The sequence below is a fragment of the Pseudomonas sp. 14P5.3.2 genome, from assembly GCF_057799175.1.
The window spans coordinates 1-40701 of record NZ_JBYOKU010000048.1; the positions used below are offsets into that span (position 1 = coordinate 1).

The following is a 40701-nucleotide window of genomic DNA, read 5'->3' on the forward strand; positions in this document are numbered from 1 at the left end:
CACTCCTACACTGGACCGCTGGTATTTCTCCGGGCATAAAAAAAGCACCCCGAAGGGTGCTTTTTGCGTTTCGCAGGAAGCTTAGCGCTTCAGCGAAGCCGGCAGGTGCGGCTGGATCGCCGTCAGGACTGCCTTGAAGCATTTGGTGTTGCCGGCAACGATGTGGCCTTTCTCAAGGAAATCGTGACCGCCGGTGAAGTCGCTCACCAGGCCGCCAGCTTCTTGGATCAGCAGGGCGCCTGCAGCCATGTCCCACTCGGACAGGCCCGACTCCCAGAACGCGTCGAAACGACCGGCAGCCACGTAGGCCAGGTCCAGGCTGGCGGAGCCGGCGCGGCGGATGCCGGCAGTCTGGCCAACCAGGGCGCGGAACATGCCCAGGTAGTTGTCGAGGTTGTCCATCTGGTCGTCACGGAACGGGAAGCCAGTGCCCAGCAGAGCGCCGTCGAGGCTGGTGCGACCGCTGACGCGCAGACGACGACCGTTCAGTTGAGCGCCGCGACCACGGCTGGCGGTGAATTCTTCCTGGCGAACCGGGTCCAGAACCACTGCGTGCTCCAGGCGACCACGGTATTTGCAGGCAATGCTGACAGCGAAGTGAGGAATGCCACGCAGGAAGTTGGTGGTGCCGTCCAGCGGATCGATGATCCACAGGTACTCTTCGCCTTCGATGCCGTTACCGACGTGCATGCCGGTTTCTTCACCCTGGATCGAGTGATTCGGGTAAGCCTTGCGCAGAGCATCGATGATTTTCTGTTCGGCGGCGCGATCGACCTCGGATACATAATCCTTGGCGTCTTTTTCGTCGACCTTGATGGTATCCAGGCGCTCGATGGAGCGGAAGATCAGTTCACTGGCGCTGCGGGCGGCGCGCAGCGCGATATTCAGCATGGGCTGCATGGATGTGTCACCTAAGGTTGTTAAAGAAAGCCGCGCATTCTATCAGAACTTTTCTTCAGGTGAAGGTCGCTGTTCGCTTTCATAGCTTAACGGTAGGCTGTTCTGTAAGATTTGCACCCCTTTCCTGTGTCCGAGAGCGCCTCCCTTGCTGCAGAACATTCGTGTCGTCCTGGTCAATACCAGCCACCCCGGCAACATCGGCGGGGCCGCGCGCGCCATGAAAAACATGGGTCTGTCGCGGCTGGTGCTGGTCGAACCGCGGTTGTTTCCGCACCACGAAGCCGATGCTCGAGCTTCCGGTGCCGGGGATATCCTTGAAAATGCTCAAGTCGTCGCCACTCTGGAAGACGCCCTGGTCGGCTGCAATCTGGTGCTCGGCACCAGCGCCCGTGACCGGCGCATTCCCTGGCCGCTGCTCGATCCCCGCGAATGCGGGAGCAAAGTGGTCGAGGAGGCGGGGCAGGGCGCGGAAATCGCGTTGGTATTCGGTCGTGAAGACTCCGGCCTGACCAACGAGGAGCTGCAGCGATGTCACTTTCATGTGCACATCCCCTCCGATCCTGGGTTCAGCTCGCTGAACCTTGGGGCGGCGGTGCAGGTGTTGAGCTATGAAGTGCGCATGGCCTGGCTGGCTGCTCAAGGGCAGCCGACCAAGATCGAGAAAGAAGAAGTGGCCTCCGTGAAAAGTGCCGAGCTCGCGACCATGGATGAGCTGGAGCGCTTTTATGAGCATCTGGAGCAGACGCTGGTCGCCATCGAATTTCTCGATCCGGAAAAACCACGGCACTTGATGGCGCGCCTGCGCCGGTTGTACGGACGCAGCTCGGTCAGCCGGGCGGAAATGAATATTTTGCGTGGCATCCTCACGGAAACCCAAAAAGCGGCCCGTGGTGAGCTTCTTAAGCGGAAGGACTGAATGATGTTTGAGCGTTTGCGTGAAGATATCCAGAGCGTATTCCATCGAGACCCGGCGGCGCGTAACGCTTTTGAAGTCCTGACCTGCTATCCCGGCATGCATGCGATCTGGATTCACCGGTTGGCCGGCATGCTGTGGCGCAACGAGCTGAAATGGCTGGCGCGACTGGTGTCTAACTTCGGTCGCTGGCTGACCGGGATCGAGATTCATCCGGGGGCCAAGGTCGGTCGGCGTTTCTTTATCGATCACGGCATGGGCATCGTCATTGGTGAAACCGCCGAGATCGGCGATGACGTGACCATTTATCAGGGCGTAACCCTCGGTGGTACCAGTTGGAACAAGGGCAAGCGCCACCCGACGCTGGGTGATGGCGTGGTGGTGGGTGCTGGCGCCAAAGTGCTCGGGCCGTTCACGGTAGGGGCTGGCGCCAAAGTCGGCTCCAACGCAGTGGTCACCAAGGAAGTGCCGCCGGGCGCCACAGTGGTGGGGATTCCGGGGCGGATCATCGTCAAATCCGATGAAGAGCAGGACGCCAAGCGCAAGGCGATGGCTGAGAAGATCGGCTTCGATGCTTATGGTGTCAGCGAAGACATGCCCGATCCGGTGGCCCGTGCCATCGGTCAGTTGCTCGATCACCTGCAAGCGGTGGATGGGCGGCTGGAAGGGATGTGCGGCGCGCTGAAGGATCTGGGCAGTAATTACTGTGCGAAAGATCTGCCTGAACTGCGCGAAGAAGACTTTGCCTGTGTGAAGGGCAAAGACGAATCCAAAGCCGGCTGAACCGCAGCGCTGCGTTTCGCGAGCAGGCTCGCTCCCACATTGGAATGCATCCCCTGTGGGAGCGGGCTTGCTCGCGAAGAACGATAACGCGTTACCGCTGGCTGTACGCCGCCAGCCTTTGCTATGATGCGCGCGCTCTTTTGCGGGTAAACCCGACTAAAGCACTAGGTCTTATAGTTGACTTAAATGCTCGGGAATTGCATACTCCCGCCCATTCCGAACTCCGTGGTAATTGTCCATGCGACTGACTACAAAAGGCCGATACGCCGTGACCGCCATGCTTGACCTGGCGTTGCACGCGCAGCACGGGCCGGTGTCCCTGGCCGATATCTCCGAGCGCCAAGGCATCTCCCTGTCCTATCTCGAACAGCTTTTCGCCAAGCTGCGCCGCAGTAACCTGGTTTCCAGTGTTCGCGGTCCAGGCGGTGGTTATCAGCTTTCGCGCGACATGCAGGGCATCCAGGTGGCTCAGGTGATCGATGCGGTCAACGAATCGGTCGACGCTACAAAGTGCCAGGGCCAGGGCGATTGCCATTCCGGCGACACCTGCCTGACTCATCACCTGTGGTGCGACCTGAGCCTGCAGATTCACGAATTTCTAAGTGGTATCAGCTTGGCTGATCTTGTGACTCGCCGTGAGGTGCAAGAAGTAGCCCAGCGTCAGGACCAGCGTCGTTGCAACAGCAAGGCGCCACGCCTGGACAAGATTGAAGCGTCCGCCGTCGAATGACAGCCGAAGAGCTAGCGGAACGCCAGCCCTGATTTAGGAGATAGTCCATGAAATTGCCGATTTACCTTGATTACTCTGCGACCACCCCGGTCGATCCGCGCGTTGCGCAAAAGATGAGTGAATGCCTGCTGGTCGACGGAAACTTCGGTAACCCGGCGTCCCGTTCCCACGTGTTCGGCTGGAAAGCTGAAGAGTCCGTCGAAAATGCCCGTCGTCAGGTGGCCGATCTGGTCAACGCCGACCCGCGCGAAATCGTCTGGACGTCCGGCGCCACCGAATCCGACAACCTGGCAATCAAGGGTGCGGCGCATTTCTATGGCTCCAAAGGCAAGCACCTGATCACCAGCAAGATCGAACACAAGGCTGTTCTCGACACCATGCGCCAACTGGAGCGTGAAGGTTTCGAAGTGACCTACCTCGAGCCGACCGAAGACGGTCTGATCACCCCGGCGATGATCGAAGCGGCACTGCGCGAAGACACCATTCTGGTGTCGGTAATGCACGTGAACAACGAAATCGGCACCATCAACGACATCGCTGCCATCGGCGAACTGACCCGCTCCAAGGGCGTTCTGCTGCATGTTGACGCGGCTCAGTCCACCGGCAAGGTCGAGATCGATCTGCAGAAGCTGAAAGTCGACATGATGTCGTTCTCCGCCCACAAAACCTACGGCCCTAAAGGCATCGGCGCCCTGTACGTCAGCCGCAAGCCGCGTGTGCGCATCGAAGCGACCATGCACGGCGGCGGTCACGAACGTGGCATGCGTTCCGGCACTCTGGCGACCCACCAGATCGTCGGTATGGGCGAAGCCTTCCGCGTAGCCAAGGAAGACATGGCTGCCGAAAACGTACGCATCAAGGCCCTGAGCGATCGTTTCTTCAAGCAGGTCGAGCACCTGGAAGAGCTGTACGTCAACGGCAGCCTGACCGCCCGCGTTCCGCACAACCTGAACCTGAGCTTCAACTACGTTGAAGGCGAGTCGCTGATCATGGCGCTCAAGGATCTGGCGGTATCGTCCGGTTCGGCCTGCACTTCGGCGTCCCTGGAGCCTTCGTACGTACTGCGCGCCCTGGGCCGCAACGACGAACTGGCACACAGCTCGATCCGTTTCACCTTCGGCCGTTTCACCACCGAAGAAGAAATCGACTACGCCGCGCAGAAAGTCTGCGAGGCCGTTACCAAGCTGCGCGCTCTGTCGCCGCTGTGGGACATGTACAAAGACGGTGTCGACATTTCGAAAATCGAGTGGGCGGCACACTGATTTCAAGTCGCCGCGAACCGGCCCTGCGACCCAAGGTTGCGGGGCTTAAAGAGCGACTCTCTGATGAGTGAGGATTAAGCATCATGGCTTACAGCGAAAAGGTCATCGACCACTACGAAAACCCGCGCAACGTCGGCAAGATGAACGCGGAAGACCCGGATGTCGGCACCGGCATGGTCGGCGCTCCGGCGTGCGGCGACGTGATGCGTCTGCAGATCAAGGTCAACGATCAGGGCGTTATCGAAGACGCCAAGTTCAAGACCTACGGCTGCGGTTCGGCAATCGCTTCCAGCTCCCTGGCCACCGAGTGGATGAAGGGTAAGACGCTGGACGAGGCCGAGACCATCAAGAACACTCAGCTGGCCGAAGAACTGGCCCTGCCGCCAGTGAAAATCCACTGCTCGGTACTCGCTGAAGACGCTATCAAAGCGGCTGTTCGCGACTACAAGCAGAAGAAAGGCTTGATCTAAGCATTGCGCGACGAGTAAGGAGTCAACGATGGCTATCAGCATGACAGAAGCGGCTGCTCGACACGTGCGACGCTCCCTCGACGGGCGCGGCAAAGGTGAAGGGATTCGTCTGGGTGTTCGCACCACAGGCTGTTCCGGCCTTGCCTACGTGCTGGAGTTTGTCGACGAGGTGGTTGCCGAGGATCAGGTGTTCGAAAGTCACGGCGAGAAAGTGATCATCGACCCGAAAAGCCTGGCCTACCTGGACGGCACCGAGCTCGATTTCGTCAAGGAAGGGTTGAACGAAGGCTTCAAGTTCAACAATCCCAACGTTCGCGGTGAATGTGGCTGCGGCGAAAGCTTCAACATCTGAGGCTTGTCGTGGGTATTCCTTGTCATTTCGCTTTATTCGAGCTGCAACCGAGCTTTCGCCTGGATCTCGAACAGTTGGCCACGCGCTACCGTGAGTTGGCGCGCGGTGTTCATCCTGACCGCTTTGCCGACGCCTCCGAGCGCGAACAGCGGTCGGCGCTCGAGCAGTCTGCGCGGCTCAACGACGCGTACCAGACGCTCAAGAGTCCTGCCCAGCGTGCACGCTACCTGCTGACCATCAGCGGGCATGAAGTGCCGATGGAAGTCACGGTCCATGACCCCGAGTTTCTTTTGCAGCAGATGCAGTGGCGCGAAGAGCTCGAAGACCTCCAGGACAGCGCCGATCTCGACGGTGTCGCGGTATTCAAGCGTCGCCTGAAAGTGGCTCAGGAACAGTTGAACGAAAGCTTCGCAGCCTGTTGGGATGATGCAGCGCAACGCGAACAGGCCGAACGCCTGATGCGGCGCATGCAGTTCCTCGACAAGCTCACCTACGAAGTGCGCCAGTTAGAAGAGCGCCTCGACGATTAACCCAGTGCCGCTCCGGTCGCACGCCTGATATACAGATAAGTCCTGATCACGATGGCCCTACTGCAGATCGCCGAACCCGGCCAAAGTCCTCAACCGCACCAGCGTCGTCTGGCTGTGGGGATCGACTTGGGCACTACCAATTCGCTGGTCGCTGCGTTGCGCAGTGGTCTTTCCGAACCACTGGCCGACGCTGACGGGCAGGTTATCCTGCCGTCCGCCGTGCGTTATCACGCCGACCGCGTCGAGGTTGGCGAGTCGGCCAAACTGGCCGCGTCTTCCGATCCCTTGAACACTGTGCTGTCGGTCAAACGCCTGATGGGTCGTGGCCTGTCCGACGTCAAGCAATTGGGCGAGCAACTGCCATACCGCTTCGTCGGTGGCGAATCGCACATGCCGTTCATCGACACCGTGCAAGGCCCGAAAAGCCCAGTCGAAGTCTCCGCCGATATCCTCAAGGTCCTGCGTCAGCGTGCTGAAGCGACCCTAGGTGGCGAGTTGGTCGGTGCGGTGATCACCGTTCCGGCGTATTTCGACGATGCGCAGCGCCAGGCCACCAAGGATGCGGCGAAACTCGCCGGTCTGAACGTGCTGCGCCTGCTCAACGAGCCGACGGCGGCTGCCGTGGCTTATGGTCTGGATCAGCATGCCGAAGGTCTGGTGGCGATTTATGACCTGGGCGGCGGTACGTTCGATATTTCGATTCTGCGTCTGACTGGCGGTGTGTTCGAAGTGCTGGCCACCGGCGGCGACAGCGCCCTGGGCGGCGATGACTTCGATCACGCGATTGCCGGCTGGATCATCGAGAGCGCCGGTCTGTCCGCCGATCTCGATCCGGGTGCGCAACGCAATCTGCTGCAAACTGCCTGCGCGGCCAAAGAAGCCCTGACCGATGCGGCCAGCGTTGAAGTCGCCTACGGTGACTGGAAGGCGCAGCTGACCCGCGAAGCCTTCGATGCGCTGATCGAGCCAATGGTTGCGCGCAGCCTGAAAGCCTGCCGCCGCGCCGTGCGTGATTCCGGTATCGAGCTGGAAGACGTGCATGCCGTGGTCATGGTCGGTGGTTCGACCCGCGTTCCACGTGTACGCGAGGCCGTTGCCGAAGCCTTCGGTCGTCAGCCATTGACGGAAATCGACCCGGATCAAGTGGTGGCCATCGGGGCTGCGATCCAGGCGGATACGCTGGCTGGCAACAAGCGCGATGGCGGCGAACTGCTGCTGCTCGACGTGATTCCACTGTCCCTTGGGCTGGAAACCATGGGCGGGCTGATGGAGAAGGTGATTCCGCGCAACACCACCATCCCGGTCGCCCGCGCTCAGGATTTCACCACTTATAAAGACGGCCAGTCGGCCATGGCGATCCATGTGCTCCAGGGTGAGCGCGAGCTGATCAGCGACTGCCGCTCCCTGGCGCGCTTCGAACTGCGCGGCATTCCGGCGATGGTGGCCGGTGCGGCGAAGATTCGCGTGACCTTCCAGGTCGATGCCGACGGTCTGCTCAGTGTTTCGGCGCGTGAACTGGGTTCAGGCGTTGAAGCGAGCATTCAGGTCAAGCCGTCCTACGGCCTGACCGACGGCGAAATCGCCAAGATGCTCAAGGATTCGTTCCAGCACGCCAATGACGACAAGGTCGCCCGCGTCCTGCGCGAGCAGCAAGTCGATGCCCAGCGCCTGATCGAAGCGGTACAGGGCGCTCTGGAGGCTGATGGTGAGCGTTTGCTCGACGCCGAAGAGCGCATGGTCATCGAGCTGCAGATGCAGGAACTGGCCGAACTGATGAAAGGCACCGATGGTTACGCCATCGAGCAGCAGACCAAGCGTCTGTCGCAAGTGACCGATGCTTTTGCTGCCCGCCGCATGGATCTGACGGTGAAAGCCGCTCTGTCGGGGCGCAATCTGAATGAAATCGAGGATATCTGATGCCGCAGGTCATTTTTCTGCCCCACGAGAAGTTCTGCCCTGAAGGCATGGTGGTCGAGGCTGAGCCCGGCACTTCGATTCTCGATCTGGCTCACGAACACCATATCGAGATGGAAAGTGCCTGCGGCGGCGTCTGCGCCTGCACCACTTGCCATTGCATCATCCGCGAGGGTTTCGACTCGCTGGAAGAGGCGGACGAGCTGGAAGAAGACTTCCTCGATCGCGCCTGGGGCCTGGAAGCGCAATCGCGCCTGGCCTGTCAGGCTATCGTCGGCGAAGAAGACATCACCGTCGAGATTCCGAAATATTCGCTTAACCATGCGGCCGAAGCGCCGCACTGACTGGTAAGACTGTCATGAGCTACGGTTGGAATGATGTTCAACGCATTGCAGAAGAGCTGGCCGAGACCCATGAGGGGCTCGATCCGTACTCTGTAGGTTTTGTCCGTCTGCAGCATATGATCGAGGAACTGCCTGACTTCGATAAGACTTCTGGCCGCGTTGGCGAGAAGGTCTTGGAAAGGGTTCAGGAGCTTTGGGCTGCAGAATTGGACTGATCGTCTCGCAGGTTAGGCAATACCCAAGAACCCGCGTATAATTCGCGGGTTTAATTTTTCGCAAATTACTGTTTCTGGAGTTACACCATGGCTGTTCAACGTACTTTCTCCATCATCAAGCCTGACGCTGTTGCAAAAGGCGCTGCCGGCGAAATCGTTACCCGTTTCGAAAAGGCTGGTCTGAAAGTTGTTGCTTCGAAAATGAAGCAGCTGTCCAAAGCCGAAGCTGAAGGCTTCTACGCTGAGCACAAAGAGCGCGGTTTCTTCGGTGACCTGGTTGCTTTCATGATCTCCGGTCCAGTGGTTGTTCAGGTTCTGGAAGGCGAAAACGCTATCGCTCGCAACCGTGAGCTGATGGGCGCTACCAACCCTAAAGAAGCTGCTCCTGGCACCATCCGTGCTGACTTCGCTGAGTCGATCGACGCCAACGCCGTTCACGGTTCGGACTCCGAAGCCGCTGCTGCTCGTGAAATCTCGTACTTCTTCGCAGCTACTGAAGTAACCACTCGCTAAGCATTGCTTAAAGAGTGAAGGTGAATCCATGACTACATCGACTGTTAAAACAAACCTGCTGGGTCTGACCCAGCCGGAAATGGAAAAATTCTTCGACTCAATCGGGGAGAAGCGTTTCCGTGCCGGTCAGGTAATGAAATGGATTCACCACTTTGGCGTCGATGATTTCGACGCCATGACGAACGTCAGCAAGGCCTTGCGCGACAAGCTCAAGGCTATTGCTGAAGTCCGTGGTCCCGAAGTGGTCAGCGAGGACATTTCCAGCGACGGCACCCGCAAGTGGGTGGTGCGCGTGGCGTCCGGCAGCTGTGTCGAGACCGTCTACATTCCCCAGGGCAAACGCGGCACTCTGTGCGTTTCGTCCCAGGCAGGCTGTGCCCTGGACTGCAGTTTCTGCTCCACCGGCAAGCAAGGCTTCAACAGCAACCTCACCGCCGCCGAAGTCATCGGTCAGGTGTGGATTGCCAACAAATCCTTCGGCAGTGTTCCCGCCACCATCGACCGCGCCATCACCAACGTGGTGATGATGGGCATGGGTGAACCGCTGCTGAACTTCGACAACGTCGTGGCCGCCATGCATCTGATGATGGATGACCTGGGCTACGGGATCTCCAAGCGCCGCGTGACCCTGTCCACTTCGGGCGTGGTGCCGATGATCGATGAGCTGGCCAAGCACATCGACGTCTCCCTGGCGTTGTCCCTGCACGCACCGAATGACGCATTGCGTAACCAATTGGTGCCGATCAACAAGAAATATCCGCTTAAGATGCTGCTCGAGTCGTGCCAGCGCTACATGTCCGCCCTTGGCGAGAAGCGTGTGCTGACCATCGAGTACACCTTGCTCAAGGACGTCAACGACAAGCTTGAGCACGCCGTGGAAATGATCGAGCTGCTGAAAGACATTCCGTGCAAGATCAACCTGATTCCGTTCAACCCGTTCCCGCATTCCGGTTACGAGCGGCCGAGCAACAACGCCATTCGTCGGTTCCAGGATCAGTTGCATCAGGCCGGCTTTAACGTCACTGTCCGCACCACCCGTGGTGAAGACATCGACGCCGCATGTGGTCAATTGGTAGGGCAGGTGCTGGATCGCACCCGTCGCAGCGAACGTTACATCGCCGTGCGCGAGTTGAGCGCCGACAGCGATCTGGCACAGAACGCCGCGAACACTAACTAAGAGAGGATCTCTATGTCCCTGCGCTTTGCGCTGCTGTTGCTGATGGCCAGCCTGTGTGCTGGTTGTGTCCTGTCGGGTGACTACAACCCGATGAAGACCAGCAAGGGCCGCGACGAAGCGCGGGCTGCCTACGTGCAGCTGGGGCTGGGATACTTGCAGCAGGGGATGACCGAACGGGCCAAGGTGCCGCTGAAGAAGGCGCTGGAGCTGGACGATTCCGATCCTGATGCCAACGCCGCCCTCGGGCTGGTGTTCCAGGCCGAAATGGAGCCGAAACTGGCCGACGAACATTTCCGCAAAGCCCTGTCCTCGCGTCCCACCGATGCACGAATCCTCAATAACTACGGCAGTTTTCTCTACGAAGAACAGCGTTACAAGGAAGCCTACGAGCGTTTTGAGCAGGCAGCCGCCGATACCCTGTATCCTGAGCGTTCGCGGGTCTTCGAGAACCTCGGCATGACCGCTTCGAAGCTCGGGCAGCGGGATCTGGCGCAGCAGCAACTGGAAAAAGCCCTGCGGCTGAACCGTCAACAACCGCGTGCTTTGCTGGAAATGGCTGAGTTGTCCTTCGAAGACAGGCATTATGTGCCCGCGCGTGACTATTACGACCGTTTCAGCCTGCTAACCGAGCAAAATGCACGTAGTCTATTGCTCGGCGTTCGGCTGGCAAAAGTGTTTGAAGATCGCGACAAGGCCGCCAGTTATGGCCTGCAATTAAAACGACTCTATCCCGGTACGCCGGAATATCAGCAATACCTGTCGGAGCAATGATGAAAGCGGCGCATCCCGAAGTTGTAGCAGCGACTCGCGTTAATCCCGGTGAGACTTTGCGCCAGGCCCGCGAAAGCAATGGCTGGTCGCTGGCCGAAGTGGCCCTCAAGCTCAACCTCACCGTGACTTCCCTGAGCAATCTTGAAGCTGGCGCTTTCGACAAGCTGCCGGGGCATACCTTCGCTCGCGGTTACATTCGCGCTTACGCCAAGTTGCTCGGCATGGATCAGACCGTTCTGGTCCAGCAATTCGACCAGTCCACCGGTACCGATTCCCAGGGCAGCAATGTGCATGCGCTGGGTCGTATCGAAGAGCCGGTGCGGGTTTCCCACACTATTTTGCGTATCGTCAGCCTGTTGCTGCTGATCGCGGTCATCGGCGGCGGTTTCGTCTGGTGGCAGGATCAGACCTCGCTGCGCACCAAAGATTTGACCAGCCTGGTTCCGGAGCACGTCGAAGTCGAAGGCGCCGACGGCACCACGCAGATTCACCCGATCGATGAGCCGGAAGACCAGGCCGTTGCCGAAGGTCAGGCCGAGGGCGCAACCGCTCTCGCACTGCCGCAATCGGAAACCACCGCTGAAGCGACGGGTGCCGAGCCTGCCGCTCCGGCGACTGCTCCAGCCGCCCCGGCTGCGACCACGCCAGCCGCACCGGTTCATACACCGGCTCCGGTGGTGGCCACCCCGGCGACTCCAGCAACTAACGTTCCGGCCACACCAGCACCGACCGTCACCGCTCCAGTGACCGCGGCCACAGCTGCGCCAAGCGTAGAAACGGCTGCCCCAGCTGCCGGCGACGGCCAGGTGCAACTGCAGTTCACCGCCGATTGCTGGGCACAGGTCACCGACGGTCGCGGCAAAGTGCTGTTCAGCGGTCTGAAACATAAAGGCGACAGCGTTTCGGTTTCCGGCAAGCCGCCACTGGCGGTGCGTCTGGGTGTGGCTCGCGCCGCACAGGTCAGCTACAACGGCCAACCGGTCGATATCGCTCCGTTCACCAGTGGCGAGACTGCTCGCCTGAAGTTGGGTCAATAAGTCATGCACGGCGAATCTCCAATCAAACGTCGCGTTTCGCGCAAGATCTGGGTCGGTAACGTGCCTGTTGGCGGCGATGCGCCTATCGCTGTGCAGAGCATGACCAACAGCGACACCAATGATGTGGCTGCCACCGTCGCGCAAATCAATCGTCTGGAAGCGGCCGGCGTCGACATCGTCCGCGTTTCGGTACCGGACATGGACGCCGCCGAGGCGTTCGGCAAGATCAAACAACTGGTCAAGGTGCCGCTGGTTGCCGACATCCACTTCGACTACAAGATCGCTCTGCGCGTCGCCGAACTGGGTGTGGACTGCCTGCGCATCAACCCGGGCAACATCGGTCGCGAAGACCGGGTGCGCGCCGTGGTCGATGCCGCCCGTGACCGCGGGATTCCGATCCGTATCGGCGTCAACGCCGGTTCCCTGGAAAAAGACCTGCAGAAGAAATACGGCGAGCCGACCCCGGCTGCGCTGGTCGAGTCCGCGCTGCGGCACGTCGAGCACCTCGAACGCCTGAATTTCCAGGACTTCAAGGTCAGCGTGAAAGCTTCCGACGTGTTCATGGCCGTTGAAGCCTACCGTCTGCTGGCGAAGGAAATCGTCCAGCCGCTGCATCTGGGCATCACCGAAGCCGGTGGTTTGCGTTCGGGCACAGTGAAATCCGCCGTGGGCCTAGGTATGCTGCTCGCCGAGGGGATTGGCGATACTATCCGCATCTCGCTGGCGGCCGATCCGGTCGAGGAAGTGAAGGTCGGGTACGACATTCTCAAGTCTTTGCATCTGCGTTCCCGTGGCATCAACTTCATCGCCTGCCCGAGCTGCTCGCGGCAGAACTTCGATGTAGTCAAGACCATGAACGAGCTGGAAGGGCGCCTTGAAGACCTGCTGGTGCCGCTGGATGTCGCGGTGATCGGTTGCGTGGTCAACGGCCCCGGCGAAGCCAAGGAAGCCCATATCGGCTTGACCGGCGGCACGCCAAACCTGATTTACATCGACGGCAAACCGTCGCAGAAACTGACGAATGACAATCTGGTGGACGAGCTGGAAAAGCTGATCCGCCAGAAAGCGGCCGAAAAGGTCGAAGCTGACGCAGCGGTCATCGCGCGCGGCTGAGCCTGACTGAAAGCCGAACGAATTTAAGGATTTATAGTGAGCAAGTCTCTGCAAGCCATTCGTGGCATGAACGACATCCTGCCCGAACAGACCCCGCTGTGGCGTTATTTCGAGGGCACTGTCGCGCGTCTGCTGGATAACTACGGTTACAAGCAGATCCGCATGCCGATCGTCGAATTCACCGAGCTGTTCAAGCGCTCGATCGGTGAAGTGACCGACATCGTCGAAAAAGAGATGTACACCTTCGAAGACCGCAACGGCGACTCCCTGACCCTGCGTCCGGAAGGCACCGCGGCGTGCGTGCGTGCAGTGCTCGAGCACGGCATCACCGGCGGTGGCCAGGTGCAGAAACTCTGGTACATCGGCCCGATGTTTCGCCACGAGCGTCCGCAGAAAGGTCGTTATCGCCAGTTCCACCAGATCGGTCTGGAGGTGTTCAACCTCGACGGTCCGGACATCGACGCCGAACTGATCATCATGACCTGGCGCCTGTGGGGCGAGCTGGGTATCCGTGATGCGGTCAAGCTCGAACTCAACAGCCTGGGCACCAGCGAGTCCCGTGGTCGCTATCGTGAAGCGCTGGTCGAGTACCTCTCGGCGCACCACGACAAGCTCGACGAAGACAGCCAGCGTCGCCTGAAAACCAACCCGCTGCGCGTGCTCGACACCAAAAATGCCGACACTCAAGCCGTACTGGTCGATGCGCCGAAGATGGCCGACTACCTGGACGACGAATCCCGTGCGCACTTTGAAGGTCTGAAGGCGCGTCTGGACGCGGTTGGCATCCCGTACGTGCTCAACCCGAAACTGGTGCGCGGCCTCGATTACTACAGCAAAACCGTATTCGAATGGGTCACCGACAAGCTCGGCGCCCAGGGCACTGTCTGCGCGGGCGGTCGTTACGACGGCCTGGTCGAGCAGATGGGCGGCAAGCCGACCGCAGGCGTCGGTTTCGCCATGGGCATCGAGCGTCTGGTGTTGATGCTCGAAACCCTGGAGCAGATCCCGGAAGAAATCTCCCGTCAGGTCGACGTCTACCTCTGCGCCTTTGGTGAGCAGGCCGAACTGGCCGGTCTGGCCCTGGCCGAGCGTGTACGTGACCAGCTTCCAAACCTGCGTCTGCAAGTCAATGCCGGCGCCGGCAGCTTCAAAAGCCAGTTCAAGAAAGCCGACAAGAGCGGTGCACTGTATGCATTGATCCTCGGTGACGACGAAATGGCCCAGCAAGTGGTAGGTTTCAAACCCCTGCGTGGCCAGGGCGAACAACAAAGCATTGCCTGGGATGCGCTCGCCGCTCACCTGGCCACCTGCGTCGTGCAGGGTTGAAGCTGTCTAAACAGCCGATTTAGCGATTAAGGAGTATTGGGGTGTCGAGTACCGAAGACGAACAGTTGGCGGATTTGAAGGACTGGTGGACACGCAACGGCAAACCTCTGGTAACCGGAGGCCTGTTGGCGCTGGTCATCGTGTTCGGCTGGCAGGCTTATCACAAGTATCAGAGCAACCAGTCGCAAGGCGCCTCGGTGCTCTATCAACAATTGCTGGAAACCACGCTGACCCCGGATGGCAAGCCTGACGCTGCCCGCGTTGCGGATCTGGCCGGCAAGCTCAACAGCGAATTCGGCGGCACCGCGTACGCGCAGTACGGCAGCCTGTTCGTGGCGAAAGTAGCGGTCGACAGCGGCAAGCTGGACGACGCCGCGACCGAACTCAAAGCCATCGTTGCCAAACCGGCCAACCCGGCGCTGGGCGAAATCGCCCGTCAGCGTCTGGCGCAGGTGCTGGGTGCGCAGAACAAGGCCGATGAAGCCCTGAAGCTGCTCGACGGTGATGCTGACAAGGCGTTCCTGGCCACTCGCGAAGAACTCAAGGGCGACTTGCTGGTTCAGCTGGGTCGTACTGACGAAGCGAACACCGCGTATCAAAAAGCCAAGGCGGCACTGTCGGATGAAGCGGCAGTCGGTGGCCTTCAAATCAAGCTCGACGACCTGGCCAAAGGGGATGCGTGACGTGATCCGTTGGAAGCATGCAGCATTGCTGGCTCTGGCCATTCTGGCCGCGGGTTGCAGCAGCAACAGCAAAAAAGAACTGCCACCGGCCGAACTGACCTCCTTCAAAGAAGAAGTCGTTCTGCAGAAGCAGTGGAGTCGTTCGATCGGTGACGGTCAGGGCGAAACCTACAACATGTTGGTACCGGCGATCGACGGTGACACCATCTACGCGGCCGACGTGAACGGCATCGTGATGGCCATGGATCGCAACAACGGCGACGTGAAGTGGAAAAAAGAGCTTGAACTGCCTGTTTCCGGCGCCGTTGGCGTGGGTTACGGTCTGGTCACGATCGGTACCCTCAAGGGTGAAATCGTTGCGCTCGACGCCATCAACGGCGAAGAGAAGTGGCGCGCTCGGGTTTCCAGCGAAGTCCTCGCGCCGCCGGCCAACAACGGTGACGTCGTGGTGGTACAGACTCAGGACGATCGTCTGATCGGCCTGGATGCCGCCACCGGCAACCGTCGCTGGATTTACGACAGCACCCCAGCGGTGCTGACCCTGCGCGGCACCAGCGCACCGGTCGTGACCAACCGCCTCGCGGTGGCTGGCCTGTCGACCGGTAAAGTGGTCGCCCTGGACATTTCCAACGGTGTGCCGGTCTGGGAACAACGGGTCGCGATTCCAACCGGTCGTTCGGAACTGGAGCGCGTGGTCGACATCGACGGCGGCCTGCTGCTGTCCGGCGAAACGCTGTACGTCGCCAGCTACCAGGGTCGTGTGGCAGCACTTGATCTGCAGAGCGGTCGCCAACTCTGGCAGCGCGATGCATCGAGCTATGCCGGTGTCGCTCAAGGTTTCGGCAACGTCTACGTGAGTCTGTCTTCGGGCACCGTTGAAGGCGTTGACGAGCGTTCGACCACTGCACTGTGGAGCAACGACTCGCTGGCCCGCCGTCAGTTGTCGGCGCCGGAAGTATTCTCCAGCTACGTAGCCGTCGGTGACCTGGAAGGTTACCTGCACCTGTTGAGCCAGGTGGACGGTCGTTTTGTGGGTCGTGAGCGTATCGACAGTGACGGCCTGCGTGCCCGTCCGCTGGTGGTGGGCAACACGATCTATGTGTATGGCAACAGCGGCAAACTGGAAGCCCTGACCATCAAGTAACAACTATGCTTGGGGTTAACGCCCCAGGCAGCTTCATTTGTGGTAGCGGGCTTGCTCGCGAAGGGCGTCAACGAAGACGCGTACAGCCTGATTAAACGCGGTGCTGCTACGGTCTTTCGCGAGCAAGCCCGCTCCCACAGTGTTGCCCCGAGCACCAGCCGCTGCCTCGCAGCGGCTTTTGTATTTTCTGAAATAACGAAGTGGAGAGCCGCATGGTTCCCGTAATCGCCCTGGTGGGCCGACCGAACGTCGGCAAATCCACCTTGTTCAACCGCCTGACCAGGACTCGTGACGCCATCGTCGGCGACTTGTCCGGTCTGACCCGTGATCGCCAGTACGGTGAGGCCAAGTGGCAAGGGCGTTCCTACATTCTGATCGACACCGGCGGTATCTCCGGTGACGAACACGGTATGGACGAAAAAATGGCCGAGCAGTCGCTGCTGGCCATTGAAGAAGCGGATGTTGTGCTGTTCCTGGTAGATGCCAAGGCCGGTTTCACCGCCGCCGACCAGATGATCGCCGAACACTTGCGCAAGCGTAACAAGCGTTCCCACGTGGTCGCCAACAAGGTCGACAACATCGACCCGGAAATGGCCCGCGCCGAATTCGCCCCGTTGGGCATGGGCCACGCGATCCCGATCGCCGGTGCTCACGGCCGTGGTATCACTCAGCTGCTGGAAGCGGCACTGAGCGATTTCCCGCGTGACGAAGACGAGCCACAGGAAGGCGAAGAGGAAGAGATCGTCGCCGAAGGCGAGGAAGCCAAGCGCATTCCTGGCCCGAGCGAAAAAGACGGGATCAAGATCGCCATCATCGGCCGTCCGAATGTCGGCAAGTCAACCCTGGTCAACCGCATGCTCGGTGAAGACCGGGTGATCGTCTATGACCAGCCCGGCACCACCCGCGACAGTATCTACATTCCGTTCGAGCGTAACGACGAGAAGTACACGCTGATCGACACCGCCGGTGTGCGCAAGCGCGGCAAGATCCACGAAGAAGTCGAAAAATTCTCCGTGGTCAAAACCCTGCAGGCGATCAAAGACGCCAACGTGGTGATCTTCGTGATGGACGCCCGCGAAGGCGTGGTCGATCACGACCTCAACCTGCTGGGCTTTGCCCTCGAAGCCGGCCGTGCGCTGGTGATCGCGATCAACAAATGGGACGGCATGACCCCGAGCGAGCGCGACTATGTGAAGGTCGAGCTGCAACGTCGTCTGTTCTTCGTCGACTTCGCCGATATTCACTTCATCTCGGCGCTGCACGGCACGGGCGTGGGCAACCTCTACGCCTCGGTACAGAACTCGTTCAAGTCGGCGGTGACCCGCTGGCCGACCAGCCGTCTGACGCAGATTCTCGAAGATGCGGTCAGCGAGCACCAGCCGCCGATGGTCAACAGCCGCCGGATCAAGCTGCGTTACGCTCACCTGGGTGGCGCGAACCCGCCGATCATCGTGATTCACGGTAACCAGATCGAGAAAGTGCCGAAGTCGTATGTGCGCTATCTGGAGAACACTTACCGCCGTGTGCTGAAGCTGGTCGGTACGCCGATCCGCATCGAGTTCAAGGGCGGCGAGAACCCGTACGAAGGCAACAAGAACACGCTGACCGACCGCCAGGTCAACAAGAAGCGTCGCTTGATGTCGCACAACAAGAAAGCCAGCAAGAAGCGCCGCGACAAGAAGTAATCAAGGTTGATTGTTCCCACAATTGCGTGGGAATGCTCAACCGCTTCTGTAGGAGCTGGCGAAGCCTGCGATCTTTTGACTTTGCTTTGAAGGCAGGATCAAAAGATCGCAGCCTGCGGCAGCTCCTACAGGGTTCGGCGATAAAGAAGGGTGCCCGGTTGGGCGCCCTTTTTTTATGGGCGCCGGATGGGCTATTCTCGGGCTCTCCCGCGCCGCCGTCAGAGCCGGGTGTAGAGCAGGGAACCCCTCGATGATCACCAGTAAGCTGCCGAATGTCGGCATCACTATTTTCACGCAGATGTCTCAGCTCGCGGCGCAGACCGGAGCGATCAACCTGTCCCAGGGTTTTCCTGATTTCGACGGCCCACAATCCCTGCGTGACGCGGTCGGTCGGCATATCGCCAGCGGCCATAACCAGTATTCACCGATGACCGGTCTGCCGGCGCTGCGCGAGCAGATCGCGGCGAAGATCGCGCGCAGCTATGGCGTGAAAGTCGATGCCGACAGTGAAGTGACGGTGACCCCAGGCGCGACCCAGGCGATCTTCTGTGCGATTCAGGCGGTTATCCACAGCGGCGACGAAGTCATCGTGTTCGACCCGTGCTACGACAGCTATGAGCCGGCGACGCAGTTGGCGGGCGGCCGCTGCGTGCATGTGCAACTGAACCCGAACGATTTCTCCATCGATTTCGACAAGCTTGCTGCGGCCCTCAGCCCGCGCACGAAAATGATCGTCATCAACACCCCGCACAACCCGAGCGGTGCACTGATCAGCCGTGCCGAACTGGATCAACTGGCGGAGTTGATCCGGGGTCGCGACATCTACCTGATCAGCGACGAAGTCTATGAGCACCTGGTGTTCGACGGCGTGCCGCATGTCAGCGTTCTGGCCCACGAAGAGCTGTATCAGCGCGCCTTCGTGGTCAGCTCATTCGGCAAGACCTATCACGTCACGGGCTGGAAAACCGGCTACGTGGTGGCGCCACCGGCGCTGACCGCCGAGCTGCGCAAGGTGCACCAGTACGTCAGTTTCTGCGGGGTCACGCCACTGCAGTACGCCTTGGCCGATTACATGGCCGAACACCCGGAGCACGTTGAAGAGCTGCCGGGTTTCTATCAGGCCAAGCGCGACCTGTTCTGCGATTTGCTGGCGCCGTCGCGCTTTACCTTCACCCGCGTCACCGGCACGTATTTCCAGTTGGTCGACTACTCGCAGATTCGCCCTGACCTGAATGACGTCGACATGGCGATCTGGATGACCCGCGAACATGGCGTGGCGAGCATTCCGGTGTCGGTGTTCTACCAGAATCCACCCGAAGGCCAGCGCCTGGTGCGCCTGTGCTTCGCCAAACGCGAGGAGACGCTGCGCGAGGCAGCGGCAAAACTATGCGTGATCTGAGTGCATTGCCCGATCTTCACCTGGCGCTGATCCAGACCAGCCTGGCCTGGCACGACCGTCAGGCCAACCTCGAGCACTTCGACGTGCTGCTGGAGCAGGCCCGCGGCGCCGACCTGATCATCCTGCCGGAGATGTTCACCACCGGCTTCTCCATGGGATCGGAAACCCTCGCCGAAGCCGAGCATGGCCCGACCAGCAAATGGATGAAGGCGCAGGCCGCGAAGCTCAATGCGGTGATCACCGGCAGCGTGATCATTCAGGCGGCTGACGGCAGCCATCGCAATCGCCTGCTGTGGGCGCGCCCGGACGGCGAAGTCTGGCACTACGACAAGCGCCACCTGTTTCGCATGGCTGGCGAACACCATCACTACACGCCCGGCGAGCGTCAGGTGCAGTTCGAACTCAAGGGTTGGCGCATCCGGCCGCTGATTTGCTACGACCTGCGGTTCCCGGTGTGGAGTCGCGACGCGCACGACACCGATCTGCTGCTGTACACCGCCAACTGGCCGGGCGCACGGCGTTTGCACTGGAACCGCTTGTTGCCGGCGCGGGCGATTGAAAACCTGTGCTATGTGGCGGCGGTGAATCGCATTGGCACCGACGGCAAGGGCTTCGCCTATACCGGCGACAGTCAGGTGCTGGATTTTCAGGGTGAAACGTTGCTGGCGGCGGGGGAGGCAGACGGGGTTTTCAAGGTCGTGCTGGAAGCCGCGCCATTGGCGGCGTATCGCGAGCGCTTTCCGGCCAATCTGGATGCGGATACCTTCGAACTCACTTGATATTCGCGACCGCTTTCGCGAGCAAGCCCGCTCCCACAGGTAGAACGCAATACCCTGTGGGAGCGGGCTTGCTCGCGAAGAGGCCCGATCAGACAACACAAAACCAGCAGGCATAAAAAAGGCCCCGGAGTTCACACTCCGGGGCCTTTTGGCATGTCAGCGAAGGCTTAAGCCGCTTTCGCTTCCGGCTGGCTCAGGGAGCGGTTCAGCGCACTGAACAGCGCCTTGAAGCTGGCGGTGGTGATGTTTTCATCGATACCCACGCCGTGCACCGCACGCTCACCGTTCACACGCAGCTCGATGTACGCGGCGGCCTTGGCGTTGGTGCCCGCGCCGATCGCATGTTCGTTGTAGTCCATGATTTCCACCGGAATCGGCAGACCGGCCACCAGGGCCTCCAGCGCGCCGTTGCCCTTGCCGCGCCAGTGCAGGTTGGTTTCGCCCTGACCCTGGCTCGCCACTTCCACTTCGACGGCGCTGTTGCCGTTTTCTTCCTGCAGGCGATGGCTGACCAGCGCGTACGGGGTATTGGCTTGCAGGTATTCGCTGATCAACAGCGAGTGAATCTGCTTGGCGGTCATTTCCAGGCCGAGGCGATCGGTCTCACGCTGCACGACCTGGCTGAACTCGATCTGCATGCGACGCGGCAGGCTGATGCCGTATTCCTGCTCCAGCAAGTAGGCGATACCGCCCTTGCCCGACTGGCTGTTCACACGAATCACCGCCTCGTAGCTGCGGCCGATGTCGGCCGGGTCGATCGGCAGGTACGGCACTTCCCACAGGGTATCCGGTTTCTGCTGGGCGAAGCCCTTGCGGATCGCGTCCTGGTGCGAGCCGGAGAATGCGGTGTGTACCAGGTCGCCGACGTAAGGGTGACGCGGGTGCACCTGGATCTGGTTGCACTCCTCGACGACTTTGCGCACGCCGTCGATGTCGGAGAAGTCCAGTTCAGGGTCGACGCCCTGGGTGTACATGTTCAGGGCCACAGTGACGAGGTCAACGTTACCGGTACGCTCGCCGTTGCCGAACAGGCAGCCTTCGACGCGATCCGCGCCAGCCATCAGGCCCAGCTCGGTGGCGGCGACGCCGGTGCCACGGTCGTTGTGGGTGTGCAGGCTGATGATCACGCTGTCACGACGATTGATGTTGCGGCCGAACCACTCGATCTGGTCGGCGTAGACGTTCGGCGTTGCGCATTCAACGGTGGCCGGCAGATTGAGGATCATCTTGTGCTCAGGCGTCGGATTCCAGACCTCGATCACCGCGTCACAGACTTCCTTGGCAAACTCCAGCTCGGTGGCGCTGAAGGTTTCCGGGGAGTATTCGAAGGTCCACTCGGTGTCCGGCTGCATCGCCGCGTACTTGACGAACAGCTTCGCCGCATTGACCGCGATGGCCTTGATGCCGTCCTTGTCCTGGTTGAAGACGATGCGACGGAAGGAAGGCGAGGTGGCGTTGTACAGGTGAACGATGGCTTTCTTCGCCCCGCGCAGGGATTCGAAAGTGCGCTCGATCAAGTCTTCACGGCCCTGGGTCAGCACCTGAATGGTGGTGTCGTCCGGGATGTGGCCTTCTTCGATCAGGGTACGCACGAAGTCGAAGTCGGTTTGCGAAGCGGCCGGGAACGAGGCTTCGATTTCCTTCACGCCGACTTGCACGAGGGTTTTCCAGAAGCGCAGCTTCTTCACCGCGTCCATCGGCTCGATCAGCGACTGGTTGCCGTCACGCAGGTCGGAGCTGCACCAGATCGGCGCGGCGTCGATGGTTTTCGACGGCCAGGTGCGATCCGGCAGATTGATGACGGGGAACGCGCGGTATTTCGAAGACGGGTCTTTGAGCATGCTCATCGGGAAAATCCTTATTGTCTGGGCCGAAAAGAGGCGGCCTGCCGGTGGAACGAATGTTCGGGGAACAGCTTGGGACGAGGCGCAGCGATTCAGCCCGGCAGTCGTGCGCTGACGAGGCACAGACTGCGGTGCTGGCGAAGCTGAATAAGGGTGTGAGAGGTTTTCATGTCTTCAACCCTAACCGCGAGGGGAGAGGATGGCAAGCAGTCGAAAAAAATTGAGAGGAATACTCGAAAAGCGAGGTTTTGCGCGATTTTATTGTGCTTCAGGCGAATGATCGTGTTGATGTTTGCGCGGGGGTTGATTGGGGCGCAATTGAAACTGGTGGGGTGTCAGCAGGATTTACGGTGTGGGATGGGCCGCCTTCGCGAGCAAGCCCGCTCCCACAGTGTCCGTGTCGTACACGAATATTATGTACACCCGAGAAACCTGTGGGAGCGGGCTTGCCCGCGAAGAGGCCAGTGGCCTCAACACAAATTCAGGGCTGAAATGCACCAATGAAAATCGCCGGATCCACCCGCGCATCGTTCAGGCTGATGTTCCAGTGCATGTGCGGCCCGGTCGCCCGCCCGGTCGAGCCGACCTTGCCCACCACCGCGCCACGGGCCAGTTGATCGCCGACCTTCACGTCGATTTTCGACATGTGGCAGAACATGCTGATAAAGCCCTGGCCGTGATCGACAAACACCGTGTTGCCGTTGAAGAAGTAGTTGCCGGTGAGAATCACTTTGCCCGCCGCCGGGGTCTTGATCGGCGTGCCGGCCGGCACCGCAAAGTCGAGGCCGGCGTGTGGGTTGCGCTCTTCGCCATTGAAGAAGCGGCGCACACCGAACTTGCTCGACAGCGGCCCGTTGACCGGTTTGTCCAGCAGCAGGTTGCTCGGGGTGTTCGGGCTGAAGCTGCGGTAAGCCTTGATCTGCTCGGCCAGTTCGCCCTCGATGCGCTTGAGGTTGGCCGGGTTCGGATTGACCTGCTGAGTGTTCTTCAGGGTGATGTGCTGTTCCGGGTATTTCTTGGTGCCGACGGTGAACGGCAGATTACGTCCGCCACTGCTGATCTGCTGACTGCCGGGTTTGACCGTCAGCGGCACACCGACAATCGCCAGCCAGTTGTTCTGTTCTTTCACCACCAGCACCGGTTTGCCCTGATAGGTGGCTTTAGGCGCCTGCGTGGCGCTGCCCAGATCAACCACGGCCACGCCGCCCGGCACCGGTTTGTTCAGCAGGCGGGTGATGTAGCTGTCGGCGTGGGCATTGAAGGTGGTCAGGCACAGCAACAATAACGGAGCGAAAAAACGCGGCATGGATCAGTCCAGTAAAGAGAGGGTGACGGGCGTCAGGTGGTTGTCCTCGACGCGCACTTGCAGTTCGCCTTCGCCAAGTTTGGCCTTCAGGCGCTGCCCGTTGTGGGTCTGCGCGGCGTTGCGGATCGCCTGGCCGCGTTCATCCAGCAGAATGCTGTAACCGCGGCCAAGCGTCGCCAGCGGACTGACCACATGCAGCGTCTGCATCTGGCTGTGCAGTTGCAGGCGACGGCTTTTCAGGCCTTCGCGCATGGCTCGCGGCAGGCGTTCGGCGAGGCTGTCGAGGCGTTGGCGCAGCATCGCCAGTTGGCGTCCCGGGTGTTGCCCGGCGAGGCGGGTTTCCAGACGGATCAGGCGTTCGCGGCGGGTATTGAGCTGGCGCTCGAACGCCCGGCGCAGGCGCATGTCCAGGTCATCCAGGCGTTGCGCTTGCTGACGCAGGCGTTCGCCGGGATGACGCAGACGGCGGGCCATGCCTTCGAGGCGCAGGCGATCGCGCATCAAACGGTCGCGCATGCGCATCACCAGACGTCGGTGCAGGCTTTCGACCTGACGGATCAGGTGACTCGAATCCGGGGCCAGCAATTCGGCGGCAGCGGAGGGCGTTGGGGCGCGCACGTCAGCCACGAAATCACTGATCGACACGTCGGTTTCGTGCCCGACCGCGCTGACGATCGGCGTCACGCAGGCATCGACCGCGCGGGCCACGGCTTCTTCGTTGAAGCACCAGAGGTCTTCCAGCGAACCACCGCCGCGGGCAAGGATCAGTGCGTCGAAACCACGAGCGTCGGCCAGTTTCAGCGCGCGGACGATTTGCGCAGTGGCTTCGCGCCCCTGCACGGCGGTCGGAATCAGCGTCAGTTGCACCTGCGGCGCCCGGCGGCGGAACACGCTGATGATGTCGCGAATCACCGCGCCGGTCGGCGAACTGATGATGCCGATGCGTTGCGGATGCGCCGGCAGCGGCACTTTGCGTTCGGCGCTGAACAGGCCTTCGGCGCTGAGTTTTTCTTTCAGCGCATCGAAGGCCAGGCGCAGCGCGCCGTCGCCGGCCGGCTCCACGGTATCGAGAATCAGCTGATAGTCGCCACGGCCTTCGAACAGCGAGACCTTGCCGCGCACCTTCACGGCCAAGCCGTCCTTCAGCGCCTGACGCACCCGCGCCGCATTATTGCGGAACAGCGCGCAACGCACCTGCGCACCGCTGTCCTTGAGGGTGAAATACACGTGGCCGGACGCCGGGCGGGCGAGGTTGGAGATTTCGCCTTCGACCCAGATGTTGCTGAACACGTCTTCGAGCAACACCCGCGCGCGGCCGTTGAGCTGGCTGACGGTCAGAACTTCACGATCCAGGCCAAGTCTTGCAAAGGGATCTTTAATCATGGGGCGCAGTTTAAAGGCATTGTCGCCGTCATTGCACGATCCCTGTAGGAGCTGTCGAGTGAAACGAGGCTGCGATCTTTTGATCTGGTTTTTTTTGAGATCAAGATCAAAAGATCGCAGCCTTCGGCAGCTCCTACAGGGGGTGGGTGAAGGTCTGGATGAAGTGTTGCACCAGTGGCGTGGGGTTTTGCCGGTAGGCGAGGGCGACGGTGCTTTGGCAATCGGCATCACTCAGCGGTAGAAATCGTACGCCGCTGGGCGCGATGTCCTGCATCGACTCGGGCAGCAGGGCAATTCCGAAACCAGCCTGGATCAGCTGCAACTGCGTGGTCTTGCGCGACATCACCCGCGCGGCTTTGGGGAAAAAGCCCTGACGCATGCACAGGTCAGCGCACAAATAACTGAGTCCGCCGCGCTGCGGATGCGGGATCGAGATGAACGCTTCGTCCTTCAGTTGCGCCAGTTCGACAGCGGATGAATCGGCCAGCGGATGATCGCTCGGCACCGCCAACAGCAGGCGCTCGGTGAACAGATGCACAACCTGAATGCCCTCACGCTGACGCAACACCGGCAGGCGCAACAGACCAATGTCGAGACGTCCTTCGGCGAGTTCCTCAAGCTGCGCCTCGGAGGACAGTTTGCCGATGTCCAGCGACACGCCGTGCTGCTGATCGAGATAAGTGCTGATCCGACGTAATAAGTGCCCGCTGATCGACACGGTGCTGGAATGACTCAGACGCAAAGTACCCAATTGCCCGTTACCGACTTCGGTCGCCATCGCGCTGGCTTTGCTCAGTTCATTGAGCAGGTTTCTGGCTCGCGGCAAAAACGCCTCACCTGCCGCCGTGAGTCGGGGCTGGCGTGCGGTGCGTTCGAACAGCGGGGTTTGCAGGCGCGCTTCCATGTCCTTGATCTGCCGGCTCAGCGCCGACTGCGCGATGAACAAGCGTTCAGCCGCAGCGCTGAAGCTGCCGCATTCGGCGATTTCCACGAAATAGCGCAGTTGACGGGTTGAAAGCACCAGGTATGCCTTTTCGAGATGGGTGGGCGACTTTGATCATATTAGTCGCAAGGCTTGGCGCTGGCTAAAGTCATCACAGGCTTATAAAGGAAGCGGACCGATGAGCGTGGCGGGGTTGTTGAGCGAGTGGACGTGGGGCGCGGGCGGCTGGGCGGTGATCGGGTTGGGCATCGCATTGGCCTATATCGTCTTCGGGATTGCCGGATTCGGTACCGCACTGGTCGCGGGGCCGATTCTGATTCTGTTCATGCCGTTGTCGAAAATCGTGCCGCTGCTGGTGCTGCTGGATTTCATCGCGGCGTTCGGCAATCTGCTGCCTTCGCGCCGGGACGTGGCGAAACCCGAGTTGTTGCGGCTGTTGCCGTGCATGGCGGTGGGATGCACGTTGGGGGTGATTTTCCTGCTTAACCTCAAATCCGATCTGTTGCTGCTGTTGATGGGGCTGTTCATCAGTGCTTACGCGATTTACAGCCTGTGGGTCAAAGCCCGGCCGACGCAGCTGTCCGCCGCATGGGCGCTGCCGATGGGCACGGTGGGCGGGCTGTTTGGCGCGCTGTTTGGCAGTGGCGGCTTCTTATATGCGATCTATCTCAACAGCCGTTTGCCGAAAGATGCGGCGCGGGCCACGCAAAGTGCGCTGATCAGTTGCAGCACGGTGGTGCGTTTGAGTTTGTTTGCGATCGCCGGGGTGTATGCCGAGCTACCCTTGTTGATGCTGGCGGTGTGTCTGTTGCCGGCCATGGCGCTGGGGCTGTGGATCGGGCGGCGTTTGACCATGAAGTTGTCGCGCGAGGCGTTTGTGCGATTGGTGACGTGGCTGGTGCTGGCGAGCGGGATTGCGTTGATCGGGCGCTACATTATTAGTATGGCGTGAGCACTTGACCGGATTTCGTCAGGGATTAAGCTGCCGGCCTTCAGGGCCCCTTCGCGAGCAAGCCCGCTCCCACAGGGAATTGCATTTCAATGTGGGAGCGGGCTTGCTCGCGAAGGCGTCAGAAGCCATACCGCAGGACTTTCCATGAATTCGCAAAGCATCATCGTCCCGAAAATCTCCACCCTGCCGGTCCACGAACCCCGGGCCCGGGCGATCGTGCGCTGGCTGGTGCGCAAGAACATCATCGAAGAACAGCTGACTACCTGCGGCCGCACTGGCAACCGCATGGCCCATGCGATTGCCGACGGCGCGCGTGCGGTGGTACTGCATCCCGAGGCACTGCCTTTCGGTGAACCGATCAATGGCCTGGAGATCATCGTCAAGCGCTGCATCTACACCCCGGCCAAGGGTTTTCTCGAAGAAGCCGGGTGCGCCGAGTGCCGCCGCGAAGTCGGCGAAGCGCTGTTCGAGAGTCTGGAAGACTGGATGCCCGGGCGCACCGATAACTTCACCTGCCCGGAATGCGGGCATGAAGACGATATCAACGGCTTTCTGTTCTTGCAGGAATGTGCGTTTTCCAACCTGGGTTTCATCTTCAACAACTGGCTGGAAGCCGGTTTCAAGCAGAGCTTTATCGATGAGTTCGCCGATTGGCTGGATCAACCTGTCTCTTGGGTCAAGGTGGAGCTGTAGCGGCCGCGGTTCCCGTACATCAGTAACATCGATAATAGACAGAGTTTTACGTTGAACAGCAGGGGGTGTCTGACTATAATGGCGCGCTTCCATTTTCCCGCTCGGGAGCCCCCGCGATGCTGCGTATCAGCCAAGAAGCTCTGACATTCGACGACATTCTCCTAGTGCCCGGTTATTCCGAGGTGCTTCCTAACGAAGTCAGTCTCAAGACCCGCCTTACCCGTGGCATCGAGCTGAATATTCCTCTGGTTTCTGCCGCCATGGACACCGTCACTGAAGCCCGTCTGGCAATCGCCATGGCTCAGGAAGGTGGTATCGGTATCATCCACAAGAACATGACCATCGAGCAGCAAGCTGCCGAAGTGCGTAAGGTCAAGAAGTTCGAAGCCGGCGTCGTCAAGGATCCGATCACCATCGAGGCTGATGCCACGGTACGTGACCTGTTCGAACTGACCCGCATGCACAACATCTCCGGCGTTCCGGTGCTGCACGATGGCGACCTGGTCGGCATCGTCACTTCCCGTGACGTACGCTTCGAAACTCGTCTGGAAGCCACCGTACGTGAAGTGATGACGCCTAAAGAGCGTCTGGTCACCGTCCGTGAAGGCGCCAACAAGAACGAAGTCCGCGAGCTGCTGCACAAGCACCGTCTGGAAAAAGTTCTGATCGTCGATGACAAGTTTGCCCTCAAAGGCATGATGACCGTCAAAGACATCGAAAAAGCCAAAGCCTACCCGCTGGCCAGCAAGGACGATCAAGGTCGTCTGCGCGTTGGCGCAGCTGTCGGCACCGGTAAAGACACCGGTGACCGCGTTGCTGCGCTGGTCAACGCCGGTGTGGACGTGGTGGTGGTCGACACCGCACACGGTCACTCCAAAGGCGTGATCGACCGCGTTCGCTGGGTCAAAGAGAATTTCCCTGAAGTGCAGGTGATCGGCGGCAACATCGCCACCGGCGCTGCCGCCAAGGCTCTGGCCGAAGCTGGCGCCGACGCAGTCAAGGTCGGTATCGGCCCTGGCTCGATCTGCACCACCCGTATCGTCGCCGGTGTCGGCGTGCCGCAAATCAGTGCCATCGCCAACGTCGCCGCTGCCCTTGAAGGCACTGGCGTGCCGTTGATCGCCGACGGCGGCATCCGGTTCTCCGGTGACCTGTCCAAGGCCATCGTGGCCGGTGCGTCCTGCGTGATGATGGGCTCGATGTTCGCCGGTACTGAAGAAGCGCCGGGCGAGATCGAACTGTTCCAGGGCCGTTCGTACAAGGCGTATCGCGGCATGGGTTCGCTGGGCGCCATGTCCCAGGCTCAAGGTTCCTCCGACCGTTACTTCCAGGACTCCTCGGCAGGCGCCGAGAAACTGGTTCCGGAAGGGATCGAAGGCCGTGTGCCGTACAAAGGCACCCTGACCGCGATCATCCACCAGTTGATGGGCGGTCTGCGTTCCTCGATGGGTTACACCGGCAGCGCCGACATCGAAGAAATGCGTACCAAGCCTGAGTTCGTGCGGATCACCGGTGCCGGTATGGCCGAATCCCACGTTCACGACGTGCAGATCACCAAGGAAGCGCCAAACTACCGCGTAGGTTGATGCTTCAAGCAAATCGTTAAGCAACCGGGGCTGTTTTATTCAGCCCCGAGTTGTTTCTGAATCACGACTGTTTCTGAATTACTTAGACGAGACTGAATCATGGCCCTCGACATTCACGCTCACCGCATCCTGATCCTCGACTTCGGTTCGCAATACACCCAACTGATTGCCCGCCGCGTGCGCGAGATCGGTGTGTACTGCGAGCTGCACCCGTTCGACATGGACGAAGAGGCGATCCGCGAATTCGCGCCTAAAGGCGTCATTCTCGCCGGCGGCCCCGAGTCCGTACACGAAGCCAACAGCCCGCGCTGCCCGCAAGCGGTGTTTGACCTGGGCGTGCCGGTTTTCGGTATCTGCTACGGCATGCAGACCATGGCCGAGCAACTGGGCGGCAAGGTTGAAGGTTCCGAATTGCGTGAGTTCGGTTACGCCCGCGTTGACGTGGTCGGCAAGAGCCGCCTGCTCGACGGCATCGAAGACCACATCGACGCCGACGGCCTGTTCGGTCTCGACGTGTGGATGAGCCACGGTGACAAGGTCACCAAGATGCCGGAAGACTTCCACATCCTCGCCAGCACCCCAAGCTGCCCGATCGCCGGCATGTTCAACGACGAACGCGCTTACTACGGCGTGCAGTTCCACCCGGAAGTGACCCACACCAAGCAGGGCGGTCGCATCCTGTCGCGCTTCGTGCTGGACATCTGCGGCTGTGAAGCCCTGTGGACTCCGTCGAAGATCGCTGAAGACGCCATCGCCAACATCCGCGCACAAGTCGGCACCGACAACGTGCTGCTGGGTCTGTCCGGCGGCGTTGACTCCTCGGTGGTTGCGGCACTGCTGCACAAGGCCATCGGCGATCAGTTGACCTGCGTCTTCGTCGACAACGGTCTGCTGCGTCTGCACGAAGGCGAGCAAGTGATGGCCATGTTCGCCGAGAACATGGGCGTCAAGGTGATCCGCGCCAATGCTGAAGAGCAGTTCCTCAACAACCTGGCCGGCGAAGCCGACCCGGAGAAGAAGCGCAAGATCATCGGCCGTACCTTCATCGACGTGTTCGATGCCGAATCCTGCAAGCTGGACAACATCAAGTACCTGGCGCAGGGCACCATCTACCCGGACGTGATCGAGTCGGCTGGCGCGAAAAGCGGCAAGGCCCACGTGATCAAGTCGCACCACAACGTGGGTGGCCTGCCGGAAGAGATGAACCTGAAACTGGTCGAGCCACTGCGCGAACTGTTCAAGGACGAAGTCCGTCGTCTGGGTCTGGAACTGGGCCTGCCGTACGACATGGTCTACCGTCACCCGTTCCCGGGCCCGGGTCTGGGCGTACGCATCCTTGGTGAAGTGAAGAAGGAATACGCCGACCTGCTGCGTCGTGCCGACCACATCTTCATCGAAGAACTGCGCAAAGCCGACTGGTACCACAAGGTCAGCCAGGCCTTCGTAGTGTTCCAGCCGGTGAAATCGGTTGGCGTGGTCGGCGATGGCCGCCGTTACGCGTGGGTCGTGGCCCTGCGTGCCGTAGAAACCATCGACTTCATGACCGCACGTTGGGCTCACCTGCCTTACGAACTGCTGGAAACCGTTTCCGGCCGCATCATCAATGAAATCGAAGGCATCTCCCGCGTCACCTACGACGTGTCGAGCAAGCCGCCGGCGACCATTGAGTGGGAATAATGCCCTCGGCCTCAGGGCGGATCGGTTGAAACAAAAAACGCCTGGTGCTTATGCATCAGGCGTTTTTTTTGGGGTTCTATTAGTGCTTCGGAGCGAACGGCCACTCAGTGAGACTTGCTGGCATTTTTGGTGGGAGCACTGGAGCAAGGGGCGTAGTTCTCAATCGATCGCTAAGACTGGCGTACGTATCAGAGAAACTGTGATCGAATCAAATCTGTATCGAACGGTGTTATCCCTTGCTCAGGCGCAAACACTGCATTTGCTTGCTCCGGCGAAGCAACTCGTTCCCCGCGTGCTCGTACATGCAAGTCGAACAGCGTTGCCAAATCCGGCCGTGGCGTATGAACCAAGGCCCGCAGCATCAACGATACCCCACTGAGATTGTTCCCGACGTTGTTCCACCGCGGCGACGAAGTGAGTCCCAGATCGGCCCAAATCGTGCGTCGTTCCTGTAAATCCATCACGAAGGGCAGACAGATAATTGTGTCGGATGCGATATCGACACGGTCGAACACGGTTCGCGGCTCGAATACTTCACCCGATGCCGTATCGGTGCGGGCCATCCAGCCAGCGAAGCATTCTGGAAGATCGCAGTACGGTTGTGTGGTGTATGAGTTGATGGACGTGACGACGTAGCGAATACCTCTGTCGACGAGGGCATCTACATCGAGGTCGATGAACTCCGACGCGCCGTCGGGCGCGTCGGTGATGTCGCCGCTGTGGCAACCGCCGAAATCCTTCAGGTTGTAGTACGCGACCGTTTGCTTGAATACGAAGTCGGCGTCGAAAAAAGCGGCGGACAAGTCAATATCCGTGCGCCCGGTGCCATTCTTCCACCACAAGAACAGGCGAATGAAGCGTGCATCAGGCATAGGCAACCGACTGCCTCGCACCAGCGTACGTAGCGATTTCGACGATGCTCGCTGCGCCAGCGGCACCTTGTATTCGCGTAATGCGGGATCGATGAAACAGCGACCGAGTGGCGGCAGCGATGCAAAACGCGTTACAAGCGCGTTTTCGCAGATTCGGGCTGCGCGAGCCAACACTTCGGCGGTGAGAGGTTCGCGGTGATCCTTGATGCCATAGACCTTGGCGAGTGCGCCTTTTGGGGTGAAGGCGCGCAGGGACAGGGGGCGTGGAGCGCGTACCTGGGCGAGCAACTGCAGCAGGACAGGTGAGGACACTTGTGTTGCAACAGCCTCGAATGCGTCGAGAACCGACTCGGGGTTCGTCGCGCGCCGCAGGCTCACGTCCAGCCGTCGTGCGAATTCACCGGGACGGCTCTGTAGTAAGGGCGTGAGCGTGGCGATGTCGCGCTGGGCCAGCAGTGTTTCGACACGTGAACCAAAGGTGGCTGGCGCTTCGTCGCGGCGCGCAGCCGTGATCGCTTCGAGTGCTCGTGGGTACTTATCGGCGTAGTCGCCCGGATGCAGCACTTCAGCCAGACGCTTCCAGCGCTCGGCGTGGCGCATCACATCTTCTGTAGCATTGGGTATTGAGTCGAGCAGGCGTAATAACAGACGGCGCATCGAGCGCTTCATCGCTTTGAAACGTGTCGTAGCTGTCGCAAGTGACACGTCACCTCCACTCAGGGCGACCGCGAGTCGCAGCACATCCGTCGCCGTTTCGACGTTGCGCTCCAGGAATGCGTCCACCCGCGCGTCACCGGCTACATGCAGTATAAGTGCGCCGCCAATCTGTGCACGTATCTCCCGGAAAGGGATGGCCTCGGGCAGCAGACGGAACACATCACTTTTGTACTCCCTGACGAACCAGACAACATCAGCCGTTTCCTCTTCGGAAAGTGAAGTGCGTGATGAAACCAGCGGCTCGAGCAGTGACTCGAACTCATGGACGCTTCCCGGTTCAATAACCCAGTGTATGAAGTTGCCTTCAAGCAGTGGAGGTCGAGATTCTTCAGTCGGTGGTAGGCGCTTAAGCGTGAGGTAATGCATGACCGCGTTAAGATACAACTCCGCCTCTGTGGCCCTCAGAACCTGTTCTGGAAAGTCAGGATAGAACGGCCGGTGATGCACATGCGCGCCACTCCTCCGCCGAAGGATTTCAACAATGCCATGCAACCAGTGCTTGAGCTCCGTCGGTGACAACATGCCGATCTGCTCTATCAGGGTTTCTGATAGTACACACCGGAACGCCGCGACCTCCCGGATAGCCGACGCGACCTGAGCGCGGGTTGCACCGCCAGTACCCACCGGTACGTGAACTTTGCTACGGCGACGCAGGAATAGCTCCTGATTCATGCTTGATTTTCTCCTTGGGTCGTCGTCGTGAGCGAGCCGCAGCATCATGCCTGCAACTGATATGAAAACGCCTGCTAGAAGCAGGCGCGGTGTGGAGAGCGGAACCCCTAGTTCATAGGGGGTTAGAAGGAAGGTGTTCCATAGCCACGGAGGCATTCTACGTAAGGTTTTCGATTTTTGTCAGGTCGTTGCTTCTCTCAACGGTAACAAGCTGATTCACGATATTAATGGGGGAGGAACGACAAGTCGCTTGTCTATCATCCAGGCGGATATTGGCGTTATTGACCAACTGTGGCTTCAAGGGCGGCGACTTTCCAAGCCGGCATTGACCAGCACCCACTAGCAACAAACACCTTGAAGCCCGCGTAATTGCGGGCTTTCTGGTTTTTGGGTTTGGCGTTTTTGGCAATCACGGCCATCCGGCAATAGCACACTTGCCCTATAGCTAAGTCGATCTTCGCTCCCTAAGCTGGAAGCGTCTTCTATTGATTGAAGTACAGCCACTGTCTTGACGGATAACAAAGTCATGCGTGTTGATCAACAACATCGCGTCGAGCTCCGTTGCTCGTCATCTCCATAATTCCTGAAATACATGCAGGTAAGCGTATGTCGCCAACACATGGAAAAGCGTTTAGAAACGGAATTGCGCTGTGTCTGATGACGGGACTTTTAATCGGCTGCGCAAACTCAAACGATTTAATGGGATCGTTGAATCCCAATGGCGTAGGTGCGAAGAAATATGACGAAGCTTATCTAAAGACCACCATCATTCGTGGCAAGACCACCAAGAGCCAGATATCCCAGTTATTTGGCCCTCCCATGCAGGAGGCGGCAGACTCGGACACTATAACTAACTGGACTTATGTGAAGAGCGAGGAAGGGGTCGAGAAGTATATGAATCTCGCCCACAGATTCGTATCGCCCGAGACAGGTGGCCAAATTGCACAGGTTTCGTCCCATGTCTCCAATGCGCAGGGAACATTGAATGAGGTGGGCAGCGTGACCAGTGGCAAAACCACGCGCCAAGGCATTGTTTTGACCATCTATTTTGAAAACGATGTTGTTCAGAACTACAGCGTTGCACGTTGATTGATTCTGCACGGTTCAACGACTGGTAACTGCGACGAGTCGAGCCAACCGAATTGATCCAGTGCGAGCTGTAAAGGCTTGATCGCTGCAACCGAAAAGCCGTGTGAAATGCGTTTCACACGGCTTTTTGCGTTTTTGCGCTACAGCGGTTTTGACCAGCCGCCCAGTTGCATGCCCATGTCATCCAGTGCCTGCAGCAGCGCTTTCATGCTCGGGTAGCGTTTACCGCTCACCGAAGGCCAGCCGGGGCGTTCGATGTAGAAGCGCTTGCCGTCGGTCTCGATGATGGTCCGTACCAGCTCTCGCGTGCGACTGCGATGCACGATGAAGGTCATGTTGGGTTGCTGCTTCAGGGAGTACATGCCGTAGCGCGGCAATACGGTTTCGAATTCCGTCATGGTGTGCGCGGTCCAGGGCGTTTCCATCTGCAGGCGCAGGTCGCCCCTGACCAGTGCCGAGCGATCATGCTCGGTACCGCCCAACGGCAGGATTTTCCCCGGGTCGATTTCGATGCCCCGTGCAGTCCCTTCGGGGACATCCTCGACGCGAATGCCGATCGCCTCTTCCAGTTCGCTGACGCCGGCCACGCCTTCAAAACTGTTGGAGTGGGAATTGCCCATCAGCGCCACCCATTTGTGTGCGCCCCGTGCAGCTTGGTCGGCGCGTATCACCAGGCGGGCAAAGTAATTCATCATTTTCTGCCGCGCCGCCTCATCGCCGGACGGAATGTCCATGCCGTTGAGGCGATAACTTGCCATGCAGTCGATGGCTTGCACGTGGATCCCCTGTTTTCTGGCTTCCCTGACCAGTTCCAGAAACGTGTAGCGCTGCAGCGGATCGGTCATGTTGCCGACGTCGAGCGCCTTCAGATACGCCTCGAGTTTTTTCGGCATGTTGCCGGTCTGGAAGAACTCGTCCAGTGCGGCTTGATGGAAGTCCGTCAGCAAATGCTCCATGTACAGGCTCTTCACCTGTTTGCTCGCCAGCAACGCCATGTTCTCGATCAGCCATTGCTTGCTGCCAACCGCGGTGTGGCTTTCACCGATCACCAGGCCCCGGGCATGTTCGAGGATTTTCTCGATGATCTCCTCGGCGGTCGCGTCGGCTGCCAGGGTGGGGACGGGAGGGCGTTCGGGCAGGCGCAAGGTGCTGTAGAAATCCCGGGCGTCGCGGTACAGGCGTTTACGGATGCCCTTGAAGTCGCGGTAGGCATCGAACTCGTTCAGGCTGTCGTAGAAATCACGCAATGCTTCGTCATTCAGGCCGTCCGCGCCTTCCTCCAACTCCGTTTTAAGCGGCGCCGGCATGTCGTACTGCGAGGCGGGCAGGGCGAGCACCGGTCTGCGGCTGCTCGATCCGGCCGTCACCGCAGGCTTGCCACCGCCACTGAGGCCGGCGCGGGGTATGGTTTCCCATTCGCCCTGAGGGTTCAGGCGTACCGGGATCGAGCGAGTAAAGCCGTGGGGATGCTCGGGATCAATCACAGCCCAGTGTCCGCTGCCGTTGATGTCGGTTTCGTAGCGTACGTAATAGGCGGTGTCGTCGATCGAGATCGCGGTCGAAGGATTCGAATCGAGCAGATAAATGCCCTGGAATTTTCCTGGCTCGTTCACCGGAGTAATCCCGTCCAGCAACTCATTGGCCTGCCAGTTCGGCGGGATGACTGGCCGCGGAGTGTCTTCAAGCAGCGTTGTGGCGCTCGCCTGAGGCCAACCCATCGGCTTCAGGCCTTTTTCGATCAGCGCCTGTTTCAACTCGTCCAGTGTGTCCACGGTCAGCGATTCAGGGGGCGGCGCCAGCGGTGTATCGAGGTTGAGCCTGCCAGCGGGGGTGATTCTGATCGCGCTGTCAGCCATGTGGCGTTCGGCATTGCGGTAGACCACCAGCAGGCTGCTGCGGTAGCGCTGAAACGTGAACATTCCCGGTTCCGGCAACAGTGCGCGCAGATTTTGCGGCGTGCGGTATGCCCACGGCGTTTCCATTTGCACCCGCCAGTCGCCCTTGATCAGGTTTTGAATACTGTCGGGATCGCTCAGGCCTCCGGCAATTTCCTCGACCGGGGAGTCAGGGTAATCGGCGTATTCCACCGCCAGCCCAGGGTCACTACCGATGGCTTCGGCTTGCCCCGGCGTTACATCGTCGATGCGTACACTCAAGGCCTCGGTCTGCTCGCTGATGCCTTGATAGCCGCGAAAGGCGCTCATGTTTTCCTGATTGACCAATGCCACCCATTTGCCCGGGCCATTGAGTTCCTGATGAAAGCGAATGACTTCGCCGGCAAAGAAGCTGCGCGCCATCTGGTTGTTGGGGAAGGGCTGCAGCGAATCTTTGTTGATGTTGTAAGTGGTCGACAGGTCGATCGCCTGAAGTCGGATGCGCTGGGCGTTGGCGGCCTTCACCAGCGCCATCAGGTTGAATTTGCCGTCCGGGTCGTTGCCGGCCCGGAAGTCGATTCTGTTCAGGTAGTCTCGCAGTTCCTCGGACATTTCCCCGGTGCGGGCGAACGCATCCAGATCCAGTTGATTGACGTTGGCCAGCAACTCTTGCAGGTACAGGGTCTTCACACCGCTGCGGGCGAGATGCGGCATGTGTTCGATCAGCAGTTTCTTGCTGCCGATGCTGCCGCGGCTTTCACCGATCACCAGCCCGGGTTTCTCCGCCAGCGCGACGTCGAACAATTCGCTCGGGGAGGCGACGGGCTCCGGCGGCAGTACATGCAGGCGTGGAGCCGGCGGGTGCAGTTCATACCAGGCGTTGGCATCGCTGATCAGCGTCGCACGTGCTTGTTCCTGCGCCAGGTCGAACTCGCTTAACGAGATCACCTCATGCGCATGCGGCATGAGTGCATTGCCTGCTTCGGTTTCGGGCCTGATCACGCTGTGCATGTCGATGCCGCCCAGGGTCCAGGCGCGGCGGAACTGGGCTTGCAGATCCGGACCGCCGAGCGCCCAGGCGCGCATGTCGGGATCATCGAGTCCGGGAACATGGATGCCCGGCGTTTGCGCCCATGGTTCGACGGCGGGACCGCTCGCTTCACTGCCACCGGCGATCATGGGGATATCGAGACCGCCGCGAAGCCCCAACCTGGGCGCCACCTCCCAGGCACCGTCAGCGTTCAGCCGGACGGGGATCGAGCCGGAAAAGGCGTCGGGCCGGGCGGGATCAATGATTGCCCAGTTGCCACGTCCATTCAGGTTTTCTTCAAAACGCACGTAGTAGGCGCTGTCACCAAGGCTGATTGCGGATGAGGGATTGGATGCCAGTCGATGGATACCACGAAATTTGCCCGGCTCGCTGATCAGCGTGTCCTCGCCCAAGACCCGGTTGATCTTGAACGATTGCGGGATGTCCGTGGCAGGTGTCTGGGCTACGGGAAGATCAGTCGGGATCGAGGGCGCCTGCACCGCCGGTGGTGCAGGTTCAGGTTGATTGCTCTCGATCAGGTCGGCCATTTCCGCCGCTTCGGCGGCATCCACCTCGGGGCCGACTTCGACCAGCGATCCCGGGCCCTTGAGGACCAGCAGGTTGAACAGCATGTCGATGCCGCTGAGGACTGCACCGAGGATTCCGGCCTTGCGCTCGGTGGCGGTTTTGCCATTGACCGCCTGATCAATATTCAAGCCCATGTTGGCAATGCTGGCGCCAATCACCGGCAATGCGATTGGCCAGCCGACCACGGCCATCGGCCCGAACACCTTGACCCCGGCGCTGAGGTAGCCGATCCACAGTTTCTTGCGCTGGTCGCCATTGGAGGTCAGGGACAGGCTGGCCTCGGCAAACATCGCCGCGCGGGTCGAGTCGCTCAGCCAGGTGAAGGCGTCGCCGCTGACCGCGAGGTTGTCCTGATTGATCAGCGAGTGGTCGTAGCGGCCCCACGTTGCTACCAGGCGATTCATCAGCTCGCCAAGGTTGGCGTTGATCTGCTGCCGGTCGGCCAGCGAGAAATGCGCAAGGAATGTTTCGCGGGCAGCGCGTTTGTTCATCCGCTGCAGGATCCAGAAGTGCAGGTCGGTGGCGGTTTCCAGCACCTGAAAGGCGTCGCTGTCACCGGGCAGATAGAGGATCTGCCGACCCTGGGGCGCGACGAAACGCAGAACGTTGATCGCGGCGTAACCGTCCAGATCCAGCCTGCGCACGCTGTTCGGACAACGCTGTTGTGCCTGCAGCATGGCCAGGTTCACCGGCCAGGTCAGCGGGCCGATCACCGCTCGCGTGACGAACAGAAAATCCGCGTCGCTCAGCTGACGTTGGTCCCGCGCCTGCAGGGCTTTGATCAGGAAATTGCACTTGGCCAGGGTACGAAAGTCGCTGCCGCTGGAGTTCCAGAATGCGTTCAGTTGATCGTCGTACAGCGCGCTGAAGTCGATGCTCCAGAAGTCCTTGAGCACGTCGTTGCCGTGCAGGCGCACTTCATTGCGCTCATCGAAGGTGCGGGCCTCGGGGCCGGCAGTGTAGAAGCCGCCATAGACGTCGAGCAGGTCGGCGTTGTCCTGATCAGCGACGCGGAAGCGGTGAATCACCAATTGGGTCAGGGTCATGCTTGAAGTGGGCGTGGCGTGCACATGCTCCCAGCCGGTGAAGGCTTTCGAACTGCTTTGCGAGGCGTCGAAGCGGTGGAAATACACTTGATCCGGGTCGAGGCCGTGAACCTGGTATTTGCTCAGCAAGTCGTTGGCGACCTGTCGAGCGGCATCCTGCAGGCTCGGGCAGGTCTGGATGACGGTGGCGGCAATCGCCTTGAGCGCGGCCTTGTCGGCGGCGTTGGGCATCGGGCTTGGCATGTGGTTGAACTCTCTATCCATGAGAAACGGGTGGCACAGGATCGCCCGGCTGTTCGATGCATGTGCACTACATAGTTATGTCACTTGAGCGCTCGAAATCGTGTACGCGCGAGGCGCAACTGCGTCCATCCGCCGCGCTGCCCTTACTGTTTCGCAATTGCAGGTGTATCGTATTTGCCTTTTGCGGGCCCGGCGCCCGAAGCAGATACGTGAGGTAGTTGAGTTCATGTCCTTTACCCGTCGCCAAATCCTCGGTGGCCTGGCCGGTCTTGTTGTCGTTGGTGTCGGAGCAGGAGGCGCGTCGCGCTACTGGCTGGGCAAGATGGCCGATGCTGACGCGGGCCACGACTACGAGCTGATCGCGGCGCCACTGGACGTTGAATTGGTGCCAGGGCACAAGACCGAGGCGTGGGCGTTCGGCCCGTCGGCGCCGGGCACTGAACTGCGCGTGCGTCAGGGCGAGTGGCTGCGGGTGCGTTTCATCAACCACCTGCCGGTGGCGACCACCATTCACTGGCACGGCATTCGTCTGCCGCTGGAGATGGACGGTGTGCCGTATGTCTCGCAACTGCCGGTGCTGCCCGGTGAATATTTCGATTACAAATTCCGCGTGCCGGACGCCGGCAGCTACTGGTATCACCCGCACGTCAGCAGCAGCGAAGAGCTGGGACGCGGGCTGGTCGGGCCGTTGATTGTCGAAGAGCGCGAGCCGACCGGTTTCAAGTACGAAAAGACCCTGAGTCTGAAGAACTGGCACATCGACGATGAGGGGCATTTCGTCGAGTTCAGTGTTCCGCGCGAAGCGGCGCGTGGCGGTACGGCGGGGCGGCTGTCGACCATCAACGGCGTGCCCTCGCCGGTGATCGAATTGCCGGCCGGGCAGATCACCCGGGTGCGTTTGCTCAACCTCGATAACACGCTGACCTATCGCATCAACATCCCCGGCGTCGAAGCGCAGATTTATGCGCTGGACGGCAACCCGGTCGAGCCGCGGCCGCTGGGCAAGGAGTACTGGCTCGGCCCGGGCATGCGTATTTGCCTGGCGATCAAGGCGCCGCCGGCCGGTGAAGAGTTGTCGCTGCGCAATGGCCCGGTGCGTCTGGGGACTTTGCGCTCGGTGGCCAATAACGATGCGCCGACCGAATGGCCGAAAGCCTTGCCCGCCAACCCGGTGGCCGAGCCGGATCTGGCGAATGCCGAGAAACTCAACTTCAATTTCGAATGGGTCGGTTCGGTGTCGGTGAATGTCGACAACGGCAAACCGCCGAGCCTGTGGCAGATCAACGGCAAGGCCTGGGACATCACTGACAAGACCTGCGCCGATCGGCCGATTGCCAGCCTGAAACTGGGCCAGAGCTACATCTTCGAACTGAAGAACATGACCCAGTATCAGCACCCGATCCACTTGCACGGCATGAGCTTCAAGGTGATTGCGTCGAACCGGCACAAGATCACCCCGTACTTCACCGACACCTACCTGCTGGGCAAGAACGAGCGTGCGCAAGTGGCGCTGGTGGCGGATAACCCGGGGGTGTGGATGTTCCATTGCCACGTGATCGACCACATGGAAACCGGCCTGATGGCCGCCATCGAGGTGAAGTGATGCGCCAGATTCGCCCCGCCGCGATCATCGACCGCAGCCGTGACCGCGATTTCATGCGTGAAGCGCTGGCCCTCGCCGAGCAAGGCGCAGCCCTGGGCGAAGTGCCGGTGGGCGCGGTGCTGGTGCAGGACGGCGAAATCATCGGGCGTGGCTACAACTGCCCGATCACCACCAGCGACCCGAGTGCCCATGCGGAAATGGTCGCGATCCGCGCCGCTGCGCAAGCCGTCAGCAACTATCGCCTGCCCGGCAGCACGCTGTACGTAACGCTGGAGCCTTGCAGCATGTGCGCCGGGCTGATCGTGCATTCGCGCATCGCGCGGGTGGTGTATGGCGCATTGGAGCCGAAGGCCGGGATTGTGCAGAGTCAGGGACAGTTTTTTACCCAGGGCTTTTTGAATCACCGGGTGTTGTATGAGGGTGGGGTACTGGCCGAAGAATGTGGTGCAGTGCTGACCGAATTCTTCCGCGCCCGGCGCGCAAAGCCATCTGAATAAACACCACCCCCAACTGTAGGAGTGAGCCTGCTCGCGATAGCGTCAA

General features: G+C 60.1%; 35 protein-coding genes. 28 read left to right on the forward strand and 7 right to left on the reverse strand.

The genetic code is table 11. The features are described 5' to 3' along the window. Positions 1-81 precede the first annotated feature (81 nt). Entirely contained in the window at positions 82-900 is an 819-nt protein-coding gene (gene suhB, locus AC27VU_RS26295; protein WP_003227916.1) for a type III secretion system regulator SuhB, read from the reverse strand. A 145-nt stretch (positions 901-1045) separates the two neighbouring features. On the opposite strand from suhB, the gene trmJ reads away from it, so the two are divergent. The 21 genes from trmJ to AC27VU_RS26400 all read left to right on the forward strand — a co-directional run bounded on the left by trmJ (position 1046) and on the right by AC27VU_RS26400 (position 20040). Beyond that, positions 1046-1816: a tRNA (cytosine(32)/uridine(32)-2'-O)-methyltransferase TrmJ gene (trmJ, locus tag AC27VU_RS26300; RefSeq protein WP_003227915.1), complete on the forward strand. Its 771-nt coding sequence runs from the start codon at positions 1046-1048 to the stop codon at positions 1814-1816. 3 nt (positions 1817-1819) lie between these two features. Further along, positions 1820-2596, forward strand: a complete 777-nt coding sequence (cysE, locus tag AC27VU_RS26305) for a serine O-acetyltransferase (RefSeq protein WP_007964422.1) — start codon at positions 1820-1822, stop codon at positions 2594-2596. A 238-nt stretch (positions 2597-2834) separates the two neighbouring features. Then, positions 2835-3326 carry a Fe-S cluster assembly transcriptional regulator IscR gene (gene iscR, locus AC27VU_RS26310; protein ID WP_003227911.1) on the forward strand — a complete coding sequence of 164 codons (492 nt, stop codon included), beginning with the start codon at positions 2835-2837 and terminating at the stop codon, positions 3324-3326. A gap of 47 nt (positions 3327-3373) precedes the next feature. Beyond that, positions 3374-4588 (forward strand): IscS subfamily cysteine desulfurase, encoded by a 1215-nt coding sequence (locus AC27VU_RS26315; protein WP_003227909.1) that lies wholly within the window; start codon positions 3374-3376, stop codon positions 4586-4588. Between the two features lie 83 nt (positions 4589-4671). Beyond that, on the forward strand, positions 4672-5058 hold the full coding sequence (gene iscU / locus AC27VU_RS26320; protein WP_003227907.1) for a Fe-S cluster assembly scaffold IscU: 387 nt from the start codon (positions 4672-4674) through the stop codon (positions 5056-5058). A gap of 28 nt (positions 5059-5086) precedes the next feature. Continuing rightward, on the forward strand, positions 5087-5410 hold the full coding sequence (gene iscA / locus AC27VU_RS26325) for an iron-sulfur cluster assembly protein IscA (protein WP_003227904.1): 324 nt from the start codon (positions 5087-5089) through the stop codon (positions 5408-5410). An 8-nt stretch (positions 5411-5418) separates the two neighbouring features. Next, a complete protein-coding gene (hscB, locus tag AC27VU_RS26330) occupies positions 5419-5940 on the forward strand; it encodes a co-chaperone HscB (RefSeq protein ID WP_003227901.1) in 522 nt (173 codons plus the stop codon). Between the two features lie 51 nt (positions 5941-5991). After that, positions 5992-7857, forward strand: a complete 1866-nt coding sequence (gene hscA, locus AC27VU_RS26335) for a Fe-S protein assembly chaperone HscA (protein WP_003227899.1) — start codon at positions 5992-5994, stop codon at positions 7855-7857. After that, a complete protein-coding gene (fdx, locus tag AC27VU_RS26340; protein WP_003227897.1) occupies positions 7857-8198 on the forward strand; it encodes an ISC system 2Fe-2S type ferredoxin in 342 nt (113 codons plus the stop codon). Before hscA ends, fdx begins: the two co-directional genes overlap by 1 nt. A 14-nt stretch (positions 8199-8212) precedes the next feature. Further along, positions 8213-8413: a Fe-S cluster assembly protein IscX gene (gene iscX, locus AC27VU_RS26345; RefSeq protein ID WP_003227895.1), complete on the forward strand. Its 201-nt coding sequence runs from the start codon at positions 8213-8215 to the stop codon at positions 8411-8413. 87 nt (positions 8414-8500) lie between these two features. Then, entirely contained in the window at positions 8501-8926 is a 426-nt protein-coding gene (gene ndk / locus AC27VU_RS26350) for a nucleoside-diphosphate kinase (protein ID WP_065257687.1), read from the forward strand. Between the two features lie 28 nt (positions 8927-8954). Beyond that, the gene (rlmN, locus tag AC27VU_RS26355; RefSeq protein WP_003227893.1) at positions 8955-10103 is read left to right on the forward strand and encodes a dual-specificity RNA methyltransferase RlmN; all 1149 of its coding nucleotides are present in this window, start codon (positions 8955-8957) and stop codon (positions 10101-10103) included. A gap of 12 nt (positions 10104-10115) precedes the next feature. After that, positions 10116-10874, forward strand: a complete 759-nt coding sequence (gene pilW / locus AC27VU_RS26360; protein ID WP_003227892.1) for a type IV pilus biogenesis/stability protein PilW — start codon at positions 10116-10118, stop codon at positions 10872-10874. Further along, positions 10874-11911, forward strand: a complete 1038-nt coding sequence (locus AC27VU_RS26365) for a RodZ domain-containing protein (protein ID WP_488725234.1) — start codon at positions 10874-10876, stop codon at positions 11909-11911. The genes pilW and AC27VU_RS26365 overlap by 1 nt, the downstream gene beginning before the upstream one ends. Before the next feature lie 3 nt (positions 11912-11914). Beyond that, on the forward strand, positions 11915-13024 hold the full coding sequence (gene ispG / locus AC27VU_RS26370; RefSeq protein WP_003227888.1) for a flavodoxin-dependent (E)-4-hydroxy-3-methylbut-2-enyl-diphosphate synthase: 1110 nt from the start codon (positions 11915-11917) through the stop codon (positions 13022-13024). 36 nt (positions 13025-13060) lie between these two features. After that, a complete protein-coding gene (gene hisS / locus AC27VU_RS26375; RefSeq protein WP_003227887.1) occupies positions 13061-14350 on the forward strand; it encodes a histidine--tRNA ligase in 1290 nt (429 codons plus the stop codon). A 41-nt stretch (positions 14351-14391) separates the two neighbouring features. Continuing rightward, positions 14392-15033 carry a tetratricopeptide repeat protein gene (locus AC27VU_RS26380; protein ID WP_003227886.1) on the forward strand — a complete coding sequence of 214 codons (642 nt, stop codon included), beginning with the start codon at positions 14392-14394 and terminating at the stop codon, positions 15031-15033. Further along, positions 15026-16177, forward strand: coding sequence for an outer membrane protein assembly factor BamB (gene bamB, locus AC27VU_RS26385; RefSeq protein WP_045122617.1), 1152 nt, complete (start codon positions 15026-15028; stop codon positions 16175-16177). The genes AC27VU_RS26380 and bamB overlap by 8 nt, the downstream gene beginning before the upstream one ends. A 212-nt stretch (positions 16178-16389) precedes the next feature. Next, positions 16390-17862 (forward strand): ribosome biogenesis GTPase Der, encoded by a 1473-nt coding sequence (gene der, locus AC27VU_RS26390; RefSeq protein ID WP_003227884.1) that lies wholly within the window; start codon positions 16390-16392, stop codon positions 17860-17862. Positions 17863-18112: 250 nt separating this feature from the next. Beyond that, positions 18113-19261 carry a pyridoxal phosphate-dependent aminotransferase gene (locus AC27VU_RS26395; protein WP_201136662.1) on the forward strand — a complete coding sequence of 383 codons (1149 nt, stop codon included), beginning with the start codon at positions 18113-18115 and terminating at the stop codon, positions 19259-19261. Beyond that, positions 19249-20040: an amidohydrolase gene (locus tag AC27VU_RS26400; RefSeq protein WP_488725235.1), complete on the forward strand. Its 792-nt coding sequence runs from the start codon at positions 19249-19251 to the stop codon at positions 20038-20040. Before AC27VU_RS26395 ends, AC27VU_RS26400 begins: the two co-directional genes overlap by 13 nt. Before the next feature lie 167 nt (positions 20041-20207). Here the strand turns inward: AC27VU_RS26400 and leuA are convergent, their stop codons facing one another. From leuA to AC27VU_RS26420, 4 genes are all read right to left on the reverse strand, one after another. Next, positions 20208-21887, reverse strand: coding sequence for a 2-isopropylmalate synthase (leuA, locus tag AC27VU_RS26405; RefSeq protein ID WP_003227879.1), 1680 nt, complete (start codon positions 21885-21887; stop codon positions 20208-20210). A gap of 478 nt (positions 21888-22365) precedes the next feature. After that, on the reverse strand, positions 22366-23190 hold the full coding sequence (locus AC27VU_RS26410; protein ID WP_488725236.1) for a peptidoglycan DD-metalloendopeptidase family protein: 825 nt from the start codon (positions 23188-23190) through the stop codon (positions 22366-22368). Positions 23191-23193: 3 nt separating this feature from the next. Further along, a complete protein-coding gene (gene xseA, locus AC27VU_RS26415; protein ID WP_103484068.1) occupies positions 23194-24573 on the reverse strand; it encodes an exodeoxyribonuclease VII large subunit in 1380 nt (459 codons plus the stop codon). Between the two features lie 133 nt (positions 24574-24706). Next, complete coding sequence (locus AC27VU_RS26420; protein ID WP_488725237.1) at positions 24707-25594, reverse strand: LysR family transcriptional regulator; 888 nt, start codon at positions 25592-25594, stop codon at positions 24707-24709. A 100-nt stretch (positions 25595-25694) separates the two neighbouring features. On the opposite strand from AC27VU_RS26420, the gene AC27VU_RS26425 reads away from it, so the two are divergent. From AC27VU_RS26425 to guaA, 4 genes are all read left to right on the forward strand, one after another. After that, positions 25695-26468 carry a sulfite exporter TauE/SafE family protein gene (locus tag AC27VU_RS26425; protein WP_488725238.1) on the forward strand — a complete coding sequence of 258 codons (774 nt, stop codon included), beginning with the start codon at positions 25695-25697 and terminating at the stop codon, positions 26466-26468. A 144-nt stretch (positions 26469-26612) separates the two neighbouring features. Continuing rightward, entirely contained in the window at positions 26613-27161 is a 549-nt protein-coding gene (locus AC27VU_RS26430) for a sugar ABC transporter ATPase (RefSeq protein WP_262142193.1), read from the forward strand. Between the two features lie 116 nt (positions 27162-27277). Then, positions 27278-28747 (forward strand): IMP dehydrogenase, encoded by a 1470-nt coding sequence (gene guaB, locus AC27VU_RS26435; RefSeq protein ID WP_003227866.1) that lies wholly within the window; start codon positions 27278-27280, stop codon positions 28745-28747. A 99-nt stretch (positions 28748-28846) separates the two neighbouring features. Continuing rightward, positions 28847-30424 (forward strand): glutamine-hydrolyzing GMP synthase, encoded by a 1578-nt coding sequence (gene guaA / locus AC27VU_RS26440; RefSeq protein ID WP_003227864.1) that lies wholly within the window; start codon positions 28847-28849, stop codon positions 30422-30424. Positions 30425-30612: 188 nt separating this feature from the next. On the opposite strand, the gene AC27VU_RS26445 is transcribed toward guaA, so the two are convergent. Then, a complete protein-coding gene (locus tag AC27VU_RS26445; protein ID WP_488725239.1) occupies positions 30613-32685 on the reverse strand; it encodes a TerD family protein in 2073 nt (690 codons plus the stop codon). A gap of 561 nt (positions 32686-33246) precedes the next feature. On the opposite strand from AC27VU_RS26445, the gene AC27VU_RS26450 reads away from it, so the two are divergent. Then, entirely contained in the window at positions 33247-33774 is a 528-nt protein-coding gene (locus tag AC27VU_RS26450) for a hypothetical protein (protein WP_232324056.1), read from the forward strand. Positions 33775-33914: 140 nt separating this feature from the next. Here the strand turns inward: AC27VU_RS26450 and AC27VU_RS26455 are convergent, their stop codons facing one another. Next, positions 33915-38555 carry a dermonecrotic toxin domain-containing protein gene (locus AC27VU_RS26455; RefSeq protein WP_488725240.1) on the reverse strand — a complete coding sequence of 1547 codons (4641 nt, stop codon included), beginning with the start codon at positions 38553-38555 and terminating at the stop codon, positions 33915-33917. Between the two features lie 226 nt (positions 38556-38781). On the opposite strand from AC27VU_RS26455, the gene AC27VU_RS26460 reads away from it, so the two are divergent. Beyond that, the gene (locus tag AC27VU_RS26460; protein ID WP_226501212.1) at positions 38782-40158 is read left to right on the forward strand and encodes a multicopper oxidase family protein; all 1377 of its coding nucleotides are present in this window, start codon (positions 38782-38784) and stop codon (positions 40156-40158) included. Beyond that, the gene (gene tadA, locus AC27VU_RS26465) at positions 40158-40655 is read left to right on the forward strand and encodes a tRNA adenosine(34) deaminase TadA (protein WP_103522385.1); all 498 of its coding nucleotides are present in this window, start codon (positions 40158-40160) and stop codon (positions 40653-40655) included. Before AC27VU_RS26460 ends, tadA begins: the two co-directional genes overlap by 1 nt. Positions 40656-40701 lie beyond the last annotated feature (46 nt).

Coding starts and splice junctions, on each gene's coding strand:
- AC27VU_RS26315 (WP_003227909.1), top strand. CDS start 3,374: ATGAAATTGCCGATTTACCTTGATTACTCTGCGACCACCCCGGTCGAT.
- ndk (WP_065257687.1), top strand. CDS start 8,501: ATGGCTGTTCAACGTACTTTCTCCATCATCAAGCCTGACGCTGTTGCA.
- iscU (WP_003227907.1), top strand. CDS start 4,672: ATGGCTTACAGCGAAAAGGTCATCGACCACTACGAAAACCCGCGCAAC.
- AC27VU_RS26445 (WP_488725239.1), bottom strand. CDS start 32,685: ATGAATCAGGAGCTATTCCTGCGTCGCCGTAGCAAAGTTCACGTACCG.
- AC27VU_RS26460 (WP_226501212.1), top strand. CDS start 38,782: ATGTCCTTTACCCGTCGCCAAATCCTCGGTGGCCTGGCCGGTCTTGTT.
- AC27VU_RS26410 (WP_488725236.1), bottom strand. CDS start 23,190: ATGCCGCGTTTTTTCGCTCCGTTATTGTTGCTGTGCCTGACCACCTTC.
- AC27VU_RS26395 (WP_201136662.1), top strand. CDS start 18,113: ATGATCACCAGTAAGCTGCCGAATGTCGGCATCACTATTTTCACGCAG.
- suhB (WP_003227916.1), bottom strand. CDS start 900: ATGCAGCCCATGCTGAATATCGCGCTGCGCGCCGCCCGCAGCGCCAGT.
- guaB (WP_003227866.1), top strand. CDS start 27,278: ATGCTGCGTATCAGCCAAGAAGCTCTGACATTCGACGACATTCTCCTA.
- rlmN (WP_003227893.1), top strand. CDS start 8,955: ATGACTACATCGACTGTTAAAACAAACCTGCTGGGTCTGACCCAGCCG.
- AC27VU_RS26365 (WP_488725234.1), top strand. CDS start 10,874: ATGAAAGCGGCGCATCCCGAAGTTGTAGCAGCGACTCGCGTTAATCCC.
- xseA (WP_103484068.1), bottom strand. CDS start 24,573: ATGATTAAAGATCCCTTTGCAAGACTTGGCCTGGATCGTGAAGTTCTG.
- hscA (WP_003227899.1), top strand. CDS start 5,992: ATGGCCCTACTGCAGATCGCCGAACCCGGCCAAAGTCCTCAACCGCAC.
- bamB (WP_045122617.1), top strand. CDS start 15,026: ATGCGTGACGTGATCCGTTGGAAGCATGCAGCATTGCTGGCTCTGGCC.
- ispG (WP_003227888.1), top strand. CDS start 11,915: ATGCACGGCGAATCTCCAATCAAACGTCGCGTTTCGCGCAAGATCTGG.
- AC27VU_RS26455 (WP_488725240.1), bottom strand. CDS start 38,555: ATGCCAAGCCCGATGCCCAACGCCGCCGACAAGGCCGCGCTCAAGGCG.
- pilW (WP_003227892.1), top strand. CDS start 10,116: ATGTCCCTGCGCTTTGCGCTGCTGTTGCTGATGGCCAGCCTGTGTGCT.
- tadA (WP_103522385.1), top strand. CDS start 40,158: ATGCGCCAGATTCGCCCCGCCGCGATCATCGACCGCAGCCGTGACCGC.
- guaA (WP_003227864.1), top strand. CDS start 28,847: ATGGCCCTCGACATTCACGCTCACCGCATCCTGATCCTCGACTTCGGT.
- iscX (WP_003227895.1), top strand. CDS start 8,213: ATGAGCTACGGTTGGAATGATGTTCAACGCATTGCAGAAGAGCTGGCC.
- iscA (WP_003227904.1), top strand. CDS start 5,087: ATGGCTATCAGCATGACAGAAGCGGCTGCTCGACACGTGCGACGCTCC.
- iscR (WP_003227911.1), top strand. CDS start 2,835: ATGCGACTGACTACAAAAGGCCGATACGCCGTGACCGCCATGCTTGAC.
- fdx (WP_003227897.1), top strand. CDS start 7,857: ATGCCGCAGGTCATTTTTCTGCCCCACGAGAAGTTCTGCCCTGAAGGC.
- AC27VU_RS26425 (WP_488725238.1), top strand. CDS start 25,695: ATGAGCGTGGCGGGGTTGTTGAGCGAGTGGACGTGGGGCGCGGGCGGC.
- der (WP_003227884.1), top strand. CDS start 16,390: ATGGTTCCCGTAATCGCCCTGGTGGGCCGACCGAACGTCGGCAAATCC.
- AC27VU_RS26430 (WP_262142193.1), top strand. CDS start 26,613: ATGAATTCGCAAAGCATCATCGTCCCGAAAATCTCCACCCTGCCGGTC.
- cysE (WP_007964422.1), top strand. CDS start 1,820: ATGTTTGAGCGTTTGCGTGAAGATATCCAGAGCGTATTCCATCGAGAC.
- AC27VU_RS26400 (WP_488725235.1), top strand. CDS start 19,249: ATGCGTGATCTGAGTGCATTGCCCGATCTTCACCTGGCGCTGATCCAG.
- leuA (WP_003227879.1), bottom strand. CDS start 21,887: ATGAGCATGCTCAAAGACCCGTCTTCGAAATACCGCGCGTTCCCCGTC.